Here is a 57,202-nt window from a genome sequence, read left to right on the forward strand (position 1 = left end):
TAAAAGATAAGTCATCGATTGATTAGTATCTGTCAGCTCCACGTGTCACCACGCGTCCACTTCAGACCTATCGACCTCATCGTCTCTGAGGAATCTTACTAACTTATAGTTAGGGGAAATCTCATCTCAAGGGGGGCTTCATGCTTAGATGCTTTCAGCACTTATCCCGTCCACACGTAGCTACCCAGCGATGCTCCTGGCGGAACAACTGGTACACCAGCGGTGTGTCCATCCCGGTCCTCTCGTACTAAGGACAGCTCCTTTCAGATTTCCAACGCCCACGACGGATAGGGACCGAACTGTCTCACGACGTTCTGAACCCAGCTCGCGTACCGCTTTAATGGGCGAACAGCCCAACCCTTGGGACCGACTACAGCCCCAGGATGCGATGAGCCGACATCGAGGTGCCAAACCTCCCCGTCGATGTGGACTCTTGGGGGAGATAAGCCTGTTATCCCCGGGGTAGCTTTTATCCGTTGAGCGACGGCCCTTCCATACGGTACCGCCGGATCACTAAGCCCGACTTTCGTCCCTGCTCGACTTGTAGGTCTCGCAGTCAAGCTCCCTTGTGCCTTTACACTCTGCGAATGATTTCCAACCATTCTGAGGGAACCTTTGGGCGCCTCCGTTACTCTTTGGGAGGCGACCGCCCCAGTCAAACTGCCCACCTGACACTGTCTCCGGACCGGATCACGGTCCTGGGTTAGAATGTCCGTACAGCCAGGGTGGTATCCCACCAGCGCCTCCACCGAAGCTAGCGCTCCGGCTTCTCAGGCTCCCACCTATCCTGTACAAGCTGTACCAACATTCAATATCAGGCTACAGTAAAGCTCCACGGGGTCTTTCCGTCCTGTCGCGGGTAATGCGCATCTTCACGCATAGTATAATTTCACCGGGTCTCTCGTTGAGACAGTGCCCAAGTCGTTGCACCTTTCGTGCGGGTCGGAACTTACCCGACAAGGAATTTCGCTACCTTAGGACCGTTATAGTTACGGCCGCCGTTTACTGGGGCTTCGGTTCAACGCTTCGCCTTACGGCTAACGCATCCCCTTAACCTTCCAGCACCGGGCAGGTGTCAGCCCCTATACTTCGCCTTACGGCTTCGCAGAGACCTGTGTTTTTGGTAAACAGTCGCTTGGGCCTTTTCACTGCGGCTCCTCGGCAGAGGAGCACCCCTTCTCCCGAAGTTACGGGGTCATTTTGCCGAGTTCCTTAACGAGAGTTCTCCCGCTCACCTTAGGATTCTCTCCTCGCCTACCTGTGTTGGTTTGCGGTACGGGCGCCATCCTTCCTCGCTAGAGGCTTTTCTTGGCAGTGTGAAATCCGGAGCTTCGGTACTCAATTTCCCTCCCCATCACAGCTCGACGTTGCCGGACGGATTTTCCTATTCCGACCGTCTTGCTGCTTGGACGCACGCTTCCAATGGTGCGCTCTCCTTATCCTCCTGCGTCCCCCCATCACTCAAATGGAAGGAAGGCGGTACAGGAATATCCACCTGTTGTCCATCGCCTACGCCTTTCGGCCTCGGCTTAGGTCCCGACTAACCCTGAGAGGACGAGCCTTCCTCAGGAAACCTTAGGCTTTCGGTGAAAGAGATTCTCACTCTTTTTTCGCTACTCATACCGGCATTCTCACTTCTAAGCGCTCCACCAGTCCTTACGGTCTGACTTCACAGCCCTTAGAACGCTCTCCTACCATTGATCCATCCGGATCAATCCGCAGCTTCGGTGGTGTGTTTAGCCCCGGTATATTTTCGGCGCGGAGTCACTCGACCAGTGAGCTATTACGCACTCTTTGAATGGTGGCTGCTTCTAAGCCAACATCCTGGTTGTCTAAGCAACTCCACATCCTTTTCCACTTAACACACACTTAGGGACCTTAGCTGGCGGTCTGGGCTGTTTCCCTCTCGACCATGAACCTTATCACCCATGGTCTGACTCCCAGAACAAAGTCTCTGGCATTCGGAGTTTGACTGAATTCGGTAACCCGGTAGGGGCCCCTCGTCCAATCAGTGCTCTACCTCCAGGACTTTCTATTCTGAGGCTAGCCCTAAAGCTATTTCGGAGAGAACCAGCTATCTCCGTGTTCGATTGGCATTTCACCCCTACCCACACCTCATCCCCGCAATTTTCAACTTGCGTGGGTTCGGGCCTCCAGTCAGTGTTACCTGACCTTCACCCTGGACATGGGTAGATCACACGGTTTCGGGTCTACGACCGCATACTATATTCGCCCTATTCAGACTCGCTTTCGCTGCGGCTCCGCTTCTCATCAGCTTAACCTTGCATACGGTCGTAACTCGCCGGTTCATTCTACAAAAGGCACGCCGTCACCCATCAATGGGCTCCGACTACTTGTAGGCACACGGTTTCAGGATCTCTTTCACTCCCCTTCCGGGGTGCTTTTCACCTTTCCCTCACGGTACTGGTTCGCTATCGGTCACTAGGGAGTATTTAGCCTTGGGAGATGGTCCTCCCGGATTCCGACGGAATTCCTCGTGTTCCGCCGTACTCAGGATCCACTCCGGAGAAGAAAGGATGTCGATTACGGGGCTGTTACCCTCTCTGGCGGATCTTTCCAGATCGCTTCGTCTATCCTCTCTCTTTGTAACTCCAAAGGAGTGTCCTACAACCCCAGAAAGCAAGCTTTCTGGTTTGGGCTGATTCCGTTTCGCTCGCCGCTACTTGGGAAATCGCATTTGCTTTCTCTTCCTCCGGGTAATGAGATGTTTCAGTTCCCCGGGTCTGCCGTCCAACGCCTATGTATTCAGCGAAGGATGCTGTTCCATTACGAACAGCGGGTTTCCCCATTCGGAAATCCTGGGATCCAAGCTTACTTACAGCTCCCCCAGGCATATCGGTGTTAGTCCCGTCCTTCATCGGCTCCTAGTGCCAAGGCATCCACCGTGCGCCCTTATTCACTTAACTTTCATCTTCGTGAAAAGACTTTTTCTTACGTTGGTTTGATGTCTTGTCATATCTTATCCAGTTTTCAAGGTTCACAACTAAAGGAATAGTTGATTTTAAAACACAAAAATGAATTCTTTGTGTTTCAGATATTTTATGGTGGAGCCTAGCGGGATCGAACCGCTGACCTCCTGCGTGCAAAGCAGGCGCTCTCCCAGCTGAGCTAAGGCCCCGTTTTATTGAAAGAATGGTGGGCCTGAGTGGACTCGAACCACCGACCTCACGCTTATCAGGCGTGCGCTCTAACCAGCTGAGCTACAGGCCCATTCAACCAATATTTATGGTATTTGATCTCTCAAAACTGAACAACCAATCCAGTACGTTTTCCGAAGGAAACGGCGAAAACGCCGCTCCTTATATCCTTAGAAAGGAGGTGATCCAGCCGCACCTTCCGATACGGCTACCTTGTTACGACTTCACCCCAATCATTGGCCCCACCTTCGGCGGCTGGCTCCATAAAGGTTACCTCACCGACTTCGGGTGTTGCCAACTCTCGTGGTGTGACGGGCGGTGTGTACAAGGCCCGGGAACGTATTCACCGCGGCATTCTGATCCGCGATTACTAGCGATTCCGGCTTCATGCAGGCGAGTTGCAGCCTGCAATCCGAACTGAGAATGGTTTTATGGGATTTGCTACACCTCGCGGCTTCGCTGCCCTTTGTACCATCCATTGTAGCACGTGTGTAGCCCAGGTCATAAGGGGCATGATGATTTGACGTCATCCCCGCCTTCCTCCGGTTTGTCACCGGCAGTCACCTTAGAGTGCCCAACTGAATGCTGGCAACTAAGATTAGGGGTTGCGCTCGTTGCGGGACTTAACCCAACATCTCACGACACGAGCTGACGACAACCATGCACCACCTGTCACTTGGTCCCCGAAGGGAAGACCCTATCTCTAGGGCGGTCCAAGGATGTCAAGACCTGGTAAGGTTCTTCGCGTTGCTTCGAATTAAACCACATGCTCCACCGCTTGTGCGGGCCCCCGTCAATTCCTTTGAGTTTCAGCCTTGCGGCCGTACTCCCCAGGCGGAGTGCTTAATGCGTTAACTTCAGCACTAAGGGGTGGAAGCCCCCTAACACCTAGCACTCATCGTTTACGGCGTGGACTACCAGGGTATCTAATCCTGTTTGCTACCCACGCTTTCGCACCTCAGCGTCAGAAACAGACCAGAGAGTCGCCTTCGCCACTGGTGTTCCTCCACATATCTACGCATTTCACCGCTACACGTGGAATTCCACTCTCCTCTTCTGTCCTCAAGTTCCCCAGTTTCCAATGACCCTCCACGGTTGAGCCGTGGGCTTTCACATCAGACTTAAGGAACCGCCTGCGCGCGCTTTACGCCCAATAATTCCGGACAACGCTTGCCCCCTACGTATTACCGCGGCTGCTGGCACGTAGTTAGCCGGGGCTTTCTCGTGAGGTACCGTCAAGGTACCGCTCTATTCGCACGGTACTTGTTCTTCCCTCACAACAGAACTTTACGATCCGAAAACCTTCATCGTTCACGCGGCGTTGCTCCGTCAGACTTTCGTCCATTGCGGAAGATTCCCTACTGCTGCCTCCCGTAGGAGTCTGGGCCGTGTCTCAGTCCCAGTGTGGCCGATCACCCTCTCAGGTCGGCTACGCATCGTCGCCTTGGTGAGCCGTTACCTCACCAACTAGCTAATGCGCCGCGGGCCCATCTGTAAGTGATAGCCAAAGGCCATCTTTTACTCTTTCCTCATGAGAGAGAAGAGGTTATCCGGCATTAGCCCCGGTTTCCCGGGGTTATTCCGGTCTTACAGGCAGGTTGCCCACGTGTTACTCACCCGTCCGCCGCTCATTCCACTAACGTCACCCCCGAAGGGGATCGGTTAGCTTCCTGCGCTCGACTTGCATGTATTAGGCACGCCGCCAGCGTTCGTCCTGAGCCAGGATCAAACTCTCCAAAAAGTAGTTTGACTTGCTCATTTGCACACCGAATGTGCTTCTTAAAAAATTCGATCTATATAATATAGAAAGAAATGTTTTGACGTACTGGTTGGTTCGTTCAGTTTTCAAAGATCAAATTGTCTTAATGGTGGGCCTGAGTGGACTCGAACCACCGACCTCACGCTTATCAGGCGTGCGCTCTAACCAGCTGAGCTACAGGCCCCAATATCACATCTAGTAAATAATGGAGCGGGTGAAGGGAATCGAACCCTCATCATCAGCTTGGAAGGCTGAGGTTTTACCACTAAACTACACCCGCATATAAAGTTTAATTGATAAGTAGATTTTTTAGCATCGATAGAACTCTCATGGTCGGGAAGACAGGATTCGAACCTGCGACCCCTTGGTCCCAAACCAAGTGCTCTACCAAGCTGAGCTACTTCCCGTAAGTAAATGGCGCGCCCGAGAGGAGTCGAACCCCTAACCTTCTGATCCGTAGTCAGACGCTCTATCCAATTGAGCTACGGGCGCAAAACATATTATGGTGCCGAGGGCCGGACTCGAACCGGCACGGTGGAAACCCACCGCAGGATTTTAAGTCCTGTGCGTCTGCCAATTCCGCCACCCCGGCACGACACTTGCTAGTAAGGTTTGTATCTTATATCACGGTTGTAAGTAAAATGGAGCGGAAGACGGGATTCGAACCCGCGACCCCCACCTTGGCAAGGTGGTGTTCTACCACTGAACTACTTCCGCGTAAAATGCGGGTGGAGGGACTTGAACCCCCACGCCGTGAAGCACTAGATCCTAAATCTAGCGTGTCTGCCAATTCCACCACACCCGCTAATAAATGGTGAGCCATGGAGGGCTCGAACCTCCGACCCTCTGATTAAAAGTCAGATGCTCTACCAACTGAGCTAATGGCTCTTAACGAAAAACAAGGACTAAATGGTGCCGGCCAGAGGACTTGAACCCCCAACCTACTGATTACAAGTCAGTTGCTCTACCAATTGAGCTAGGCCGGCAAAATGGTGGAGGATGCAGGGCTCGAACCTGCGACCCCTTGCTTGTAAGGCAAGTGCTCTCCCAGCTGAGCTAATCCTCCGGATTATGTAAGGTATGGCAGCGTCCTACTCTCACGGGGGTAAACCCGACTACCATCGGCGCTGAAGAGCTTAACTGCTGTGTTCGGCATGGGAACAGGTGTGACCTCTTCGCTATCGCCACCAAACCTTATTTTTTAGGGACAAGATATATTATATTGTCCTTTTGGGAAAATATCAAGGGTTTTTAAAAACTTTTTAAATAAACCCTCAAAACTGGATAAGACTGCTTTCTATCAAACCACGAAAGAATTAAAAGATAAGTCATCGATTGATTAGTATCTGTCAGCTCCACGTGTCACCACGCGTCCACTTCAGACCTATCGACCTCATCGTCTCTGAGGAATCTTACTAACTTATAGTTAGGGGAAATCTCATCTCAAGGGGGGCTTCATGCTTAGATGCTTTCAGCACTTATCCCGTCCACACGTAGCTACCCAGCGATGCTCCTGGCGGAACAACTGGTACACCAGCGGTGTGTCCATCCCGGTCCTCTCGTACTAAGGACAGCTCCTTTCAGATTTCCAACGCCCACGACGGATAGGGACCGAACTGTCTCACGACGTTCTGAACCCAGCTCGCGTACCGCTTTAATGGGCGAACAGCCCAACCCTTGGGACCGACTACAGCCCCAGGATGCGATGAGCCGACATCGAGGTGCCAAACCTCCCCGTCGATGTGGACTCTTGGGGGAGATAAGCCTGTTATCCCCGGGGTAGCTTTTATCCGTTGAGCGACGGCCCTTCCATACGGTACCGCCGGATCACTAAGCCCGACTTTCGTCCCTGCTCGACTTGTAGGTCTCGCAGTCAAGCTCCCTTGTGCCTTTACACTCTGCGAATGATTTCCAACCATTCTGAGGGAACCTTTGGGCGCCTCCGTTACTCTTTGGGAGGCGACCGCCCCAGTCAAACTGCCCACCTGACACTGTCTCCGGACCGGATCACGGTCCTGGGTTAGAATGTCCGTACAGCCAGGGTGGTATCCCACCAGCGCCTCCACCGAAGCTAGCGCTCCGGCTTCTCAGGCTCCCACCTATCCTGTACAAGCTGTACCAACATTCAATATCAGGCTACAGTAAAGCTCCACGGGGTCTTTCCGTCCTGTCGCGGGTAATGCGCATCTTCACGCATAGTATAATTTCACCGGGTCTCTCGTTGAGACAGTGCCCAAGTCGTTGCACCTTTCGTGCGGGTCGGAACTTACCCGACAAGGAATTTCGCTACCTTAGGACCGTTATAGTTACGGCCGCCGTTTACTGGGGCTTCGGTTCAACGCTTCGCCTTACGGCTAACGCATCCCCTTAACCTTCCAGCACCGGGCAGGTGTCAGCCCCTATACTTCGCCTTACGGCTTCGCAGAGACCTGTGTTTTTGGTAAACAGTCGCTTGGGCCTTTTCACTGCGGCTCCTCGGCAGAGGAGCACCCCTTCTCCCGAAGTTACGGGGTCATTTTGCCGAGTTCCTTAACGAGAGTTCTCCCGCTCACCTTAGGATTCTCTCCTCGCCTACCTGTGTTGGTTTGCGGTACGGGCGCCATCCTTCCTCGCTAGAGGCTTTTCTTGGCAGTGTGAAATCCGGAGCTTCGGTACTCAATTTCCCTCCCCATCACAGCTCGACGTTGCCGGACGGATTTTCCTATTCCGACCGTCTTGCTGCTTGGACGCACGCTTCCAATGGTGCGCTCTCCTTATCCTCCTGCGTCCCCCCATCACTCAAATGGAAGGAAGGCGGTACAGGAATATCCACCTGTTGTCCATCGCCTACGCCTTTCGGCCTCGGCTTAGGTCCCGACTAACCCTGAGAGGACGAGCCTTCCTCAGGAAACCTTAGGCTTTCGGTGAAAGAGATTCTCACTCTTTTTTCGCTACTCATACCGGCATTCTCACTTCTAAGCGCTCCACCAGTCCTTACGGTCTGACTTCACAGCCCTTAGAACGCTCTCCTACCATTGATCCATCCGGATCAATCCGCAGCTTCGGTGGTGTGTTTAGCCCCGGTATATTTTCGGCGCGGAGTCACTCGACCAGTGAGCTATTACGCACTCTTTGAATGGTGGCTGCTTCTAAGCCAACATCCTGGTTGTCTAAGCAACTCCACATCCTTTTCCACTTAACACACACTTAGGGACCTTAGCTGGCGGTCTGGGCTGTTTCCCTCTCGACCATGAACCTTATCACCCATGGTCTGACTCCCAGAACAAAGTCTCTGGCATTCGGAGTTTGACTGAATTCGGTAACCCGGTAGGGGCCCCTCGTCCAATCAGTGCTCTACCTCCAGGACTTTCTATTCTGAGGCTAGCCCTAAAGCTATTTCGGAGAGAACCAGCTATCTCCGTGTTCGATTGGCATTTCACCCCTACCCACACCTCATCCCCGCAATTTTCAACTTGCGTGGGTTCGGGCCTCCAGTCAGTGTTACCTGACCTTCACCCTGGACATGGGTAGATCACACGGTTTCGGGTCTACGACCGCATACTATATTCGCCCTATTCAGACTCGCTTTCGCTGCGGCTCCGCTTCTCATCAGCTTAACCTTGCATACGGTCGTAACTCGCCGGTTCATTCTACAAAAGGCACGCCGTCACCCATCAATGGGCTCCGACTACTTGTAGGCACACGGTTTCAGGATCTCTTTCACTCCCCTTCCGGGGTGCTTTTCACCTTTCCCTCACGGTACTGGTTCGCTATCGGTCACTAGGGAGTATTTAGCCTTGGGAGATGGTCCTCCCGGATTCCGACGGAATTCCTCGTGTTCCGCCGTACTCAGGATCCACTCCGGAGAAGAAAGGATGTCGATTACGGGGCTGTTACCCTCTCTGGCGGATCTTTCCAGATCGCTTCGTCTATCCTCTCTCTTTGTAACTCCAAAGGAGTGTCCTACAACCCCAGAAAGCAAGCTTTCTGGTTTGGGCTGATTCCGTTTCGCTCGCCGCTACTTGGGAAATCGCATTTGCTTTCTCTTCCTCCGGGTAATGAGATGTTTCAGTTCCCCGGGTCTGCCGTCCAACGCCTATGTATTCAGCGAAGGATGCTGTTCCATTACGAACAGCGGGTTTCCCCATTCGGAAATCCTGGGATCCAAGCTTACTTACAGCTCCCCCAGGCATATCGGTGTTAGTCCCGTCCTTCATCGGCTCCTAGTGCCAAGGCATCCACCGTGCGCCCTTATTCACTTAACTTTCATCTTCGTGAAAAGACTTTTTCTTACGTTGGTTTGATGTCTTGTCATATCTTATCCAGTTTTCAAGGTTCACAAGTTTGAGAGTTTGATCTCTCAAAACTGAACAACCAACCAGTACGTTTTCCGAAGGAAACGGCGCAAACGCCGCTCCTTATATCCTTAGAAAGGAGGTGATCCAGCCGCACCTTCCGATACGGCTACCTTGTTACGACTTCACCCCAATCATTGGCCCCACCTTCGGCGGCTGGCTCCATAAAGGTTACCTCACCGACTTCGGGTGTTGCCAACTCTCGTGGTGTGACGGGCGGTGTGTACAAGGCCCGGGAACGTATTCACCGCGGCATTCTGATCCGCGATTACTAGCGATTCCGGCTTCATGCAGGCGAGTTGCAGCCTGCAATCCGAACTGAGAATGGTTTTATGGGATTTGCTACACCTCGCGGCTTCGCTGCCCTTTGTACCATCCATTGTAGCACGTGTGTAGCCCAGGTCATAAGGGGCATGATGATTTGACGTCATCCCCGCCTTCCTCCGGTTTGTCACCGGCAGTCACCTTAGAGTGCCCAACTGAATGCTGGCAACTAAGATTAGGGGTTGCGCTCGTTGCGGGACTTAACCCAACATCTCACGACACGAGCTGACGACAACCATGCACCACCTGTCACTTGGTCCCCGAAGGGAAGACCCTATCTCTAGGGCGGTCCAAGGATGTCAAGACCTGGTAAGGTTCTTCGCGTTGCTTCGAATTAAACCACATGCTCCACCGCTTGTGCGGGCCCCCGTCAATTCCTTTGAGTTTCAGCCTTGCGGCCGTACTCCCCAGGCGGAGTGCTTAATGCGTTAACTTCAGCACTAAGGGGTGGAAGCCCCCTAACACCTAGCACTCATCGTTTACGGCGTGGACTACCAGGGTATCTAATCCTGTTTGCTACCCACGCTTTCGCACCTCAGCGTCAGAAACAGACCAGAGAGTCGCCTTCGCCACTGGTGTTCCTCCACATATCTACGCATTTCACCGCTACACGTGGAATTCCACTCTCCTCTTCTGTCCTCAAGTTCCCCAGTTTCCAATGACCCTCCACGGTTGAGCCGTGGGCTTTCACATCAGACTTAAGGAACCGCCTGCGCGCGCTTTACGCCCAATAATTCCGGACAACGCTTGCCCCCTACGTATTACCGCGGCTGCTGGCACGTAGTTAGCCGGGGCTTTCTCGTGAGGTACCGTCAAGGTACCGCTCTATTCGCACGGTACTTGTTCTTCCCTCACAACAGAACTTTACGATCCGAAAACCTTCATCGTTCACGCGGCGTTGCTCCGTCAGACTTTCGTCCATTGCGGAAGATTCCCTACTGCTGCCTCCCGTAGGAGTCTGGGCCGTGTCTCAGTCCCAGTGTGGCCGATCACCCTCTCAGGTCGGCTACGCATCGTCGCCTTGGTGAGCCGTTACCTCACCAACTAGCTAATGCGCCGCGGGCCCATCTGTAAGTGATAGCCAAAGGCCATCTTTTACTCTTTCCTCATGAGAGAGAAGAGGTTATCCGGCATTAGCCCCGGTTTCCCGGGGTTATTCCGGTCTTACAGGCAGGTTGCCCACGTGTTACTCACCCGTCCGCCGCTCATTCCACTAACGTCACCCCCGATGGGGATCGGTTAGCTTCCTGCGCTCGACTTGCATGTATTAGGCACGCCGCCAGCGTTCGTCCTGAGCCAGGATCAAACTCTCCAAAAAGTAGTTTGACTTGCTCATTTGCACACCGAATGTGCTTCTTAAAAAATTCGATCTATATAATATAGAAAGAAATGTTTTGACGTACTGGTTGGTTCGTTCAGTTTTCAAAGATCAAATTGTCTTAATGGTGGGCCTGAGTGGACTCGAACCACCGACCTCACGCTTATCAGGCGTGCGCTCTAACCAGCTGAGCTACAGGCCCCAATATCACATCTAGTAAATAATGGAGCGGGTGAAGGGAATCGAACCCTCATCATCAGCTTGGAAGGCTGAGGTTTTACCACTAAACTACACCCGCATATAAAGTTTAATTGATAAGTAGATTTTTTAGCATCGATAGAACTCTCATGGTCGGGAAGACAGGATTCGAACCTGCGACCCCTTGGTCCCAAACCAAGTGCTCTACCAAGCTGAGCTACTTCCCGTAAGTAAATGGCGCGCCCGAGAGGAGTCGAACCCCTAACCTTCTGATCCGTAGTCAGACGCTCTATCCAATTGAGCTACGGGCGCAAAACATATTATGGTGCCGAGGGCCGGACTCGAACCGGCACGGTGGAAACCCACCGCAGGATTTTAAGTCCTGTGCGTCTGCCAATTCCGCCACCCCGGCACGACACTTGCTAGTAAGGTTTGTATCTTATATCACGGTTGTAAGTAAAATGGAGCGGAAGACGGGATTCGAACCCGCGACCCCCACCTTGGCAAGGTGGTGTTCTACCACTGAACTACTTCCGCGTAAAATGCGGGTGGAGGGACTTGAACCCCCACGCCGTGAAGCACTAGATCCTAAATCTAGCGTGTCTGCCAATTCCACCACACCCGCTAATAAATGGTGAGCCATGGAGGGCTCGAACCTCCGACCCTCTGATTAAAAGTCAGATGCTCTACCAACTGAGCTAATGGCTCTTAACGAAAAACAAGGACTAAATGGTGCCGGCCAGAGGACTTGAACCCCCAACCTACTGATTACAAGTCAGTTGCTCTACCAATTGAGCTAGGCCGGCAAAATGGTGGAGGATGCAGGGCTCGAACCTGCGACCCCTTGCTTGTAAGGCAAGTGCTCTCCCAGCTGAGCTAATCCTCCGGATTATGTAAGGTATGGCAGCGTCCTACTCTCACGGGGGTAAACCCGACTACCATCGGCGCTGAAGAGCTTAACTGCTGTGTTCGGCATGGGAACAGGTGTGACCTCTTCGCTATCGCCACCAAACCTTATTTTTTAGGGACAAGATATATTATATTGTCCTTTTGGGAAAATATCAAGGGTTTTTAAAAACTTTTTAAATAAACCCTCAAAACTGGATAAGACTGCTTTCTATCAAACCACGAAAGAATTAAAAGATAAGTCATCGATTGATTAGTATCTGTCAGCTCCACGTGTCACCACGCGTCCACTTCAGACCTATCGACCTCATCGTCTCTGAGGAATCTTACTAACTTATAGTTAGGGGAAATCTCATCTCAAGGGGGGCTTCATGCTTAGATGCTTTCAGCACTTATCCCGTCCACACGTAGCTACCCAGCGATGCTCCTGGCGGAACAACTGGTACACCAGCGGTGTGTCCATCCCGGTCCTCTCGTACTAAGGACAGCTCCTTTCAGATTTCCAACGCCCACGACGGATAGGGACCGAACTGTCTCACGACGTTCTGAACCCAGCTCGCGTACCGCTTTAATGGGCGAACAGCCCAACCCTTGGGACCGACTACAGCCCCAGGATGCGATGAGCCGACATCGAGGTGCCAAACCTCCCCGTCGATGTGGACTCTTGGGGGAGATAAGCCTGTTATCCCCGGGGTAGCTTTTATCCGTTGAGCGACGGCCCTTCCATACGGTACCGCCGGATCACTAAGCCCGACTTTCGTCCCTGCTCGACTTGTAGGTCTCGCAGTCAAGCTCCCTTGTGCCTTTACACTCTGCGAATGATTTCCAACCATTCTGAGGGAACCTTTGGGCGCCTCCGTTACTCTTTGGGAGGCGACCGCCCCAGTCAAACTGCCCACCTGACACTGTCTCCGGACCGGATCACGGTCCTGGGTTAGAATGTCCGTACAGCCAGGGTGGTATCCCACCAGCGCCTCCACCGAAGCTAGCGCTCCGGCTTCTCAGGCTCCCACCTATCCTGTACAAGCTGTACCAACATTCAATATCAGGCTACAGTAAAGCTCCACGGGGTCTTTCCGTCCTGTCGCGGGTAATGCGCATCTTCACGCATAGTATAATTTCACCGGGTCTCTCGTTGAGACAGTGCCCAAGTCGTTGCACCTTTCGTGCGGGTCGGAACTTACCCGACAAGGAATTTCGCTACCTTAGGACCGTTATAGTTACGGCCGCCGTTTACTGGGGCTTCGGTTCAACGCTTCGCCTTACGGCTAACGCATCCCCTTAACCTTCCAGCACCGGGCAGGTGTCAGCCCCTATACTTCGCCTTACGGCTTCGCAGAGACCTGTGTTTTTGGTAAACAGTCGCTTGGGCCTTTTCACTGCGGCTCCTCGGCAGAGGAGCACCCCTTCTCCCGAAGTTACGGGGTCATTTTGCCGAGTTCCTTAACGAGAGTTCTCCCGCTCACCTTAGGATTCTCTCCTCGCCTACCTGTGTTGGTTTGCGGTACGGGCGCCATCCTTCCTCGCTAGAGGCTTTTCTTGGCAGTGTGAAATCCGGAGCTTCGGTACTCAATTTCCCTCCCCATCACAGCTCGACGTTGCCGGACGGATTTTCCTATTCCGACCGTCTTGCTGCTTGGACGCACGCTTCCAATGGTGCGCTCTCCTTATCCTCCTGCGTCCCCCCATCACTCAAATGGAAGGAAGGCGGTACAGGAATATCCACCTGTTGTCCATCGCCTACGCCTTTCGGCCTCGGCTTAGGTCCCGACTAACCCTGAGAGGACGAGCCTTCCTCAGGAAACCTTAGGCTTTCGGTGAAAGAGATTCTCACTCTTTTTTCGCTACTCATACCGGCATTCTCACTTCTAAGCGCTCCACCAGTCCTTACGGTCTGACTTCACAGCCCTTAGAACGCTCTCCTACCATTGATCCATCCGGATCAATCCGCAGCTTCGGTGGTGTGTTTAGCCCCGGTATATTTTCGGCGCGGAGTCACTCGACCAGTGAGCTATTACGCACTCTTTGAATGGTGGCTGCTTCTAAGCCAACATCCTGGTTGTCTAAGCAACTCCACATCCTTTTCCACTTAACACACACTTAGGGACCTTAGCTGGCGGTCTGGGCTGTTTCCCTCTCGACCATGAACCTTATCACCCATGGTCTGACTCCCAGAACAAAGTCTCTGGCATTCGGAGTTTGACTGAATTCGGTAACCCGGTAGGGGCCCCTCGTCCAATCAGTGCTCTACCTCCAGGACTTTCTATTCTGAGGCTAGCCCTAAAGCTATTTCGGAGAGAACCAGCTATCTCCGTGTTCGATTGGCATTTCACCCCTACCCACACCTCATCCCCGCAATTTTCAACTTGCGTGGGTTCGGGCCTCCAGTCAGTGTTACCTGACCTTCACCCTGGACATGGGTAGATCACACGGTTTCGGGTCTACGACCGCATACTATATTCGCCCTATTCAGACTCGCTTTCGCTGCGGCTCCGCTTCTCATCAGCTTAACCTTGCATACGGTCGTAACTCGCCGGTTCATTCTACAAAAGGCACGCCGTCACCCATCAATGGGCTCCGACTACTTGTAGGCACACGGTTTCAGGATCTCTTTCACTCCCCTTCCGGGGTGCTTTTCACCTTTCCCTCACGGTACTGGTTCGCTATCGGTCACTAGGGAGTATTTAGCCTTGGGAGATGGTCCTCCCGGATTCCGACGGAATTCCTCGTGTTCCGCCGTACTCAGGATCCACTCCGGAGAAGAAAGGATGTCGATTACGGGGCTGTTACCCTCTCTGGCGGATCTTTCCAGATCGCTTCGTCTATCCTCTCTCTTTGTAACTCCAAAGGAGTGTCCTACAACCCCAGAAAGCAAGCTTTCTGGTTTGGGCTGATTCCGTTTCGCTCGCCGCTACTTGGGAAATCGCATTTGCTTTCTCTTCCTCCGGGTAATGAGATGTTTCAGTTCCCCGGGTCTGCCGTCCAACGCCTATGTATTCAGCGAAGGATGCTGTTCCATTACGAACAGCGGGTTTCCCCATTCGGAAATCCTGGGATCCAAGCTTACTTACAGCTCCCCCAGGCATATCGGTGTTAGTCCCGTCCTTCATCGGCTCCTAGTGCCAAGGCATCCACCGTGCGCCCTTATTCACTTAACTTTCATCTTCGTGAAAAGACTTTTTCTTACGTTGGTTTGATGTCTTGTCATATCTTATCCAGTTTTCAAGGTTCACAAGTTTGAGAGTTTGATCTCTCAAAACTGAACAACCAACCAGTACGTTTTCCGAAGGAAACGGCGCAAACGCCGCTCCTTATATCCTTAGAAAGGAGGTGATCCAGCCGCACCTTCCGATACGGCTACCTTGTTACGACTTCACCCCAATCATTGGCCCCACCTTCGGCGGCTGGCTCCATAAAGGTTACCTCACCGACTTCGGGTGTTGCCAACTCTCGTGGTGTGACGGGCGGTGTGTACAAGGCCCGGGAACGTATTCACCGCGGCATTCTGATCCGCGATTACTAGCGATTCCGGCTTCATGCAGGCGAGTTGCAGCCTGCAATCCGAACTGAGAATGGTTTTATGGGATTTGCTACACCTCGCGGCTTCGCTGCCCTTTGTACCATCCATTGTAGCACGTGTGTAGCCCAGGTCATAAGGGGCATGATGATTTGACGTCATCCCCGCCTTCCTCCGGTTTGTCACCGGCAGTCACCTTAGAGTGCCCAACTGAATGCTGGCAACTAAGATTAGGGGTTGCGCTCGTTGCGGGACTTAACCCAACATCTCACGACACGAGCTGACGACAACCATGCACCACCTGTCACTTGGTCCCCGAAGGGAAGACCCTATCTCTAGGGCGGTCCAAGGATGTCAAGACCTGGTAAGGTTCTTCGCGTTGCTTCGAATTAAACCACATGCTCCACCGCTTGTGCGGGCCCCCGTCAATTCCTTTGAGTTTCAGCCTTGCGGCCGTACTCCCCAGGCGGAGTGCTTAATGCGTTAACTTCAGCACTAAGGGGTGGAAGCCCCCTAACACCTAGCACTCATCGTTTACGGCGTGGACTACCAGGGTATCTAATCCTGTTTGCTACCCACGCTTTCGCACCTCAGCGTCAGAAACAGACCAGAGAGTCGCCTTCGCCACTGGTGTTCCTCCACATATCTACGCATTTCACCGCTACACGTGGAATTCCACTCTCCTCTTCTGTCCTCAAGTTCCCCAGTTTCCAATGACCCTCCACGGTTGAGCCGTGGGCTTTCACATCAGACTTAAGGAACCGCCTGCGCGCGCTTTACGCCCAATAATTCCGGACAACGCTTGCCCCCTACGTATTACCGCGGCTGCTGGCACGTAGTTAGCCGGGGCTTTCTCGTGAGGTACCGTCAAGGTACCGCTCTATTCGCACGGTACTTGTTCTTCCCTCACAACAGAACTTTACGATCCGAAAACCTTCATCGTTCACGCGGCGTTGCTCCGTCAGACTTTCGTCCATTGCGGAAGATTCCCTACTGCTGCCTCCCGTAGGAGTCTGGGCCGTGTCTCAGTCCCAGTGTGGCCGATCACCCTCTCAGGTCGGCTACGCATCGTCGCCTTGGTGAGCCGTTACCTCACCAACTAGCTAATGCGCCGCGGGCCCATCTGTAAGTGATAGCCAAAGGCCATCTTTTACTCTTTCCTCATGAGAGAGAAGAGGTTATCCGGCATTAGCCCCGGTTTCCCGGGGTTATTCCGGTCTTACAGGCAGGTTGCCCACGTGTTACTCACCCGTCCGCCGCTCATTCCACTAACGTCACCCCCGAAGGGGATCGGTTAGCTTCCTGCGCTCGACTTGCATGTATTAGGCACGCCGCCAGCGTTCGTCCTGAGCCAGGATCAAACTCTCCAAAAAGTAGTTTGACTTGCTCATTTGCACACCGAATGTGCTTCTTAAAAAATTCGATCTATATAATATAGAAAGAAATGTTTTGACGTACTGGTTGATTCGTTCAGTTTTCAAAGATCAAATTGTTTCGATGTCTTTTTAGCGACAAGATCTAATTTATCATGGTTGCGTTAATATGTCAACGCTTTTTCAAAAGAAAAATTATTTCCTTGTCCAATTGGTGATCACTGTTTTGGGCGATCCCTTTCCTGACAACGATTAATAATATAGCACAGAAATAAAACATAGCGCAATACATTTTTGTAATTTTTTCAGGTTTTTTCTTTTTCCCTGCTTCATCCTGCTTTAAACCCATTCTTTTTTCCAAACAAAAGCCCGGGAAAATCCCGGGCTTTTGCTTAATAATGAATGCATAAAATTAGTTCTGTTTTTTCCTCTTGGGCATATAGTGTAAGCATTCCTCGCCGGAAGCAAACCTTCGGAAAAGGTGAAACAAAACTTCATACCTTTTTTCCATAGCGTTCTTAATTGAAGGATCAATTCGGTTATCCCCCAGGTCAAGAGTGATTTCTTCCATCTCCCGCCTTAGTAAGTACTCTATCTCTTGGTACTCCTGCTTTGTAATCATGAGACCATACATCCAAGACCCTCCCTAAATGTTCAAAAGCTTCTTCTTATTCTTACCCTTTTTTTCGGATTTATAGCATAGGTTGTCCTGTTTTTCATAGATATTAATCATATAGGTAAAAAAGGAGTGCGTTTAAGGTGAGGCTTAAAAACACACGGACAGGTCCAATCAAACGTTATGGAATCATTGTGATTATTGCGTTATTTTGTGCTGTTTTAATGTGGGTAGGTCAGCGCAGCCAGGTTTCCGTTTTCTCTAATAATGGGGAGCCGCGTGCTTTATCTCAAGGAAGCGATGCACACCCATTTATTTCCTTAACCTTTAACATCAGCTGGGGAAATAATAAAGTATATGACATTTTAAAATCATTGGAAGCCCACAAAGCAAAAGCAACGTTTTTTTTAAGTGGTGAATGGGCAGAACGGCATCCGGATATTGTAAAAGCGATTCACGAGGGAGAACACGAAATTGCGATGATGGGGTACACGTACGAATCCTATACGGATAAAGAAGCAGCTGACATACGTCAGGATATTCAAAAAGCTCAGGAAGCTTTCGAAAAGCTCGGTTTCGAAGATGTGCACTGGATCCGTCCGCCACACGGCAAATATAACGAAGAAGTATTAAAAGTAATTGAAGAGCAAAAGTTGGAGGCTATCCAGTGGAGTGTGAATCCAAGAGACTGGGAAAACCCAGGTACAAATCAGATCATTGATCAAGTGTTGAATCAGTCAGGCAAAGGGGATATCATTCTGCTTCACGCCTCGGATTCCGTAAAACAAACAGATAAAGCCCTTGAAGTCGTTCTGCCCGGTTTAAAACAGAAAGATCTTAAATTTGTCACTGTAACCGAACTCGTCAACGGAAGCCAGACAACTATCGATCAGGTCAACTAAAAAAAGAGCTGGCGACTCGCCAGCTCTTTGCTTATTTGATTCCAGCCTATTTAGCATTCGCCTGATTCCCATTTATCCTATGTAAAATCAACAGCTGATACGCATTACAAACAACAAGCGGAATAATCATCAACCATACATAGTCTGCGGATGCAGCCCGTAAAGCCGGCACCCATTCGACAGTGGTTACAACAACCATAAAAAATAAAGCCGGAACAAACGCCTGCCGGTTGGTTTCCTGTGCTTTTTTCCAGGCTGTCGCCATACCAATAGTCAGTAACGCGAAAGCAGATGCTACATAAGGCCATATAGAAACGCCCTCATCCGCGGCCTGATATCTAAAATAAATCAAATCGAAAATAGCAAAAACAATTAAAAAGACCTGAATGGCTACCCAGCTCCCTTTAAAGAGCCCTTTTCCAAATTGGTGAATTGTTAAATAAGCAAAGAAGCCCATCTGGCTGATGACGCTGAATATAAAACCTAACCCCGAAAAAAATAACAATAATCCAAGCAGTTCAACTATGTCGAACGGCTGCAAGACCGCTGCATAGGATTCACTCTTAATAATAAAACTGGATACTAATGTTAAAACACCGCCAATTAAAAGCGTTGTTAAAAACAGCCGTACCCATTTCCGACTATTCACGTTAATTCTCCCCCTGTTGGCTATTACTTCCCACACGTATTCTATCACGATTCCAGTGATTTTTCCTTAACGGCCTGCATATTTTTTGTGACATGTTGCATATTAAGCGTAAGGGATAACTTATGGAAAGGGGACATTCACATGTCCAGATTTCGAATCATTTGTCCCATTCTTCTCGTCATGCTCCTCGCAGCATGTAATGGCACTTCAAGCGCCAGCGAGCAAGCGGATTATGATACCACGAAGAATATGATGGTGGATATTTTAAAAACTGATGACGGGCAGAAGGCTTTAAAAGAAGTTCTTTCTGAAGAAGAAATGAAGCAGGAATTAGCCCTGGAATCAGAAGAGGTATCCAATGCCGTTAAAGATACTTTGTTATCAGAAAAAGGCAAGGAGTTTTGGAGTAAACTTTTTTCAGATCCTTCCTTTGTGCAAGAGTTCAGTAAAGTCGTTCAAGGCGAGCAGGAAGGGTTAATGAAAAGTCTTATGAAAGACTCTGAATACCAGGCCTCTCTTATTGAGCTTTACCAAAACCCAGAGATGATGGAAAAAATGCTCGAGGTCATGCAAGGGCAGAAATTCCGTGCACACTTAGAGAAGACGATTCAGGAGACCTTAAATAATCCTGTCTTTCAAGCGAAGATGAGTGAAACCCTGCTTAAGGCTGCTGATGAGCAGAACCAGGGTCAGGCCCAAGGCGGCGGAGGTCAAGAGCAGTCTACTCAACAGAGTTCAGGAGATGGCGGACAAGGTCAGTCCTCTCAATAGAAAAAACACGCAGCCGTAGCAGACTGCGTGTTTTTTATAATTTACTAATTACTTTAGCTGCCATATTGCGGTATACGACTCCAATTGGATGGTCTTCCTGATAAACAGAAGGGGCAAATACATCCTCATCTTCGTATGGCTGCTGCAATGGAATGTGGCCAAGCACATCTGTCTTCAGCTGTTCGGCAAGCTTAACGCCACCGCCGCGGCCAAAGATAAACTCTTTATTCCCCGTCTCTTTGCTTTCAAAATAAGACATATTTTCCACGACTCCAAGGATATCGTGCTCCATTTTAATCGCCATTTGTCCGGCTCTAGCCGCAACAAATGCAGCAGTCGGATGAGGGGTCGTAACAATAATCTCTTTTGATGAAGGCAGTAAGGAATGAAGGTCCATTGCTATATCCCCTGTACCAGGCGGAAGGTCTAGCAGCAGATAGTCCAGCTCTCCCCACTCTACTTCTTTAAAAAAGCTTGTCAGCATTTTGCCAAGCATAGGACCGCGCCACACAATCGGGGAGTTGTCCTCTACAAAGAAACCCATTGAAACAAGCTTAACACCAAAACGTTCAACTGGAATGATTTTTTCCCCTCGAACAACAGGACGTTCTTCAACTCCCATCATATCTGGAACGCTGAATCCATAAATATCAGCATCAATGATTCCGACTTTTTTTCCGAGGCGCTTCAAAGCCACAGCAAGGTTAACGGTGACTGTGGATTTTCCTACACCGCCTTTACCACTGGCAATCGCAATAAATTTCGTATTGCTTCCCGCTCCCAGAAGAGTCGCTCCTTCATCCTGAGCTGCTTCAGGCTGAAATTTTTCAATAACTTCCTCTGGCAGCTGGTCAAATCGCAGACCTACTGTAGCAGCTCCGCCTTCCTTTAAAGCATTGACGATGTTCTGCTGCAGCTCCATTTGTTCCGCTGTGTTCGTTTTCGCAATTAAAAGCTTAACACTCACATGATTCTTTTCTTCTTTTATCTTAACTTCTTCGACTCCGCCGGTTTCTTCTAACGTTTTATGTAAAAACGGATCCTCGATTGAGTGAAGAATCTCTAATACCTTTTCTTGTGTCAGCACGTCTGTCACCTTCCTTAGAAATGTTTCGACAGTGCAAGTATAACATACATGAAACGCTTTCTAAGTGATATGCATTCGAACGTGCTTATTCTTTATCAGATTCGTGCCGCAACAGGCCTTTATAAATGGATGCTGCTACTTTTCTCTGATAATCCTCGCTTTCTAATAACTCCCTTTCCTCCGGATTTGATAAAAATCCAGCCTCCACTAACACCCCGGGGCTATCCGAGTGATCTACAATATAAATATTCCTTAAACCTAAAGCCTCCCTTTTTGTATTATTAAGATTTTCCTTGATTTCCTTCTGAACCGCTTCTGCCAGCTTTTTGCTTTCTTCCTTGTTTGGATTATAGAAGGTTTGTGCCCCTCTCCACTGAGAAGATGGTATGGCATTTAAGTGAACACTGATGAACAGATCTGTTTTAGAGTTATTAATAATTTCAAGTCTCTTACGTATGTCTTCGGACTTACGATGTGATAAACTTCCTTCTCCTGTCGACAAATCTTTGTCATCTTCTCTAGTTAAATAAACGACTGCTCCAGCTTCCTGTAAGTAATCACGCAAATACATAGCGAGCTTTAATGTAATTTCTTTCTCTTCTGTACCATTTTTCCCTCTGGCCCCGCCATCCGGCCCGCCGTGCCCCGGATCAATCACAATTACTTTTCCGAAAAGAGGAGATGACCAGGCCTGCCATGTGTCTTTTGCTTCTTGCATCGGAAATGATATTAAACTGACGCATACTAATACGGCCGCGAACCATATAACCGTTTTCCACCATCGCCTCATAATGATCCACTCCCACTTCTTCCACTTATAGCTCAATATATGGGACAAGAATGACTTTTATACCTGAACACCTTCTTCTAAATCTTAAGTCCTAGATCTTTTTGTTGTTTTTTGTAATATTCTAAATATTTTCCGACTTATGTGGTATAGACAACTATATTATTAAAACTTATGATTGAAACAAAGAGGTGAAAGCCTTTACATAAAAGGAGGAATTTATGAAAAAATCAAATGTTTGTCTCGTCTTATCTACTGTTATAACAGCTTCTTTACTGTTTAACCCCACAGCTGAAAGGAGTGTACATGCAGACCAATTGAAAAAGCCTACAATCGAAAACAGAGCTCATAAGAAAACACAGGAATCCCCCCACCCTGTTTTTTCCTGGAATAACCCAGGTCCTTCTTCCCCTGTGCTTCATCCTGGATCTGTAAAAGGCGCCGGTATGAGACAAGAGCCTCTCCGTGCAATTGATTCGGTTATTGAAACAAGCATTTCAGAAGGAGCTCTCCCTGGTGCTGTCACTCTTGTCGCCAGAAAAGGACATATCGTCCAAAATGAAGCTTATGGACACTCTCTGCTTTATGAGGATGATCAGAAAAATCAAGTCCAAAACCCCCTGCACATGGAAAAAGATACTATTTTTGATGTAGCCTCTATCAGTAAAATATTCACCGCCACCGCAGCTATGATCCTTTATGAAGAAGGATACTTTCAATTAGATGACCCTGTCGCAAAATACATCCCTGAGTTCGCACAAAATGGAAAAGAGAATGTAACGATTGAACAGCTCATGACTCACACCTCGGGTTTTACAGCATGGGTGCCTTTATATGCTCAAGGTGAAAGCCGTGAAGACCGCCTGGAGTATGTATATGCCTATCCGCTGGCTAATTCGCCCGGATCTACATACACATACAGCGATTTAAACATGATCACCCTTGGCGCTCTTATAGAAAAGTTTTCAGGGCAGCGTCTCGATGAATTTGTGTACGAAAACATTACAAAACCGCTGAAAATGAAAAACACTATGTATAATCCTCCTGAGAAATTAAAGGAGCGCATCGCCGCTACGGAGTATCAGGAAGCGATTGGGCGAGGCCTCGTTTGGGGAGAAGTTCATGATGAAAACGCCTGGTCCCTTGATGGAGTAGCAGGACACGCTGGCGTATTCTCAACGGCTGAAGACCTCGCAAAACTTGGACACATGTATCTGCAGGATGGGCGTTACGGAGGTAAAAGAATTCTCAAACCAGCGACCGTCAAGCTGTTAACAGAAAATCGAATTCCCGAATTCCCGGGAGATGAGCACGGCTTAGGGTGGGAGCTGTCCCAAGGCTGGTATATGGATGCCTTAGCAGAATCTTCAACGATGGGGCACACAGGCTACACGGGTACCTCTATGGTCATTAATCAGGCAAATGATACGATTGCCATTTTGCTGACCAATCGGGTTCACCCTTCCAGAAATACCGTATCGACTAATCCGACGAGACAATTATTTGCCCGCCAGGTTGCTGATGCGATTCCTGTTAACACACCTGGCCCTTCCTGGTTTGCAGGGTATGGCAGTCAATTGGACCGCTTCTTAACAGCGAAGGTCAGTATTCAAGAAGATACCACCCTTTCCTTTAAAACATGGTACCGTCTTGAAAACGGATATGATTTCGGCCATGTCGAAGTTTCAGAAGACGGCGAGAACTGGAGGGAAATACGTGAACCGTTCACAGGCAGCAGCGGATGGAATAAAGAAAGCGTGACACTTCCCGCGGGAACCCAGTTTGTCCGCTTCCGTTATGATACCGATGGAAGTGTGAATGGACGAGGCTGGTATATCACAAGCTTAAAAGGTGACTTCGAACTTCTCGAAACTGACTGGGAAAAACGGTCTTATTGATTTCCGCACAGTTTATGTAAAAAACTATCAAAAGGAGGGAAAAAGAAATGAAAAGATTAAAGAAAACTATGCTGTTAACGGCAGTTGCAGCTATGGCGCTGAGTCCATTAGCCCCTCAGAATGTGTCTGCAAAAAGTCATAAAGACCAAAAAAGAAACGATCTCGTTCTCTTAGAAAACGCTAAGCAGGTGAAGAGCGACTTTGAAAACAATGAGTTGGACCTGACCGCACTAAACCTTTATAAGGATGGTCACTATAAAAAGGTGGAAAATAACCTGCAGTGGTCATCTTCTAACAAAAATGTAGCAAAGGTGGATAAGGACGGTACTGTCCAATTAACAGGGAAAAACGGTCGAACCTTTATTTCAGTATCTGATGGGAAAAATAAAGACCGGATTGCCATTCAGCAGCATCCTAAAAAAGATGCGAAGCTTATTAAACAAAAAGGCGATAAGTACAAACTGATCAAAAATGCAATAAAGGGTATGACCCTCGAAGAGAAAGTCGGCCAAATGCTAATGCCTGATTTTAGGAATTGGGAAGGAAAAAATGTAACAGAAATGCTGCCTGAAATCGAGCAGGTCGTTAAAGATTATCACTTAGGGGGTGTAATCCTTTTCCGCGAGAATGTCGTGACAACTGAACAGACGGCTAAGCTTGTGGCCGATTATCAGGAAGCATCTGAAGAGCAGGGCCTTCTCATGACGATCGACCAGGAAGGCGGAATTGTTACCCGCCTTCAATCGGGAACTGATATGCCCGGTAATATGGCTCTTGGTGCTACCCGCTCGACTGACATTACAGAAGATGTAGGTACAGCCATTGGGGCAGAGCTGGAATCTCTTGGCATAAACATGAACCTCGCTCCTGTTTTAGATGTGAACAACAATCCAGATAACCCGGTGATTGGCACCCGGTCATTTGGTGAAGATCCTGAACTTGTAGCAGATTTAGGAAACGCTTATATTAAGGGTCTGCAAAGTCAGGGAGTAGCCGCAACCGCAAAACACTTCCCTGGGCACGGTGATACGGCTGTAGACTCTCACCTTGGTCTTCCAGAAGTGCCGTATGATAAAGAACGACTTATGGAAGTCGAGCTATACCCTTTCCAAAAAGCCATGGAAGCCGGTATTGATGCTGTGATGACCGCACATGTAACCTTCCCTAAAATTGATGACACGAAGGTAATCTCTCAGAAGGATGGAACCGAAATCGCCCTTCCTGCCACCCTGTCTCCTAAAGTGCTGACTGGACTGATGCGTGAGGAAATGGGATACGATGGCCTGATTATTACAGATGCCTTAAATATGAAAGCAATAGCCGATCATTTTGGTTCTGTTGATGCCGTTATCCGCAGTGTAAAAGCCGGCACAGATATTGTCCTCATGCCAGTTGGCCTTGAAGAAGTGGCTGATGGTCTGCTTGAGGCCGTTCGCTCTGGTGAAATCAGCGAAAAGCGCATCGAAGAATCTGTAGAAAGAATTTTAACTTTGAAGCTTGAACGAGGAATCCTTAAGGAAGAGGCTGCTCCAGACATAGAAGAAATCATTAAAGAAGCTAATGCTACTGTCGGCTCACCTGAGCACCAGGCAATTGAAAAAGAGGCGTCTGAACGCTCTATAACGCTAGTGAAAAATGATAATATCCTTCCTCTTGCAGATGAAGGGAAAATTGTCGTCGTAGGCAACACTTATATCAACAGGCTGCATACTTCTATTTCCAGACTTCATGATGATGTCGAGCTTATTACCTCTTCAGAACCGTTAAACGACGAACAGCTTTCTAAAGTAAAAGCAGCGGACAGCGTTATCGTTGGTACCTATACGTTTAATGTAGCAGGACGTTCGCCAGCTAGCGCCCAGATGCAAATGGTGCACCAGCTTATGGAGGAAGCAAATGGACCGGTCATTGGTGTTGGCATCCGCAATCCATATGACATTATGGCCTATCCGCAAATCGACGGTTACCTTGCCCAGTATGGCTTTAATGATGTCAGCTTTGATGCCGCTGCTGACACAATTTTTGGAAACAACAATCCGTCAGGAAAACTTCCGGTTACGATTCCTGATAACAATGAAGGGACCCTGTACGATTTCGGCCACGGCTTAAGTTATTAACAAAGAAGGGGGCACCTTCCCCCTTCTTTTAAAAAATAAAGGAGTGAAGCAGTTGAAAAAGCCAATAATCGGAATCCTCATCCTTGTTCTCGTTCTTTCGACTTTCAGTGTTGTATTTGCAGATAAAGGCGGGAACCATGAAAAACAAAAAGGGAAAGACAAAAACTTCAAGCTCGGTGTAGAAGTTTTACTTGAAAATGAGAAAGAATTGATTGAAGGAAAGAACGTCGGTCTTATTACAAACCCAACCGGTGTGGATAAGGATCTAAACAGCATTGTTGATCTCCTACATAATGATCCTGATGTTAACCTCACCGCCCTTTACGGCCCTGAGCATGGAGTCCGCGGAAGTGCACAGGCTGGTGAATACGTAGAGTACTATATTGACGAACAGACAGGAGTGCCGGTGTACAGTCTTTACGGAAAGACCCGTAAACCGACACCTGAAATGCTTGAAGACATCGATGTTCTTTTGTTTGATATCCAGGATGTAGGAACCCGCTTCTATACGTACATCTATACAATGGCTTATGCTATGGAAGCCGCACAGGAAAATGACATTCCTTTCATCGTCCTGGATCGCCCGAATCCGTTAGGCGGTGAAAAAGTGGAAGGTCCTGTCATGGAAGAAGCTTATAAGTCCTTCGTCGGCAACTATGAAATTCCGCTTCGTCACGGGATGACAGTGGGAGAGCTTGCCATGTTATTCAATAAGGAATTCGAAATTGGAGCTGACTTGACGGTTGTTGAAATGAACAAATGGAAGCGTAAGACGTACTATGAAGACACCCCGCTTCAATTTGTTGCTCCATCACCAAATATGCCGACACCAACGACTGCCCTTGTCTACCCGGGTGCTGCCCTCATTGAAGGTACAAATGTATCTGAAGGCCGAGGTACCACTCAGCCATTTGAACTTCTGGGCGCTCCTTTTATAAACAGCACAGAGCTTGCAGCAGAGCTGAATGAGCTGAACCTGCCTGGCGTCGTTTTCCGCGCGGCATCGTTTACTCCATCCTTCTCTAAGCATGCAGGCCGCTTAAGCCATGGCGTTCAGATTCATGTAACACACAAAGAGTCCTTTGAGCCGATTGAAACAGGACTCCACATTGTGAAAACGATCCACGATATGTATCCGGATGACTTTGCCTTCCGTGCAGAGAACTCTCAAGGTATTTCTTTCTTTGATAACCTGATTGGAAACGGATGGGTCCGGGAAGCTATTGAAAATGGAGACTCTGTAGAAGAGATTAAAAATCAGTGGCAGGATGAGTTAAAGGAATTTAAAAAGGTCCGTAAACACTACCTACTTTATAAGTAAGATAAAGCCTCCCAGTTATGATAGCTGGGAGGCTTTTTGCTCCTGGGAAAAGGCTGTTCCCTTGATCTCGTTTGGAGAAACGCGGCTGGGAAATAGCTCCCTTTCCACGGGGAGCCAATGAGCTAGCTCGCTGCACTCGCGGATCTCACCCTGGATCTATCTCCCTGCAGGAGTCTCGCCATTTCCCAGTCACTTCACTATGGATAGGTTAAACGGAACATTAGTATCTTTAGCCGCTCTTATGGGAAAGTCCTCTCTTACCAAGCGTTCCGTTAGTCCATAAAAACATAAAGGGCAGGGGGAAATGGCGAGACTCCTATGGGAGGATAGAACATGGTGAGATCCCGGAAGGCTTTAGCCTGAGGAAGCTCACCCTTCGCCCATGGAAAGCGAGTTGTTTCCACCGGCCCGGTTCTCTAAATTCAGGCAAACGGAACAGCACTCTCATATTTCTAAGAATCAAAAAAGCCTTTATCGGAGCACAGAACAAGGGTGAGATCCATAGGTTTTAGCCTGAGGAAGCTCACCCTTCGCCTATGGAAAGCGAGATGTTTTCCGTGGCCCGGTTCTCTATATTAAAGCAAACAGAGCTGGTAATGAGCAGCTCAAAAAGCTTGAAATTATAAACCAATAAATAATAAGCTTTCTTGAGCTTCTGTAAACTCCCCTTTCTAGTCTGAAGTCTCTTTTTTATCGATTTGCATAATTCCCCTCCATTCATCCAATCATTGTCCAAATGACCAGCATCTAATATAGAGAGATTGATCTAAAGGAGGCTGTTTAGATTTGGACAGAAATGAAATGCTTCAGGACATTCAGGAAATAGAGTTCGTTCTTCTAGAACTGCAGCTTTACCTTGATACACACCCTGAAGATATAGAAGCACTTAATTTATTTAATGCCTTCTCCGGTGAATTACAAAAACTTAAGCTGCTCTATGACTTAATATACGGACCTTTACTAGGATTTGGGTTTTCGCAATCTAAAGATGAGTGGAAATGGGTCAATGATCCCTGGCCCTGGCAGTTAGAGAAAAGGTGTAAATAAAATGTGGATATACGAGAAGAAATTACAGTTCCCTATAGATATTAACAGGACAGACATTAAAATGGCCAAACTTCTTTACGAAGCTTACGGCGGCCAAGACGGACCTTTAACTATGGGTCTCAGCTATTTAAACCAGCGTTATACCGTAAAGGATCCCAGAGTGATTGCTTTATTAACTGATATTGGTACAGAAGAAATGGCTCACTTAGAGATTATCGCCTCATTAATCTTTAATCTAAGTAAAGATGCTACACCTCAACAGTTCAAAGAAGCGGGGATGGGTTCGTTTTATGCAAGCCACGACAGCGCTTTGGCATATACAAATTCAAGCGGTGTCCCCTGGTCAGCGATGTATACCCAGACAAGTGGTGATTTAATAACTGATCTGAAAGACAATATAGCTGCAGAAGAAAGAGCCCATTCCCTTTATCAACGTCTCATAGATTTGACAGACAATCCAGATCTCCATGATGTTCTTCTATTTCTGCTTGAACGCTCTGTTATTCACGGCCTAAGATTTAGGGAGGCTTTAAAGTTAGTAAGTGATGGATACTATAATGACTCTCAAGTCTAACAGCTGAGAGTCTTTTTGACATTCTTAACTTTTCAAGCAAAACAAAAAGACCCCCAACCAAATAGGTTGAGAGCCTTTGAAACGTTGATATCTTAACGTTTTGAGAACTGTGGAGCACGACGAGCACCTTTAAGACCGTATTTCTTACGTTCTTTCATACGTGCGTCACGTGTTAGAAGTCCTGCGCGCTTAAGTGGTGTGCGGTATTCAGGGTCTGCTTGAAGCAGAGCACGAGCGATTCCGTGACGGATCGCACCAGCTTGACCAGTGAAACCTCCACCATTTACGTTTACATATACATCATAGTTACCTTCAGTTTCTGTAACAGCTAAAGGCTGCTTCAGAATCGTACGAAGTGTTTCATATGGGAAAAAGTCTTCAGCATCACGCTTGTTAACAACTACACGTCCAGTTCCAGGAACAAGACGTACACGAGCTGTTGACTTTTTACGACGTCCAGTACCGTAATATTGTACTTGTGCCACTCTCAATTACCTCCCTTTTATTATCCGCGAAGCTCGTAAACTTCTGGTTGTTGTGCTTCATGCTTGTGCTCAGATCCAGCATATACATGAAGTTTTTTGCCCATTTTGCGTCCTAGGCTTCCTTTAGGCAGCATCCCTTTAACAGCAAGCTCAAGCATTTGCTCAGGGTATTTATTACGCATTTCGTTAGCTGTACGCTGTTTCAAACCACCTGGGTGATTTGAGTGACGGTAATAAATTTTGTCGTTCAGTTTGTTACCAGTTAGTTCAATTTTTTCTGCATTGATAATGATGACATGGTCTCCAGTATCAACATGTGGTGTATACGTAGGTTTGTTCTTACCGCGAAGGATGGAAGCAACCTCACTAGCTAGACGACCAAGTGTCTGGCCAGCAGCGTCCACTACGTACCACTTGCGTTCAACGTTGTTTTCATTTGCCATGAAAGTTGTGCGCATATCGGTTTCCCTCCTGAATTGTTATCTTCACAAAGCTCATTTTCATAATTTATCTCAATACGATTAGTTTCCGGGGCTAATCGTGGTATAGAAATAAAATGCCATAGAATATAATATAACACTCCTGTCCACGATGTCAAGAGCAAACGCAAGGAAACGTTGTATTTTTGTAAGAAAAGTGGAAACGGCCTGGTAGACACGACACGCATAAGCAAAATGCCGTAATCGGAAGGTCTTTCCCGATGCAGGTAGATTGCTTATGTCGCGAGTGTCTGGCCGTTGGAACTGGACACAAGAAGCCAAGTAGCCGCGAGCTTTGCTTTTATCATTAAAATTAGTAATTCACTTTCCACAAAAACAGTCCATGCGGGGGGGCGGTTTTCCCCGCTGCCTCCCGGTTCCTGGCTTCAATCATTTTAAGAATTTCTTCAGGCTGGCGTTCACCCCGTCCAATCTCAAGAAGTGTACCTACTAAAATGCGGACCATGTTGTATAAAAAGCCGCTTCCTTTAAAAATGAATACAAGCTCCGGTCCGTCTGCCTCAATAGCCGCCTGGTGAATGGTACGGACCTTGCTTCCTTTAATATCTGTCCTTGAGGAACAAAAAGTTGTAAAGTCATGTTCCCCTTCGATGAGGGAGCATGCCTTACTTATTGCCTCCACATCCAGATGCCTTTTTTCATGAAGGTAAAAGTGACGGCGAAACAGGTCAGGCTCCTGATGATTCCAAACGAAATAGCGATATTCCTTTCCTGTTGTATCATAGCGTGCATGAAAATCGGGATCCGCTTCTTCTACTTCCGCTATATGAATATCAGTGGGAATCATAGCGTTCAGCGCCCGCTTCCAGTTATCTTCAGGAATTTGAAATGGTGTATCGAAGTGAATGACCTGGCCTCTGGCGTGGACTCCGGAATCCGTACGGCCGGAAGCTGTGATCTTCACTTTATCGCCTTTATGCATAGCGCTCAGCGCTTTTTCAAGTTCAGCCTGCACGGTATTTCCGTTTGGCTGAACTTGATAGCCCGCATATTGAGTTCCATCATATTCGAGTCTGCACTTTAGTCGTCGCATCGTTTAGTCCTCCGCTTCAGCTTCTTGTTAAAAACATTCCAATGGCTGCCACTATAAACACCGCACAGCCAATATAATCTATACGTCCGACGCGGAGCTCCCTCAACTTCGTTCGTCCTTCCCCTCCTCGGTAACCGCGTGCCTCCATGGCCATAGCGAGCTCCTCAGCGCGTTTAAACGCACTGACAAACAAAGGGACCAGCAATGGGATAATTGCCTTTATACGCTCTTTAAATGATCCTGTGCGAAAGTCCACACCTCTTGATGCCTGTGCTTTTGAGATTTTTTCAGTTTCCTGCATAAGCGTAGGAATAAATCTCAGTGAAATCGACATCATTAAAGCAAGCTCATGGACGGGAAAGCGAACTTTTTTGAGCGGACCTAATAACGCTTCGATTGCATCGGTTATCTCAATCGGCGTTGTCGTTAAAGTGAGGAGCGAGGTTACAAGAATCAAAAGGAAGAATCTAAGGGAAATGGCTGCCCCTTGAATTACCGCTCCTTCATACAGCTCCCATCCTGCAAAGGAAAAGAGCACATCGCCTTCTTTCGTAACAAATAAATGCAATAGGAATGTAAAAGCGATCAGAAACCAGACAGGCTTCAGTCCTTTTAAAATATAAGGTAATCGGATTCTCGTGGCCGTCGCGCTTCCTACAGCGAACAGTGTCAACAGCCCATAGCTCATAACAGAATTAGCAAAGAAAACGATGATGACAAAAAAGAATATAATAGCGATCTTCGTACGCGGGTCCAGTTTATGAACAGGTGACTGTCCAGGGATATACTGACCGATCATCATAGAACTACTCATGACCGTTTCCTCCCTTCACCCATTGTGCCAATTCCTTTGCTAATTCCGTTAAGGACTGACCTCTGTATGGTATCTGTACCCCTAGCTTCTCTTCCGTCTTATTTAAGAACTCAATCACTTCTGGAACGTCAAGCTCTACCTTATCCAGTGCTGCCCTATCTCTAAAGATTTCTAAAGGGGTTCCCTGACGATAAACCGTCCCTTTGTTCAGGATGACAATATGATCGGCATACGCTAACGCATCCTCCATGCTGTGAGTCACTAATACGGTTGTTAAACCTTTTTCTTTATGAAGTCGGGAGAACATGTCCATGATTTCCTTTTGACCTCTGGGATCTAAACCAGCTGTCGGTTCATCTAATACAATGACTTCAGGATTCATAGCCAGCACACCAGAGATTGCTACTCTTCTCATCTGCCCTCCGCTTAAATCGAACGGTGAGCGGTCGAGCAGCTCTTCATTCAGGTGAACAGCTTCTATAGCTTCTTTTGTGCGTTTTTTAATTTCAGCTTCTTCTACTCCAAAGTTTGAGGGCCCAAACGCAATATCTTTCCTTACCGTTTCTTCAAACAGCTGGTGTTCCGGGTACTGAAAGACGACACCGACCTTTTCACGAAGCTGACGAAGCTGTTTATTCTTCTCCCCTGCCTCGAGGACATACGGACCTACGGTGACTTTGCCGGCTGTTGGACGTATTAATCCATTTAAATGCTGAATTAATGTAGATTTCCCGGAACCGGTATGGCCGATGACAGCAACAAATGATCCTGCCGGGACATTAAAACTGATATCATCGAGGGCTTTATGTTCAAATGGGCTGTCAGGCTGATAGACATAGCTTACCTTATCGAACGTAATGTCCATAGTTCCTCCAATAACTCCTGGTGATTAAGTGGCTCACGTGACAAAGACAGACCAGCAGAATTTAGTTCCCCTGCAAGCTTTGCTACAAATGGAGTATCTAAGCCAATTTCTACTAACTTCTCTTTTTCCGCGAACAATTCTCTTGGTGCTGTCGACATCCAGACCTCTCCCTTATTCATGACAAGTACACGATCGGCTTTTGTTACTTCCTGAAGATCGTGTGTAATTGTAATAAGAGATAGCTCCCGCTGTTCTTTCACATCAAGAATTGTATTCATGATTTCTTTTCTGCCTTTAGGGTCAAGCATAGCAGTCGCTTCATCAAGAATAATGTATTTAGGTGACACCGCCAGCACACTGGCAATGGCTACACGCTGCTTTTGACCTCCAGAGAGCCTATGGGGTTCGTGCAACTCATAATCTGTCATTTTCACTGCTGAGAGGCTCTCTTTAATTCGCTTGGCCATGACTTCCCTTACCAGGCCATGGTTTTCCATGCCAAAAGCTACATCATCGCGGACGGTGGTTCCAACAAATTGGTTATCGGGGTTTTGAAAGACCATTCCTACATTCTTTCTTATATCCCACACCGTTTCTCTGCTTACTTTCGTTCCATTCACAAAAATTTCGCCTTCCTGGGGAAACAATAACCCATTCATTAACTTAGCAATGGTAGATTTCCCGGAACCGTTATGACCAATAACGGCGACCCATTCACTGGAGGGAATCGTAAAACTTACATTACGCAGTACCCAAGGGCCTTCTTCCTGATAGCGAAAAGAAACGTTTCTAAACTCAATCTCGCTTTTCTCCATTAGGCTTTTCCTCCAAGCCGCTATTTCCCAGGAAATAAATTTCATCATTCCCCGATAAAATGCGACATATTATCAGTATCCTTAAGACAATAAAAAAAGGGCTGGAGTTAACCTCTCGACGAGATTGAAGTCCTGCCCTTTAATACCCATTTTATGATGACATTACACAAGTTCGATAATTGCCATCTTCGCTCCGTCACCTTTACGCTCGCCTAATTTAAGCACACGAGTGTAACCACCTTGGCGTTCTTCATAGCGTGGCGCGATGTCAGAAAACAGCTTTTGAAGGGCTGTTTGATCTCCTTCTTCATTCGCATCCGCTTTGTAAAGGAACGACTCAGCTTGACGACGAGCATGAAGGTCGCCGCGCTTACCTAGAGTAATCATCTTTTCAACAACAGAGCGAAGTTCTTTAGCTTTAGCTTCAGTTGTTTCGATACGTTCATGAATGATCAAGTCTGTCGCCAGGTTGCGAAGCAGCGCCATACGTTGATCAGTAGTACGTCCTAATTTTCTAGCCATAGATTATCCCTCCCTTATAGGAAACTCTTAGATGTTATCTATTGATTAATCTTCTTTTCTTAAACCTAATCCAAGCTCATCCAGCTTGTGTTTCACTTCTTCAAGAGACTTACGTCCAAGGTTACGAACTTTCATCATATCGTCTTCAGACTTATTCGCAAGCTCCTGCACTGTATTGATTCCAGCACGCTTCAAGCAGTTATAAGAGCGAACAGACAAATCAAGCTCTTCGATCGTCATCTCAAGAACTTTTTCTTTTTGGTCCTCTTCTTTTTCAACCATAATTTCAGCTTTTTGAGCTTCATCTGTAAGGCCTACAAAGATGTTGAGGTGCTCCATATAGATTTTCGCTCCAAGTGAGATCGCTTCTTCAGGGCGAATGCTGCCATCCGTCCATACATCTAACGTCAATTTATCATAGTTAGATGTTTGTCCGATACGCGTATTCTCTACTTGATACGTTACACGGGATACAGGGGTGAAAATGGAATCCACAGGGATTACGCCAATTGGTAAATCATCGTGATTATTACCTTCAGCTGGGCGATACCCGCGGCCGCGTTCAGCGGTAATACGCATACGCAAAGGCGTATTGCTATCTAGAGTAGCGATATGAAGGTCTGGGTTCAGCACTTCTACATCACTATCATGCGTAATATCAGCTGCAGTTACCTTACCTTCAGTCTGTACATCAATCTCTAAAGTCTTTTCTTCGTCTGAATAAATCTTCAAAGCTAGTTTCTTTAGATTTAGTACGACAGTTGTTACATCTTCTACAACACCATCAATAGTTGAGAACTCGTGAAGTACCCCGTCAATTTGAACAGATGTAACAGCTGAGCCAGGTAATGAGGATAATAGAATACGACGTAAGGAGTTACCTAGAGTTGTACCATATCCACGCTCAAGCGGTTCAACGACAAATTTACCGAATGTGGAATCACTACTGATCTCAACCGGTTCAATTTTTGGCTTTTCAATTTCGATCATTTAAACATAACCCTCCTTCAAAACGTCGAAACCCCGGTTAGACCATGTCTAACCGAAATTCCTCAGGTAGGCAGTCGAATGGGACACTACAATAAGACTGTCTATGGCGATGCTATTTAAAAGCTATCATACCCCATTATAGACAGGGTTACAAATTCTATACAGAATTTATTATACGCGACGACGTTTTGGCGGACGGCAACCATTGTGTGGTACTGGAGTTACATCACGAATTGCCGTGATCTCAAGACCTGCAGCCTGCAGAGAACGAATCGCTGCTTCACGACCAGCGCCAGGGCCTTTAACAGTAACTTCTAGAGTTTTCATTCCGTTATCCATAGCGTCTTTCGCAGCGGCTTCAGCAGCCATTTGTGCAGCAAATGGAGTAGACTTACGGGAACCTTTAAAACCAAGAGATCCAGCACTGCTCCATGTGATTACGTTACCTTGTACGTCGGTGATCGTTACGATCGTGTTATTAAAAGTTGAGCGGATGTGCGCTACTCCACTCTCAATATTCTTTTTCACGCGACGCTTACGACTACGAGTGTTTCCTTTACGTGCCATGTAGATATACCTCCTTTATTTCTTATTACTTACGCTTATTAGCTACCGTACGACGTGGTCCTTTACGAGTACGAGAGTTGTTTTTTGTTTTTTGTCCACGAACTGGAAGTCCGCGACGGTGACGAATGCCACGGTATGAACCGATCTCAATTAAACGCTTGATGTTAAGAGACTTTTCACGGCGAAGGTCACCTTCAACGTTGTACTGATCAACAGCTTTACGAATCTTACCTAGTTCATCTTCCGTAAGATCGCGTACACGAGTATTCTCAGAAACTCCAGCTTCAGCTAGAATTTCGCTGGCCAGTGAACTACCAATACCATAGATATAAGTTAGTGATATTACGACTCGCTTGTCGCGAGGAACATCAACACCTGCTATACGTGCCATAGGATACGTGCACCTCCTTTACTTAACCTTGTTTTTGTTTGTGTTTCGGGTTTTCACAGATAACCATTACTTTACCTTTACGACGGATAACTTTGCACTTTTCACAAATTGGTTTTACAGAAGGCCTTACCTTCATCATCCATACCTCCTTTTTAACGGAGCTCTGTTATTTATTTATAACGGTACGTAATACGTCCTTTAGTTAAATCATACGGGGAAAGTTCTACCGTTACTTTGTCTCCAGGTAAAATACGAATGAAGTGCATACGAATTTTACCAGATACGTGGGCAAGAACGGTGTGTCCGTTCTCCAGCTCTACCTTGAATTGTGCGTTAGGCAGAGTCTCAACAATAGTTCCTTCCACCTCAATTACATCGTCTTTCGCCATCGAGTTGATCTCCCTTCTCTAAATCAGTCACTTCTTCATTGACATATTTGGATACGGCAAATCGAAGCTTGCCATTTGTGACGCGACCTGTTTCCAGAAGGCTGTTTTGGACTTCAGGAGAAACGAAATCCAAAAGCTCTACATGCTGCAGATTCTTTTTCTTGGGTCGATCATACTTTCGTTTCTCACCGTCAGCAAGCAGCAGGAACCGGTCATCGAGAATATCGATGATTACAGCATACTGGCCTGCTTCCCGTCCTTGAACAATATGAACAACTTGACCTAATTGCGGACTCGACTCAGATTCCTTCAAACACGATCACCTTCACTTAGGTTGTAGTTAAAATCTCATAACCTTCTTCCGTAATCGCAATGGTGTGTTCGAAATGCGCACACTTTTTTCCATCCTGTGTCACTACCGTCCATTGGTCGCCCAGTGTCTTCACGTAACGTGATCCTGCGTTGACCATTGGCTCAACAGCCAGCACCATCCCCTGCTTTAAGCGCGGGCCTTTGTTTGGCGGTCCGTAGTGAGGGATTTGAGGATCTTCATGAAGATCCTGCCCCACTCCGTGGCCTACGTACTCACGTACGATAGAGAGCCCTTCCGCTTCTACATAGCTTTGAATGGCGTGGGATATATTTGAAAGGCGCACATTCGGCTTTGCTTCATCAAGTCCTTTAAAGAGAGATTCTTCCGTGACTCTCAGCAATTCCGCCGTGCTTTCATCAACGGTGCCGACTGGATAAGTCCAAGCCGAGTCACCATGATAGCCTTGGTATTTCGCACCAATATCGATACTGATGATATCGCCGTCCTTTAACACCCGGTCACCCGGAATGCCGTGGACGAGCTCTTCATTGACAGATGCGCAAATACTGCCACGGAATCCATTATAACCTTTAAAAGAAGGGATTGCATCCATACTGCGTATGAACTGGTCAGCTATTTTATCCAACTCTCCAGTCGTTATACCCGGACGGATGTTTTTCTTCATTTGCTGGTGCGTTAAGGCGACTATTCGGCCGGCTTCACGCATAATTTCCAATTCCCGTGGTGTTTTGCAAATAATCATCTTACAAGGCCTCCGAGCTTTTTGTCAATATCCTCAAATACACGATCGATATTTCGATCACCATCAAAAGTGACTAAATATCCTTTTTCCTGATAAAAGTCGAGCAATGGCTGGGCTTGTTCCACGTTTACTTCTAAACGTTTTTTCACGGTTTCCGGCTGATCGTCTTCACGCTGGATAAGTTCAGCACCCTCATTGTCACACTTACCTTCCACTTTAGGAGGGTTGAATACCACATGATAAGTTGCCCCGCATTCAGGACAGACTCTGCGGCCTGTTAAACGCTCAATAAGCTTATCTTGAGGAACATCAATGTGAAGCACATAATTAACTGAAGTTTCCATATCGCTTAACAGATTCTCCAAAGCTTCCGCCTGTGCAATTGTTCTAGGAAAGCCATCAAGCAGAAAGCCTTTTTCACAATCTGGTTTGCTTAAACGTTCGCGTACAATGCCGATCGTTACTTCATCTGGAACTAATTCGCCTTTGTCCATATAGGACTTTGCTTCTTTACCAAGAGTTGTTTGTTCTTTGATAGCTAATCGGAACATATCTCCAGTTGAGATATGAGGGATGTCATATTTTTCGACTATCTTCTCTGCCTGTGTGCCTTTACCGGCTCCAGGAAGACCCATCAGAATTAAATTCAACGCTTTCCCTCCACTCTCTTTTCATTAGCTTAAATCATTTATTTAATAAACCCTTTATAGTGGCGCTTCACAAGCTGACTTTCTAGCTGCTTCATCATCTCAAGAGCTACACCGACAACGATGAGCAATCCAGTTCCTCCGATTTGTACACTTGGCGGCAGATTTGCTAAAGACCCAAGGATGATCGGAAGGATGGCGACAGCTGCAAGGAAAAGAGATCCTACGAACGTTAAACGGTACATCACACGTGTTAAATACGTTTCCGTATTAGCACCTGGACGAATCCCCGGGATATACCCGCCTTGCTTCTTCAAGTTTTCAGCCATTTGTTCGGGATTAACCTGAACAAATGTATAGAAATAAGAGAAAGCAATAATTAACGCTACGTAAATAATCATTCCCGGCCAGTTCTGGTAATCAAAAATATACTGTATCATTGAGGCCACTTCATTGCCCTCGAAGAATCCAGCAACGGTTCTTGGAGCAATAATGAAGGAGATGGCAAAGATTACTGGAATTACCCCAGCCGCATTAACCTTAATCGGCAAGTGCGTGGAATGTCCACCCACCGGCGAACGGTTAACAAGTTTCTTTGCATATTGAATCGGAATCTTACGTAAAGCCTGCTGTATAAAGATGACTCCTACTACAACGGCTACGATTACTAAAGCAATGATTGCAATAATCACTAAGTTCAGAAACAATTCATCGCCTGCGCCAGCAATGTACTGGTCGTATAATTGGTTGATTCCTGTCGGGATCGCAGCAACGATACCAGCAAAAATCAAAATGGAAATACCATTTCCAACGCCGTGAGACGTGATTTGCTCACCAAGCCACATTAGGAAAGCCGTTCCGCCTGTCAGTACGAGAGCAATAACCGCAAATTTTAATGGACCTGGATCAGCGATAAGCTGACCTCCGGCTAACGCATTAAAACCGATCGACATTCCAATCGCCTGAATAAAGGCAAGAACAATCGTTCCGTAGCGGGTAAACTGAGCTAATTTTCGACGGCCCACTTCACCTTGCTTTTTCCATTCCGCAAATTTAGGAACGACATCCATCTGCAGTAACTGCATAATAATGGAGGCTGTGATATAAGGCATAATCCCCATGGCAAAGATGGAGAAGTTCTGCAGAGCACCGCCTCCAAAAGTATTCAGAAAGCCAAACGCATTTTGTTCATCCATGAAGTTAATGGCATTCTGATCAGTAAAGGGTACAGGGATGAATGTACCTAAACGGAATACAATGAGCATGAGTAAGGTGAAGACAATCTTCCGTCGAATATCACCCACGCGCATAAAATTGGAGATTGTACGGAACATTAAATCACCTCAGTTTGACCGCCCGCTGCTTCAATCGCTTCTTTTGCTGAAGCAGAGAACTTATGAGCTTTCACTGTAAGTTTCTTTTCGACAGAACCTTTACCTAGAATCTTAATGCCTGCTTTTTGTTTGCTGACAATACCAGATTCAAGCAGAAGCTCAGGAGTAACCTCAGTGCCCTCTTCAAAACGGTTAAGAGCATCAAGATTAACAATAGCGAATTCTTTACGGTGAATGTTCGTGAATCCACGTTTCGGTAAACGCTGGAATAGTGGCATTTGTCCACCTTCGAAGCCTGGACGAGTCTTGCTTCCAGAACGTTGTCCCTGACCTTTATGGCCGCGACCTGAAGTTTTACCGTTACCAGAAGCCATTCCGCGACCTACACGGTTACGCTGTTTATTGGATCCAGATACTGGTTTAAGTTCATGCAGTTTCATGCGAGCACCTCCTTATTGATTAATCTTTATTTATACTTCTTTAACGGATACAAGGTGAGATACCTTATTAGCCATACCTCGGATCGCCGGGTTATCTTCAAGGACGACAGATTGACGGATCTTGCTAAGACCAAGTGCTTTAACCGTTGCACGCTGATCTTTTGGTCTGCCAATAACACTGCGCGTGAGGGTAACTTCTAACTTTTTAGCCATTTCATTTCCCTCCTTATCCTACAGTTCTTCTACGGACTTCCCACGAAGACGGGCAACATCTTCTGCACGCTTAAGCTCGCTAAGCCCTGTAAGTGTCGCACGCACCATGTTAATTGGTGTGTTGGAACCAAGTGACTTAGAAAGAATGTCTTGAACACCTGAAAGTTCAAGGACAGCACGTACAGGACCACCTGCGATAATTCCAGTACCTTCTGCAGCAGGCTTCATTAGAATGCTGCCAGCACCGAATCGTCCTGTAATTTCGTGAGGAATCGTCGTATCTTTAATTGGTACAGTAATCAAATTCTTTTTCGCATCATCAATAGCCTTTTTAATCGCATCAGGTACCTCTTGTGCTTTACCTGTACCGAAACCAACATGGCCATTTTTATCACCGACAACTACCAATGCAGCAAAGCGGAAACGACGTCCACCTTTAACTACTTTTGCAACACGGTTGATTGTAACTACGCGTTCTTCAAGATCCAGTTTACTAGGGTCAATGTTTGTTGTTAGCATGTATGTCCCTCCTTTAACGATTAAAATTCCAGACCGGCTTCACGAGCCGCATCTGCTAGTGCTTTTACACGTCCATGATACAAGTAACCGCCACGGTCGAACACAACCACTTGATAGCCATTGTCTTTCGCACGCTTAGCTACTAGCTCACCAACCTGCTTAGCTGCTTCTACATTACCAGTGTTTTCAAGGTTTAACTCATTGTCAGCTGAAGACGCGCTGGCAACAGTTACTTGATTTTCGTCATTAATCAGCTGTGCATAAATGTGTTTGTTCGAGCGGTATACGTTTAGACGCGGGCGTTCCGCAGTACCAGCAATGTTAGAACGAACACGTGCATGACGCTTCTTACGCACGGCGTTTTTATCAGCCTTTGTGATCATTCGGGTCACTCCTTTCTTTTCCTACCTATGAACCTTATTTAGCTGTTTTACCTTCTTTTCTGCGTACCTGTTCGTTTGCATAACGAATTCCTTTACCTTTGTAAGGCTCAGGAGGACGAATCGCACGAATCTTAGCAGCAACAGCACCTACAAGCTCTTTATCAATACCTTTTACAGTAACCTTCGTGTTTGAAGGAACTTCAATTTCGATTCCTTCGCGTTTTTCAACCTCAACAGGGTGAGAGTAACCAGCGTTGATTACAACAGTGTCCCCCTGTTTGTTCGCACGGTAACCTACACCAATGATTTCAAGGCTTTTCTCGAATCCTTTAGATACACCCTCAACCATGTTGCCGATCAGGCTGCGAGTCGTACCGTGAAGGGCACGATGTTCTTTGTTATCGCTTGGGCGGGAAACGGTAAGAACGTTATCTTCAACCTTCACTGTAATATCTTTGTGGAAAGAACGAGTTAATTCACCTTTAGGTCCTTTAACTGTGATTGTATTATTATCCTGAACGATTTCTACACCTTCAGGGATTTCTAATGATTTTAAACCTACGCGAGACATTCTTTTGCACCTCCTGTCTTATCTGTTTTAATTACCAAACGTAAGCTAGAACTTCGCCGCCGATGGCTTGTTCACGAGCTTCTTTGTCTGTTAAAACACCTTTTGAAGTAGAAACAACGGCTACACCTAGGCCATTAAGAACTCTTGGAAGCTCTTCTGCTTTAGCATAAACACGAAGTCCTGGTTTACTGATACGTTTTACACCAGTGATTACACGCTCGTTGTCCTGGCCGTACTTAAGGAAAATACGAAGAACACCTTGCTTGTTGTCTTCAACAAACTCATAATCACGAACAAAACCTTCACGCTTAAGAATATCAGCAATATCTTTTTTCACTTTGGAAGCTGGAAGTTCAAGCTTCTCGTGACGCACCATATTCGCATTACGAATACGAGTAAGCATATCTGCAATTGGATCTGTCATAGTCATAACTCAAATACCTCCTTCCCTAACTAGGGTTTTACCAGCTGGCTTTTTTGACACCAGGGATTTGTCCTTTATATGCAAGTTCACGGAAACAAATACGGCAAAGTTTGAATTTGCGCAGTACGGAATGAGGACGTCCGCAGCGTTCACAGCGTGTATATTCGCGTACTTTGAACTTTTGTTTGCGCTGTTGCTTCGCGACCATTGATTTTTTAGCCACTATTTTCCCTCCTTATGGTTAGCTCATTACTTCTGAAACGGCATACCGAATTGAGCTAATAGTTCACGTGATTCTTCGTCAGTGTCAGCAGTTGTGACGATAACGATGTCCATGCCACGCACTTTATCTACTTTGTCATAATTAATTTCTGGGAAAATCAACTGTTCTTTAACACCTAATGTGTAGTTTCCACGACCATCAAATGCTTTCTTTGAGATTCCACGGAAGTCACGAACACGTGGAAGAGAAACAGCGATCAGCTTTTGGAAGAATTCATACATTCTTTCCCCGCGAAGTGTAACTTTCGCACCGATTGGCATTCCTTCACGAAGACGGAAACCTGCGATAGATTTCTTAGCTTTCGTGATCATTGGCTTTTGACCAGAGATTAAAGATAGTTCTTCAACAGCTGAGTCTAATGCTTTCGCATTTTGAACAGCGTCACCTACACCCATATTAATTACGATCTTTTCAACTTTAGGTGTTTGCATCACAGAGTCATAGTTAAACTTGCTCATTAGTGATGGCACAATTTCTTCCTGATATTTTCTTTTAAGTTCGTTCATCATGTGGCCCTCCTTTCACAACTGGATTATTTATCTAATGCTTCACCAGATTTTTTCGCGATACGAACTTTCTTCCCGTCTTCAACTTTGTATCCTACACGAGTAGGTTCGCCGGATTTTGGATCAATCGGCATAACGTTTGAGACGTGAATTGGCGCTTCTTGTGTAAGAATCCCACCTTGCGGGTTATCTTGTGAAGGCTTTGCGTGTTTCTTAACTTCGTTAACTCCTTCAACAAGGACACGGTCTTTCTTCGGGTAAGCTTCAAGGATTGTTCCCTGCTTCCCTTTATCCTTGCCGGAAATAACTACAACTTTGTCACCTTTTTTCACATGCATGCTTCGCGCACCTCCTTAACAAGGCATTTCAGGTTTTTATAATACTTCTGGCGCTAGTGATACAATCTTCATGAATTTATTATCACGAAGTTCACGAGCAACTGGTCCAAAGATACGAGTACCACGAGGACCTTTATCATCACGAATGATTACGGCTGCATTCTCGTCAAAACGGATATAAGAACCATCTTTACGACGTACACCGCTCTTAGATCGTACAATTACGGCTTTTACTACTTCACCTTTTTTAACAACGCCCCCTGGTGTTGCTTGTTTCACACTAGCAGTGATAATATCACCGATGTTAGCAGTCTTGCGACCAGATCCACCCAATACTTTGATAGTTTGGATTTCACGAGCACCAGAGTTGTCGGCTACTTTCAAACGAGTCTCCTGTTGAATCATACACTGTAACCTCCCTTCGGAATATCTCCGAGCGAACTATATTAAATAATAACGGACTCTTCTACAACTTCAACAAGGCGGAAACGCTTCGTTGCTGATAGCGGACGAGTTTCCATAATGCGAACGATATCACCGTTCTTTGCCTGGTTGTTTTCGTCATGAGTCTTGAATTTTTTAGAATATCTTACACGCTTGCCATAAAGCTTGTGGAACTTATAAGTTTCTACTAGAACAGTGATCGTTTTATCCATTTTGTCAGATACTACACGGCCAGTGTAAACTTTACGATTATTACGTTCACTCATGTGAGGGTGACCTCCTCTCATCTATTAATTATTTACGCCTAGTTCACGTTGGCGAGCAACAGTTTTCATCCGAGCGATAGACTTGCGAACTTCGCGAATGCGAGCAGTGTTCTCAAGTTGACCTGTTGCAAGCTGGAAACGTAGGTTGAAAAGTTCTTCTTTAAGAGACTTAACTTTTTGTTCAATTTCGGCAGTGGTTAATTCACGGATTTCATTAGCCTTCATTGATTTCACCACCAATTTCTTCACGTTTTACAAATTTAGTTCTGATTGGCAGTTTGTGAGAAGCAAGACGCAGCGCTTCGCGTGCAACTTCCTCAGACACACCCGCAATCTCAAACATAATTTTCCCTGGTTTCACAACAGCTACGAAACCTTCTGGAGCACCTTTACCGGAACCCATTCGAACTTCTAGGGGTTTAGCAGTGTAAGGCTTGTCAGGGAAGATTTTAATCCATACTTTACCGCCACGCTTCATGTAACGAGTCATCGCGATACGCGCTGCCTCAATTTGGCGGGCTGTGATCCATGCAGGATCGATTGCTTGAAGACCATATTCACCGAAATCTACTGAAGTACCGCCTTTAGCACGGCCTTTTAAGCTAGCACGGTGTTGACGACGATATTTAACACGTTTAGGCATTAACATAATGCTTTTCCCCCTTCCTTATTTTTCGTTTTTCGTTGGAAGGACTTCTCCACGATAAATCCACACTTTAACACCAAGCTTACCGTAAGTTGTGTCAGCTTCTGCAGTACCATAATCGATGTCTGCACGAAGTGTGTGAAGTGGTACAGTTCCTTCGCTGTAATATTCAGCACGAGCGATATCCGCACCGCCTAGACGACCAGAAACTTGTGTACGAATACCTTTCGCTCCTGCACGCATAGCGCGTTGAAGAGTTTGTTTTTGTGCACGACGGAAAGATACACGGTTTTCCAGTTGACGTGCGATGTTATCCGCTACAAGAGCAGCGTTTAAATCTGGCTTCTTCACCTCAACGATGTTGATGTGTACACGTTTGCCAGTAAGTTCATTTAAAGATTTACGAAGTGCTTCTACTTCAGAACCGCCTTTACCAATAACCATACCTGGCTTAGCAGTGTGAATAGTAATATTTACACGGTTTGCTGCACGTTCGATTTCGATCGTAGATACGGCAGCATCTTTAAGACGTTTTTCAGTATACTCACGAATTTTAATATCTTCATGCAATAAGTCAGCATAGTCTTTGCCAGCGTACCACTTTGACTCCCAGTCACGGATAACGCCGATACGAAGACCTATCGGATTAACTTTTTGACCCACTGATTATCCCTCCTTCTTTTCTGATACCACTACTGTGATGTGGCTCGTACGTTTGTTGATTTGACTTGCACGTCCCATCGCGCGAGGGCGGAAACGTTTAAGGGTTACGCCTTCGTTGACGTAAGCTTCGGAAACGTACAAATTATCTGTATCCATTTCATAATTGTGTTCAGCATTTGCAATCGCAGATTTCAGTACTTTCTCGATGATTGGAGAAGCACCGCGCTGTGTTAAGCGTAATGTTGCGATTGCGTCACCAACGTTTTTTCCTCGAATTAAATCGATAACTAAACGAGCTTTACGAGGAGCAATACGAACGGTTTTAGCAACTGCTTTAGCTTGCATTAGAGTAGCCTCCTCTCTCCATTAGCGTTTTGTTTTCTTGTCGTCGCCAGAGTGTCCCTTGAACGTACGGGATGGCGCGAACTCGCCAAGTTTATGACCTACCATATCTTCAGTCACGTAAACGGGTACGTGTTTGCGTCCATCATAAACTGCGATCGTGTGTCCGACAAAGTTTGGGAAGATTGTAGAACGGCGAGACCAAGTCTTGATCACCTGGTTTTTGCTATCTTCGTTTAACTTTTCTACCTTTTTCATCAAATGATCATCTACAAAAGGTCCTTTTTTCAGGCTGCGGCCCATGAGTAAACCTCCCTTCGCGATTGAGAGACGGGTTTTTCCGCCCGTCGTTCAATCCCGTTATTTTTTACCTCTTCTACGAACGATATATTTATCAGACGGCTTGTTGCGTTGGCGTGTTTTGTAACCAAGAGTTGGCTTACCCCATGGAGTAACTGGAGAAGGTCGACCGATTGGTGCACGTCCTTCACCACCACCGTGTGGGTGATCGCTAGGGTTCATTACAGAACCACGAACAGTTGGGCGCTTGCCTTTCCAGCGGGAACGACCTGCTTTACCAACACTGATAAGTTCGTGTTCCAGGTTTCCAACTTGACCGACTGTAGCACGACATGTGCTTAGGATCAGACGTACTTCACCAGAAGCAAGACGTACAAGAGTGTATTTTTCTTCACGACCAAGAATCTGTGCAGAAGCACCTGCAGAACGTGCAAGCTGTCCTCCGCGTCCAGGTTTAAGCTCAACATTATGAATGATTGTACCTACAGGAATGTCTTTCAATTGAAGAGCATGACCTGTTTTAATGTCAGCACCTTGACCGGATAGAATTTCATTACCTACCTTAAGCCCTTTTGGAGCCAGGATATAACGTTTTTCACCATCAACATAGTTGATTAGTGCAATATTAGCGGAGCGGTTTGGATCGTATTCAATCGTAGCAACGCGTCCAGGTATTCCATCTTTGTCGCGTTTAAAGTCGATAATACGATATTGACGCTTGTGACCTCCGCCCTGATGACGAACTGTCAGTCTTCCCTGGTTGTTACGTCCTCCACGTTTGTGAAGCGGGGCAACTAGGGAGCGTTCAGGTTTGTCAGTAGTGATCTCAGAGAAATCAGATACTGTCATGTGTCGACGACCGTTAGTAATAGGTCGGAACTTTTTAATCGCCATCTTTTTTCCCTCCTTACATGTTAAGATTTATAGTTTATACTTCAAAGAATTCTAGTTCTTCACTGTCTTGTGTCAACGTAACGACTGCTTTCTTACGATCAGAACGGTATCCACCGTAACGACCCATACGCTTGAACTTACCTTTAAGGTTCATAGTGTTCACACGAGCAACTTTTACGCCGAAGATTTCTTCAACTGCGTTTTTAATTTCAGTCTTGTTTGCTTTTGTGCTCACTTCAAACGTATATTTCTTTTCTCCCATAAGGTCAGCAGAATGTTCTGTAATGACAGGGCGTTTAATGATATCGCGTGGTTCTTTCATTATGAGAGCACCTCCCCTGCTTTTTCAGCTGCTTCCTTCGTTAGGATAAGCTTGTCATGCGTTAGTAAATCTAACACACTTACTTCGCTAATAGTAGTAACTGTAACCGTAGGAATGTTGCTTGAAGAAAGAACGACATTTTCATTCTTGTCTGCAGTCACGATTAGAGCTTTTTGATTAACTTCAAGACCTTTAAGGATCTCAACAACTTCTTTAGTTTTTGGAGCTTCCAATGAAAGATCTTCAAGCACCACGATATTTTCTTCCTGTACTTTGGAAGAGAAAGCAGACTGAAGTGCTAAACGACGAACTTTTCTAGGCAATTTATAGCTGTAGCTGCGTGGTGTAGGTCCGAATACTGTTCCACCGCCTACCCACTGTGGTGCGCGGATTGTACCCTGACGAGCACGTCCAGTACCTTTTTGGCGCCATGGCTTACGGCCGCCGCCGCGTACTTCAGAACGGTTTTTAACTTTGTGTGTACCCTGACGCTGAGAAGCTTGCTGGGCCACAACTGCTTCATGTAAAACATGAGTGTTTGGTTCAATACCAAAAACAGCGTCATTCAGTTCAACATCTCCAACTTTAGAGCCGCTTTGGTTTAATAGTGCTACTTTAGGCATGACATATCCTCCCTTCGTTTAATTATTTGCTAGCCTTTACTGCACTCGTAATTTTAACGTAAGATTTTTTCGCTCCAGGAACGTTACCTTTAATAAGAAGAAGATTACGCTCAGCATCTACTTGAACAACTTCAAGGTTTTGCAGAGTTACTGTTTCTCCGCCCATTTGTCCTGCAAGGCCTTTACCTTTGAAGACTTTAGATGGGTCAGCACCCTGTCCCATGGAACCAGAACGACGGTGGAAACGGGAACCGTGGCTCATCGGGCCGCGAGATTGGTTGTGACGCTTAATTGCGCCTTGGAAACCTTTCCCTTTAGAAGTTCCTGTTACATCAATTACGTCTCCTGCTTCGAAAATATCCACCTTAACCTCTTGACCTAATTCATAGTCATCAAGGTTAGTATTACGGAATTCACGAATGTAGCGCTTAGGTGTTGTGCTTGCTTTATCAGCATGACCTTTAGCAGCTTTTTTCTGACGGTTCTTTTTTTCATCGGCGAAACCAAGCTGGATCGCTTCATAACCGTCATTTTCAGCTGTTTTCATTTGCAGCACAACGTTTGGTTCAGCTTGTACTACTGTTACTGGAATTAACTCTCCGCTTTCAGAGAAGATTTGAGTCATTCCGACTTTTCTTCCTAAGATTCCTTTCGTCATCCGTTACACCTCCTATTATTGTTTCATTATAATTTATAGTTTGATTTCGATATCCACACCAGATGGCAGGTCAAGACGCATTAGTGAATCAACCGTCTGTGGTGTTGGATTAACAATGTCGATTAAACGTTTGTGTGTGCGCATTTCGAACTGTTCACGAGCATCTTTATACTTGTGTGTCGCACGAAGTACTGTATAGATAGACTTCTCAGTTGGAAGCGGGATTGGACCTGATACTTTAGCACCAGAGCGCTTCGCTGTGTCTACGATTTTTTCAGCGGACTGATCCAGAACTCTGTGATCATACGCCTTTAAACGAATACGAATTTTTTCTTTTGCCATTATTTTCCCTCCTTCATCGCCCATTTTTTGAAATAGACATTCTCCGCGAAAATTCCTCGACTCACCCGCCATGGCAAAGGGGCCGGGTGTGTCAACAACCTTTCGCATCATCGCCTTTTATGACCAACATTACTCATTATATAGAAGAAAAGCGGTCATTGCAAGGGATATTCAAAATTTATTTAACTATGAACACCTCAAAAGAGTATACTAGGTTTTTTCCTTCATTTCAACCGTATAAGAGCATTGTTGGGCATATTCATTAATTTTTTTATAATTTGAGGTATTTCTTCATCTTTTCATTATGTTTTTTAGATTTGTTGACTTAGAACTTCTTTTCTTTCCATAAATAAAAAACAAGCAGCTCTCCTAAAGAGAAGCTGCTTGTTTGGAAGTTTCTAATTACTCAGTGATAGAAGCAACAACGCCAGCGCCTACTGTACGTCCGCCTTCACGGATAGAAAACTTAGTTCCATCTTCAATCGCGATTGGAGAGATAAGTTCTACAGTCATCTCAACGTTATCTCCAGGCATAACCATTTCCACACCTTCTGGAAGCTGGATAACGCCAGTTACGTCAGTTGTACGGAAGTAGAACTGAGGACGGTAGTTAGAGAAGAATGGAGTGTGACGTCCACCTTCGTCTTTAGATAGTACGTAAACCTCAGCTTGGAACTTCGTGTGTGGAGTGATTGTACCAGGCTTAGCAAGTACTTGTCCACGGTTGATATCTTCACGGTTAACACCACGAAGAAGGGCACCGATGTTATCTCCAGCTTCAGCATAGTCAAGAAGCTTACGGAACATTTCTACACCAGTGATTGTAGTTTTCTTAGCTTCTGGAGCAAGACCGATGATTTCAACTTCGTCACCGACTTTAATTTGTCCACGCTCAACACGTCCTGTAGCAACTGTACCACGGCCAGTGATTGAGAATACGTCCTCAACAGGCATCATGAACGGCTTATCAGTGTCACGCTCAGGGTTTGGAATGTAAGCATCAACAGCATCCATTAGGTCGAAGATGCGCTGCTCGTACTCAGCGTCTCCTTCTAGAGCTTTAAGAGCAGAACCGCTGATAACTGGTACATCGTCACCATCGAAGTCATACTCAGAAAGAAGATCGCGAACTTCCATTTCTACTAGTTCAAGAAGCTCTTCGTCATCTACCATGTCAGTTTTGTTAAGGAATACTACGATTTGTGGTACACCAACCTGACGGGAAAGTAGGATGTGCTCACGAGTTTGTGGCATTGGACCGTCAGCTGCAGATACAACTAGAATCGCTCCGTCCATTTGCGCAGCACCAGTGATCATGTTTTTAACATAGTCAGCGTGTCCTGGGCAGTCAACGTGTGCATAGTGGCGGTTTTCAGTTTCATACTCAACGTGTGCAGTGGAGATTGTGATTCCACGCTCGCGCTCTTCTGGAGCACCGTCGATCATGTCATATGCCATTGCAGTACCAGAACCGGATTTCTTGTGAAGAACAGTAGTGATTGCTGCAGTTAGAGTTGTTTTACCATGGTCAACGTGGCCAATAGTACCAATGTTAACGTGGTCTTTGGAACGGTCAAATTTTTCTTTACCCATTCTATATTTCCTCCTTTTAAATAAAACAAAAAGTTTAGTTTTTAAGTTACTAATTTATTTGAAGCATAGAGGGCTTAAGCCCCATGTGCTTACAATACAAGTTATACTTGAACTTGGCAAAAAAATCAATTATTCACCTGCATTTTTCTTGATGATCTCTTCAGAAATGCTCTTAGGAACTTCTTCGTAGTGATCGAAGTGCATTGTGTAAGTTCCACGGCCTTGTGTATTAGAACGAAGAGCCGTCGCATAACCGAACATCTCAGAAAGTGGTACAAATGCTTTAACCACTTGTGCAGAGCCACGAGTTTCCATACCTTCTACACGTCCACGACGGGAAGTGATGTCACCCATGATGTCACCCATGTATTCTTCAGGAATAACCACTTCAACCTTCATAAGCGGCTCAAGTAGAACGGGCTGACACTTGCTTTTCGCCTGTTTAAGCGCCATAGAAGCGGCAACTTTAAAGGCCATTTCGTTAGAGTCAACATCGTGGTAAGAACCATCATAAAGAGTAGCCTTAATGTCAACCATTGGGTAGCCAGCTAATACACCGTTCTCCATAGATTCTTTAATACCTTGTTCTACAGATGGGATATATTCACGTGGTACTACACCACCAACGATTTTGTTAACGAATTCGTAGCCGGCGCCTTCTTCGTTTGGTTCAAATTTAACCCAAACGTGACCGAATTGTCCACGACCACCAGACTGACGCACGAATTTACCTTCAACTTCCGCACTGCCGCGGAATGTTTCACGGTAAGCAACTTGTGGAGCACCAATGTTCGCTTCTACTTTAAACTCACGACGCATACGGTCAACGATGATATCTAAGTGAAGTTCACCCATACCAGCGATAATCGTTTGACCAGTTTCTACGTTTGTTTCAGTACGGAACGTTGGATCTTCTTCAGCAAGTTTACCAAGTGCTACAGACATTTTGTCTTGATCGGCTTTAGATTTAGGCTCGATCGCAACAGAGATAACCGGTTCTGGGAATTCCATGGATTCAAGGATTACAAGACTCTTCTCATCACATAGAGTGTCACCAGTACTTGTGTCTTTAAGACCTACAGCACCTGCAATATCTCCAGCATACACAGTTGAAATCTCTTCACGGGAGTTGGCGTGCATTTGCAGGATACGTCCTACACGCTCACGCTTATCCTTCGTAGAGTTTTTCACGTAAGAACCAGAGTTTAAAGTACCAGAATAAACACGGAAGAATGTAAGTTTACCAACGTAAGGGTCAGTCGCTACTTTAAAAGCTAAAGCAGAGAATGGCTCGTTATCGTCAGGCTTACGAACAACTTGTTCTTCTGTTTGTGGAACGTGACCTTCAATTGGAGGTACATCTAGTGGAGATGGAAGATAATCGATAACTCCATCAATTAGAAGTTGAACCCCTTTGTTTTTAAAGGCTGAACCACAGAATACCGGGTAAAAGTCTACAGTTAGAGTCGCAGCACGGATCGCTGATTTCAACTCATCGTTTGTGATCTCTTCCCCTTCTAGATATTTCATCATTAGATCTTCATCTAGTTCTGCAACAGCTTCTATAAGCAATGTGCGGTATTCTTCAGCTTGTTCTTTGTACTCATCAGGGATTTCGCGCGCTTCTGCACGAGTTCCAAGATCATCCAAGTAGAAGAAAGCTTCCATAGTAACAAGGTCAATGATTCCTTCGAAGTCATCTTCTGCACCGATCGGAAGTTGCACGGCTGCTGCGTTAGCACCCAGACGGTCTTTTAATGTACCTAAAGAATAGATAAAGTCGGCACCGATTTTATCCATTTTGTTTACAAAAACAATACGTGGCACACCATAAGTTGTTGCCTGACGCCATACAGTCTCAGTTTGCGGTTCTACACCAGACTGAGCATCAAGTACAGCTACAGATCCATCAAGAACACGCAAGGAACGCTCAACTTCAACAGTGAAGTCTACGTGTCCTGGAGTATCGATGATGTTGATACGGTGATCTTTCCACTGAGCAGTTGTCGCAGCGGAAGTAATAGTAATTCCACGCTCCTGTTCCTGCTCCATCCAGTCCATTTGGGAAGCCCCTTCGTGAGTTTCACCAATTTTGTGGATACGTCCTGTGTAGAAAAGAATACGCTCGGTAGCTGTCGTTTTACCGGCATCAATGTGAGCCATGATCCCGATATTACGAGTCTTTTCCAAGGAGAACTCTCTAGCCATGATTTTTTCTCCTTCCTGATTGAAAGATTATTTCGTTTTAAATTACCAACGATAGTGAGCGAATGCTTTGTTAGCTTCCGCCATTTTGTGCATATCTTCACGGCGCTTAACTGCTGCACCGGTATTGTTACCTGCATCTAGAATTTCATTCGCAAGACGCTCTTCCATTGTTTTTTCTCCGCGAAGACGCGCATAGTTTACAATGAAACGAAGGCCTAGCGCTTGACGGCGTTCCGGGCGCACCTCAACTGGTACTTGGTAGTTAGATCCACCTACACGGCGTGCGCGTACTTCTAGTACTGGCATTACATTTTTCATAGCTTGTTCGAAAGTTTCCATAGCGTCGTTGCCGCTGCGTTCTTGAACAAGTTCAAATGCTTTATAAAGAATTTTCTGAGCTTTACCGCGCTGTCCGTCAACCATGATTTGGTTGATTAAGCGAGTAACAAGCTTAGAGTTATACATTGGATCTGGTAACACATCACGTTTAGCTACTGGTCCTTTACGTGGCATATGTCCCCCTCCTTTCCTTTTAAGTTGATATCATAATGTTATTATTTCTTAGGCTTCTTCGTACCGTATTTAGAACGTCCTTGCATACGTCCGTCAACACTTGCTGTATCCAGCGCGCCACGAACGATGTGGTAACGCACACCTGGTAAGTCTTTAACACGACCGCCGCGGATAAGAACAACACTGTGCTCTTGCAGGTTGTGGCCGATTCCAGGGATGTAGGCGTTAACTTCGATCTGGTTAGTTAAGCGAACACGAGCATACTTACGTAGTGCGGAGTTCGGTTTCTTCGGAGTCATAGTACCTACACGTGTGCAAACCCCACGTTTTTGTGGAGAAGACTGATCAGTCATACGCTTTTTATAGCTGTTATAGCCTTTGTTCAAAGCTGGTGAGTCAGACTTTCTACCTTTGCTTACACGTCCTTTACGAACTAGCTGATTAATTGTTGGCATTTAGTTATCCTCCCTTCAACATTTTTCAATACCACACATCCAGGTGGTTCATAAAAAGGCAAAAAACAAAGCTTTCGCGTTTACCGCCAAAACTTTATTGCTTTATCGCCACAGTTGCAGCTCCCACTTCAATGCCGCACGCTCTGCCCAGTTCCTTCATCGAGTCTACTCTCGAATGGAGAATGTTCAACTGTGCTGCTAGGGCAGCTACTTTAGATGTCATTGATGGTTCGGCATCATCTGCCGTTATGACTTCAACCACTTCTCCACTTTTCATAGCTTTAAGGGTTTGTTTCGTTCCAATGACTATATCTGTTTTAGCCTGTGCTACTTTTTCATAAGACATCTTCATATCCTCCAAAGTAACAAGGATAAACGGAAGCACCTTGATAATAGTATCACCCTGAAAAACCCATGTCAACTGGATTTTAAAAATAGTTGCTTATCAAGGCGTTCCGTTATTATATCCGTTGTTTACTTTCATTGAAAGTTTATGGCTGAGTGATCTCTTCTGCCGTCTTCTGCTTTTCTTCCTGCTGTTCAGACTCTGCTTTAATCGTACGATAGCGGTTCATACCAGTACCAGCTGGTACGAGTTTACCGATGATGACATTCTCTTTCAGTCCAAGAAGCTCATCGCGCTTACCTTTAATTGCTGCATCTGTCAGGACACGAGTTGTCTCCTGGAAGGATGCTGCGGAAAGGAAGCTGTCTGTTTCAAGCGATGCTTTTGTAATACCAAGAATGACTGGTCGGCCGACAGCCGGCTGGCCGCCTTCCATAAGCACTCTTTGGTTAGCTTCTTTAAACTGGTGAATTTCAAGGAGTGAGCCTGGTAGTACATCTGTATCTCCAGAATCGAGAACACGAACTTTACGAAGCATTTGACGAACCATAACTTCTACGTGCTTATCGGAAATTTCAACACCTTGCATACGGTAAACTTTTTGAACTTCTTTCAGAAGATACTCCTGAACTCCATCGAGACCTTGAACTGTAAGAAGTTCTTTCGGGTCAATAGAACCTTCTGTCAGAGGTTCACCTGCTTTTACTTCATCGCCAATCGCTACTTTAAGTCTTGAGCCATAAGGTGCAGTATAGGAGCGAGTTTCCACTTTTCCTTGGACCACAATTTCCTGTTTTTCTTTAACTTCATTAATATCGTGAACGGTACCCTCGATCTCTGTAATAACAGCCTGACCTTTAGGGTTACGTGCTTCCACGATCTCCTGGATACGAGGAAGACCTTGCGTGATATCATCTCCTGCAACACCGCCTGTGTGGAAGGTACGCATTGTAAGCTGTGTACCTGGTTCACCGATGGATTGTGCAGCGATAATACCAACAGCTTCTCCTACTTCTACCTCATCCCCAGTGGCAAGGTTACGTCCGTAACACTTCTTACAAACACCGTGTTTCGTGTTACAAGTGAAGGCAGAGCGGATAAGCACTTTCTCAATACCTGCATCCACAATTTGTTTAGCCGCATCTTCGAAGATTACTTCGTTGCGATTTGCCAGCACCTGACCAGTTTCCGGATGCTCGATCCTCTGGAAAGATGTCCGGCCGATCAGTCGGTCGATCAGTGGTTCGATCATTTCGGTACCCTCTTTTAAGGATGCTACCGTTAAGCCTCGGTCTGTTCCACAGTCGTCTTCTCTTACGATGACATCCTGCGCCACGTCTACAAGTCGACGAGTCAGATAACCTGAGTCGGCTGTCTTCAGTGCCGTATCGGCAAGACCTTTACGGGCACCGTGTGTGGAGATAAAGTACTCAAGTACAGTCAGACCTTCACGGAAGCTGGACTTAATCGGAAGTTCGATGATTCGTCCAGCCGGGTTAGCCATAAGACCACGCATACCAGCAAGCTGAGTGAAGTTAGAGGCGTTACCACGGGCTCCGGAATCACTCATCATAAAGATCGGGTTACGCGGATCAAGGGACTGCATCAAGCGGTCCTGGATCGTGTCTTTACAAGCAGACCATATTTCAATAACACGGTCATAACGCTCTTCTTCTGTGATTAAACCACGGCGGAACTGCTTAAGCACTTTATCTACTTTAGCTTGAGCTTCTTCAAGAATCTCCTGCTTCTCTGGAAGTACTACTACGTCAGATACACCAACAGTGATACCCGCTTTAGTAGAATAAGCAAAGCCTAAGTCCTTCATGCGGTCAAGCATTTTGGAAGTTTCACTGATAGAGAAACGCTTAAATACTTCAGCGATAATATCTCCAAGGATCCCTTTCTTAAACGGAAGAACTTCTTTGCGGCTGGCAATTTCTTTCTTCACGTCTGTACCTTTTTCAATAAAGTAGTGATCCGGAGTTTTAATTTCTAAGTTCTCTTGAGTCGGTTCATTCATATAAGGGAATGAATTTGGAAGCATCTCATTAAAGATCAGTTTACCAATCGTAGTGAGTAATAACTGTTTATTCTGTGCTTCCGTAAATGTCTCATTATTCAATGAGCTGGCTTGAACCGCCACCCGTGTGTGAAGGTGAGCGTAGCCATTCTGATAGGCCATTAGTGCTTCATTCGAGTCTTTAATGACCATCCCTTCACCGACTGCACCTTCACGTTCAAGAGTAAGGTAATAGTTACCCAGTACCATATCCTGTGATGGTGTAACAACAGGCTTTCCATCCTTAGGGTTCAGGATGTTCTGCGCAGCCAGCATAAGGATACGGGCTTCCGCCTGTGCTTCAGAAGATAGCGGAACGTGTACAGCCATTTGGTCACCGTCAAAGTCAGCGTTATATGCTGTACATACGAGCGGGTGAAGACGAATGGCACGTCCTTCTACTAATGTAGGTTCAAACGCCTGGATTCCTAAACGGTGCAATGTTGGTGCACGGTTCAGCAGAACTGGGTGTTCCCTAATTACATCTTCAAGAACGTCCCACACCTCTGGATGAATACGTTCAATCTTGCGTTTCGCAGACTTAATGTTATGAGCTAATCCACGAGATACAAGTTCTTTCATAACGAAAGGCTTGAACAATTCAAGAGCCATTTCTTTTGGAAGTCCACATTGATACATTTTCAGGTTAGGACCTACAACGATAACGGAACGGCCGGAATAGTCAACACGTTTACCGAGCAGGTTTTGACGGAAACGACCCTGTTTACCTTTCAGCATGTGGGAAAGAGATTTAAGCGGACGGTTTCCTGGCCCTGTAACCGGACGGCCGCGACGGCCGTTATCGATTAAAGCATCGACAGCTTCCTGAAGCATACGTTTTTCGTTTTGTACGATAATTGTCGGTGCTCCAAGATCAAGCAGTCGCTTCAAGCGGTTGTTACGGTTGATCACACGGCGATATAGGTCATTAAGGTCAGATGTCGCAAAACGTCCGCCGTCCAGCTGAACCATCGGGCGAAGTTCCGGCGGTATTACCGGAAGCACATCTAAAATCATCCATGATGGATTATTTCCAGAGTTACGGAATGATTCAAGCACTTCAAGACGCTTAATCGCACGTGTGCGGCGCTGTCCCTGAGCTGTTTTCAGCTCTTCTTTTAAAGATTCGACTTCGCCATCTAAATCAATATCATAAAGGAGCTTGCGAATAGCTTCCGCTCCCATTGCTGCCTGGAATCCCTGGCCGTATTTTTCACGGTAGGAACGATACTCTTTTTCTGAGAGAAGCTGCTTTTTATCCAGTGCCGTTTCGCCTGGATCTGTAACAATATAGGCAGCGAAATAAATAACCTCTTCAAGAGCACGCGGGGACATATCAAGAACAAGGCCCATACGGCTCGGAATACCTTTAAAATACCAGATGTGAGAGACAGGGGCAGCCAGTTCCAGGTGCCCCATACGCTCACGGCGTACTTTAGCCTTTGTTACTTCTACACCACATCGGTCACAAACGACGCCTTTATAGCGTACACGCTTATACTTTCCGCAGTGACATTCCCAGTCTTTTTGCGGCCCAAAAATTCTTTCACAGAATAAGCCGTCTTTTTCTGGTTTTAACGTACGATAGTTAATTGTCTCGGGCTTCTTCACTTCACCATAAGACCAAGAACGAATCTTGTCTGGTGAAGCCAGACCGATTTTCATATACTCAAATTTATTTACATCTAGCAAGGGGCCTACCTCCCTTTTAGTCTCCGGGTTCTACCCTAAGCTTTGGACAAGATCATATTTATTGTTCTTCGA

Annotated in this window: 54 protein-coding genes, 22 tRNA genes, 8 rRNA genes and 1 pseudogene (1 of these 85 only partly in view); 7 read left to right on the top strand and 78 right to left on the bottom strand. The window is 46.4% G+C overall.

The window, feature by feature from the left end:
• Positions 1-2 precede the first annotated feature (2 nt).
• The 31 genes from B7E06_RS20575 to B7E06_RS20725 all read right to left on the bottom strand — a co-directional run bounded on the left by B7E06_RS20575 (position 3) and on the right by B7E06_RS20725 (position 17,521).
• Positions 3-2,927, bottom strand: a 23S ribosomal RNA gene (locus B7E06_RS20575).
• 136 nt (positions 2,928-3,063) lie between these two features.
• A tRNA-Ala gene (locus B7E06_RS20580) sits at positions 3,064-3,139 on the bottom strand.
• Between the two features lie 15 nt (positions 3,140-3,154).
• Positions 3,155-3,231 (bottom strand) — tRNA-Ile (locus B7E06_RS20585).
• Positions 3,232-3,332: 101 nt separating this feature from the next.
• Positions 3,333-4,899 (bottom strand): 16S ribosomal RNA (locus B7E06_RS20590).
• Positions 4,900-5,024: 125 nt separating this feature from the next.
• Positions 5,025-5,101, bottom strand: a tRNA-Ile gene (locus B7E06_RS20595).
• Positions 5,102-5,123: 22 nt separating this feature from the next.
• Positions 5,124-5,197, bottom strand: a tRNA-Gly gene (locus B7E06_RS20600).
• Positions 5,198-5,247: 50 nt separating this feature from the next.
• Positions 5,248-5,324, bottom strand: a tRNA-Pro gene (locus B7E06_RS20605).
• A gap of 8 nt (positions 5,325-5,332) precedes the next feature.
• Positions 5,333-5,409, bottom strand: a tRNA-Arg gene (locus tag B7E06_RS20610).
• An 11-nt stretch (positions 5,410-5,420) separates the two neighbouring features.
• Positions 5,421-5,509 (bottom strand) — tRNA-Leu (locus B7E06_RS20615).
• A 50-nt stretch (positions 5,510-5,559) separates the two neighbouring features.
• A tRNA-Gly gene (locus B7E06_RS20620) sits at positions 5,560-5,634 on the bottom strand.
• Positions 5,635-5,640: 6 nt separating this feature from the next.
• Positions 5,641-5,722: transfer RNA gene (locus B7E06_RS20625), tRNA-Leu, on the bottom strand.
• 7 nt (positions 5,723-5,729) lie between these two features.
• Positions 5,730-5,805, bottom strand: a tRNA-Lys gene (locus B7E06_RS20630).
• Between the two features lie 22 nt (positions 5,806-5,827).
• Positions 5,828-5,903: transfer RNA gene (locus B7E06_RS20635), tRNA-Thr, on the bottom strand.
• A 4-nt stretch (positions 5,904-5,907) separates the two neighbouring features.
• A tRNA-Val gene (locus B7E06_RS20640) sits at positions 5,908-5,983 on the bottom strand.
• 12 nt (positions 5,984-5,995) lie between these two features.
• Positions 5,996-6,109, bottom strand: a 5S ribosomal RNA gene (gene rrf, locus B7E06_RS20645).
• A gap of 127 nt (positions 6,110-6,236) precedes the next feature.
• Positions 6,237-9,161 (bottom strand): 23S ribosomal RNA (locus B7E06_RS20650).
• Between the two features lie 165 nt (positions 9,162-9,326).
• Positions 9,327-10,893, bottom strand: a 16S ribosomal RNA gene (locus tag B7E06_RS20655).
• Positions 10,894-11,018: 125 nt separating this feature from the next.
• Positions 11,019-11,095 (bottom strand) — tRNA-Ile (locus B7E06_RS20660).
• Between the two features lie 22 nt (positions 11,096-11,117).
• Positions 11,118-11,191, bottom strand: a tRNA-Gly gene (locus tag B7E06_RS20665).
• Between the two features lie 50 nt (positions 11,192-11,241).
• A tRNA-Pro gene (locus B7E06_RS20670) sits at positions 11,242-11,318 on the bottom strand.
• 8 nt (positions 11,319-11,326) lie between these two features.
• Positions 11,327-11,403 (bottom strand) — tRNA-Arg (locus B7E06_RS20675).
• Between the two features lie 11 nt (positions 11,404-11,414).
• Positions 11,415-11,503 (bottom strand) — tRNA-Leu (locus tag B7E06_RS20680).
• A gap of 50 nt (positions 11,504-11,553) precedes the next feature.
• Positions 11,554-11,628, bottom strand: a tRNA-Gly gene (locus tag B7E06_RS20685).
• A gap of 6 nt (positions 11,629-11,634) precedes the next feature.
• Positions 11,635-11,716: transfer RNA gene (locus tag B7E06_RS20690), tRNA-Leu, on the bottom strand.
• 7 nt (positions 11,717-11,723) lie between these two features.
• A tRNA-Lys gene (locus B7E06_RS20695) sits at positions 11,724-11,799 on the bottom strand.
• A gap of 22 nt (positions 11,800-11,821) precedes the next feature.
• Positions 11,822-11,897 (bottom strand) — tRNA-Thr (locus tag B7E06_RS20700).
• A 4-nt stretch (positions 11,898-11,901) separates the two neighbouring features.
• A tRNA-Val gene (locus B7E06_RS20705) sits at positions 11,902-11,977 on the bottom strand.
• 12 nt (positions 11,978-11,989) lie between these two features.
• Positions 11,990-12,103, bottom strand: a 5S ribosomal RNA gene (gene rrf, locus B7E06_RS20710).
• A 127-nt stretch (positions 12,104-12,230) separates the two neighbouring features.
• Positions 12,231-15,155 (bottom strand): 23S ribosomal RNA (locus B7E06_RS20715).
• Positions 15,156-15,320: 165 nt separating this feature from the next.
• A 16S ribosomal RNA gene (locus tag B7E06_RS20720) occupies positions 15,321-16,887 on the bottom strand.
• Together the 16S, 23S and 5S rRNA genes with 22 tRNA genes alongside form the textbook arrangement of a ribosomal RNA operon.
• Positions 16,888-17,299: 412 nt before the next feature.
• On the bottom strand, positions 17,300-17,521 hold the full coding sequence (locus tag B7E06_RS20725; RefSeq protein ID WP_082235730.1) for a hypothetical protein: 222 nt from the start codon (positions 17,519-17,521) through the stop codon (positions 17,300-17,302).
• Between the two features lie 125 nt (positions 17,522-17,646).
• Here B7E06_RS20725 and pdaB point away from each other — a divergent pair, with 125 nt between their 5' ends.
• Positions 17,647-18,405, top strand: coding sequence for a polysaccharide deacetylase family sporulation protein PdaB (pdaB, locus tag B7E06_RS20730; RefSeq protein ID WP_245807784.1), 759 nt, complete (start codon positions 17,647-17,649; stop codon positions 18,403-18,405).
• A 46-nt stretch (positions 18,406-18,451) separates the two neighbouring features.
• Here pdaB and B7E06_RS20735 read toward each other — a convergent pair whose 3' ends face one another.
• Complete coding sequence (locus tag B7E06_RS20735) at positions 18,452-19,054, bottom strand: KinB-signaling pathway activation protein (RefSeq protein WP_082235731.1); 603 nt, start codon at positions 19,052-19,054, stop codon at positions 18,452-18,454.
• Between the two features lie 141 nt (positions 19,055-19,195).
• On the opposite strand from B7E06_RS20735, the gene gerD reads away from it, so the two are divergent.
• Positions 19,196-19,825: a spore germination lipoprotein GerD gene (gene gerD / locus B7E06_RS20740; protein ID WP_082235732.1), complete on the top strand. Its 630-nt coding sequence runs from the start codon at positions 19,196-19,198 to the stop codon at positions 19,823-19,825.
• Between the two features lie 34 nt (positions 19,826-19,859).
• Here gerD and B7E06_RS20745 read toward each other — a convergent pair whose 3' ends face one another.
• Positions 19,860-20,912, bottom strand: coding sequence for an Mrp/NBP35 family ATP-binding protein (locus B7E06_RS20745; RefSeq protein WP_082235733.1), 1,053 nt, complete (start codon positions 20,910-20,912; stop codon positions 19,860-19,862).
• A gap of 85 nt (positions 20,913-20,997) precedes the next feature.
• Complete coding sequence (gene cwlD, locus B7E06_RS20750; protein ID WP_082235734.1) at positions 20,998-21,702, bottom strand: N-acetylmuramoyl-L-alanine amidase CwlD; 705 nt, start codon at positions 21,700-21,702, stop codon at positions 20,998-21,000.
• Between the two features lie 218 nt (positions 21,703-21,920).
• On the opposite strand from cwlD, the gene B7E06_RS20755 reads away from it, so the two are divergent.
• The 5 genes from B7E06_RS20755 to B7E06_RS20775 all read left to right on the top strand — a co-directional run bounded on the left by B7E06_RS20755 (position 21,921) and on the right by B7E06_RS20775 (position 28,656).
• Positions 21,921-23,597, top strand: coding sequence for a serine hydrolase domain-containing protein (locus tag B7E06_RS20755; protein ID WP_082235735.1), 1,677 nt, complete (start codon positions 21,921-21,923; stop codon positions 23,595-23,597).
• Positions 23,598-23,644: 47 nt separating this feature from the next.
• The gene (locus tag B7E06_RS20760; protein ID WP_082235736.1) at positions 23,645-25,714 is read left to right on the top strand and encodes a glycoside hydrolase family 3 protein; all 2,070 of its coding nucleotides are present in this window, start codon (positions 23,645-23,647) and stop codon (positions 25,712-25,714) included.
• A 52-nt stretch (positions 25,715-25,766) separates the two neighbouring features.
• Entirely contained in the window at positions 25,767-27,035 is a 1,269-nt protein-coding gene (locus B7E06_RS20765; protein ID WP_082235737.1) for an exo-beta-N-acetylmuramidase NamZ family protein, read from the top strand.
• Positions 27,036-27,821: 786 nt separating this feature from the next.
• Positions 27,822-28,082, top strand: coding sequence for a spore coat protein CotJB (locus B7E06_RS20770; protein WP_281249138.1), 261 nt, complete (start codon positions 27,822-27,824; stop codon positions 28,080-28,082).
• 1 nt (position 28,083) lies between these two features.
• Positions 28,084-28,656, top strand: coding sequence for a manganese catalase family protein (locus tag B7E06_RS20775; protein WP_082235738.1), 573 nt, complete (start codon positions 28,084-28,086; stop codon positions 28,654-28,656).
• A gap of 92 nt (positions 28,657-28,748) precedes the next feature.
• Here B7E06_RS20775 and rpsI read toward each other — a convergent pair whose 3' ends face one another.
• The 44 genes and pseudogenes from rpsI to rpoB all read right to left on the bottom strand — a co-directional run.
• A complete protein-coding gene (rpsI, locus tag B7E06_RS20780; protein WP_082235739.1) occupies positions 28,749-29,141 on the bottom strand; it encodes a 30S ribosomal protein S9 in 393 nt (130 codons plus the stop codon).
• Between the two features lie 20 nt (positions 29,142-29,161).
• Positions 29,162-29,599 carry a 50S ribosomal protein L13 gene (rplM, locus tag B7E06_RS20785; RefSeq protein WP_082235740.1) on the bottom strand — a complete coding sequence of 146 codons (438 nt, stop codon included), beginning with the start codon at positions 29,597-29,599 and terminating at the stop codon, positions 29,162-29,164.
• A gap of 334 nt (positions 29,600-29,933) precedes the next feature.
• On the bottom strand, positions 29,934-30,674 hold the full coding sequence (gene truA / locus B7E06_RS20790; protein WP_082235741.1) for a tRNA pseudouridine(38-40) synthase TruA: 741 nt from the start codon (positions 30,672-30,674) through the stop codon (positions 29,934-29,936).
• 16 nt (positions 30,675-30,690) lie between these two features.
• Positions 30,691-31,488 carry an energy-coupling factor transporter transmembrane component T family protein gene (locus tag B7E06_RS20795; protein WP_082235742.1) on the bottom strand — a complete coding sequence of 266 codons (798 nt, stop codon included), beginning with the start codon at positions 31,486-31,488 and terminating at the stop codon, positions 30,691-30,693.
• Complete coding sequence (locus B7E06_RS20800) at positions 31,481-32,353, bottom strand: energy-coupling factor ABC transporter ATP-binding protein (protein WP_082235743.1); 873 nt, start codon at positions 32,351-32,353, stop codon at positions 31,481-31,483. Before B7E06_RS20800 ends, B7E06_RS20795 begins: the two co-directional genes overlap by 8 nt.
• The gene (locus B7E06_RS20805) at positions 32,329-33,168 is read right to left on the bottom strand and encodes an energy-coupling factor ABC transporter ATP-binding protein (RefSeq protein WP_082235744.1); all 840 of its coding nucleotides are present in this window, start codon (positions 33,166-33,168) and stop codon (positions 32,329-32,331) included. Before B7E06_RS20805 ends, B7E06_RS20800 begins: the two co-directional genes overlap by 25 nt.
• Positions 33,169-33,330: 162 nt before the next feature.
• A complete protein-coding gene (rplQ, locus tag B7E06_RS20810) occupies positions 33,331-33,690 on the bottom strand; it encodes a 50S ribosomal protein L17 (RefSeq protein ID WP_082235745.1) in 360 nt (119 codons plus the stop codon).
• Positions 33,691-33,735: 45 nt separating this feature from the next.
• Entirely contained in the window at positions 33,736-34,680 is a 945-nt protein-coding gene (locus B7E06_RS20815) for a DNA-directed RNA polymerase subunit alpha (protein WP_082235746.1), read from the bottom strand.
• A 171-nt stretch (positions 34,681-34,851) separates the two neighbouring features.
• The gene (gene rpsK / locus B7E06_RS20820; protein WP_082235747.1) at positions 34,852-35,247 is read right to left on the bottom strand and encodes a 30S ribosomal protein S11; all 396 of its coding nucleotides are present in this window, start codon (positions 35,245-35,247) and stop codon (positions 34,852-34,854) included.
• A 25-nt stretch (positions 35,248-35,272) separates the two neighbouring features.
• Positions 35,273-35,638 carry a 30S ribosomal protein S13 gene (rpsM, locus tag B7E06_RS20825; protein WP_082235748.1) on the bottom strand — a complete coding sequence of 122 codons (366 nt, stop codon included), beginning with the start codon at positions 35,636-35,638 and terminating at the stop codon, positions 35,273-35,275.
• A 22-nt stretch (positions 35,639-35,660) separates the two neighbouring features.
• A complete protein-coding gene (gene rpmJ, locus B7E06_RS20830) occupies positions 35,661-35,774 on the bottom strand; it encodes a 50S ribosomal protein L36 (protein ID WP_003156543.1) in 114 nt (37 codons plus the stop codon).
• A gap of 34 nt (positions 35,775-35,808) precedes the next feature.
• Complete coding sequence (gene infA / locus B7E06_RS20835) at positions 35,809-36,027, bottom strand: translation initiation factor IF-1 (RefSeq protein ID WP_035543089.1); 219 nt, start codon at positions 36,025-36,027, stop codon at positions 35,809-35,811.
• Positions 36,005-36,340, bottom strand: a complete 336-nt coding sequence (locus B7E06_RS20840; RefSeq protein ID WP_082235749.1) for a KOW domain-containing RNA-binding protein — start codon at positions 36,338-36,340, stop codon at positions 36,005-36,007. The genes infA and B7E06_RS20840 overlap by 23 nt, the downstream gene beginning before the upstream one ends.
• Before the next feature lie 16 nt (positions 36,341-36,356).
• On the bottom strand, positions 36,357-37,103 hold the full coding sequence (map, locus tag B7E06_RS20845; protein ID WP_082235750.1) for a type I methionyl aminopeptidase: 747 nt from the start codon (positions 37,101-37,103) through the stop codon (positions 36,357-36,359).
• Positions 37,100-37,753: an adenylate kinase gene (locus B7E06_RS20850; protein WP_082235751.1), complete on the bottom strand. Its 654-nt coding sequence runs from the start codon at positions 37,751-37,753 to the stop codon at positions 37,100-37,102. The genes map and B7E06_RS20850 overlap by 4 nt, the downstream gene beginning before the upstream one ends.
• A 38-nt stretch (positions 37,754-37,791) precedes the next feature.
• Complete coding sequence (gene secY / locus B7E06_RS20855; RefSeq protein WP_082235752.1) at positions 37,792-39,084, bottom strand: preprotein translocase subunit SecY; 1,293 nt, start codon at positions 39,082-39,084, stop codon at positions 37,792-37,794.
• The gene (gene rplO / locus B7E06_RS20860; RefSeq protein ID WP_082235753.1) at positions 39,084-39,524 is read right to left on the bottom strand and encodes a 50S ribosomal protein L15; all 441 of its coding nucleotides are present in this window, start codon (positions 39,522-39,524) and stop codon (positions 39,084-39,086) included. The genes secY and rplO overlap by 1 nt, the downstream gene beginning before the upstream one ends.
• A 30-nt stretch (positions 39,525-39,554) precedes the next feature.
• Positions 39,555-39,737, bottom strand: a complete 183-nt coding sequence (rpmD, locus tag B7E06_RS20865) for a 50S ribosomal protein L30 (RefSeq protein ID WP_082235754.1) — start codon at positions 39,735-39,737, stop codon at positions 39,555-39,557.
• An 18-nt stretch (positions 39,738-39,755) separates the two neighbouring features.
• A complete protein-coding gene (gene rpsE / locus B7E06_RS20870) occupies positions 39,756-40,256 on the bottom strand; it encodes a 30S ribosomal protein S5 (protein WP_082235755.1) in 501 nt (166 codons plus the stop codon).
• A 20-nt stretch (positions 40,257-40,276) separates the two neighbouring features.
• Positions 40,277-40,639, bottom strand: coding sequence for a 50S ribosomal protein L18 (rplR, locus tag B7E06_RS20875; RefSeq protein WP_082235756.1), 363 nt, complete (start codon positions 40,637-40,639; stop codon positions 40,277-40,279).
• Positions 40,640-40,673: 34 nt separating this feature from the next.
• On the bottom strand, positions 40,674-41,210 hold the full coding sequence (rplF, locus tag B7E06_RS20880; RefSeq protein WP_082235757.1) for a 50S ribosomal protein L6: 537 nt from the start codon (positions 41,208-41,210) through the stop codon (positions 40,674-40,676).
• Positions 41,211-41,241: 31 nt separating this feature from the next.
• Positions 41,242-41,640: a 30S ribosomal protein S8 gene (gene rpsH / locus B7E06_RS20885; protein ID WP_082235758.1), complete on the bottom strand. Its 399-nt coding sequence runs from the start codon at positions 41,638-41,640 to the stop codon at positions 41,242-41,244.
• A gap of 31 nt (positions 41,641-41,671) precedes the next feature.
• Positions 41,672-41,857 carry a type Z 30S ribosomal protein S14 gene (locus B7E06_RS20890; protein ID WP_082235759.1) on the bottom strand — a complete coding sequence of 62 codons (186 nt, stop codon included), beginning with the start codon at positions 41,855-41,857 and terminating at the stop codon, positions 41,672-41,674.
• A gap of 26 nt (positions 41,858-41,883) precedes the next feature.
• On the bottom strand, positions 41,884-42,423 hold the full coding sequence (gene rplE / locus B7E06_RS20895; protein WP_082235760.1) for a 50S ribosomal protein L5: 540 nt from the start codon (positions 42,421-42,423) through the stop codon (positions 41,884-41,886).
• A gap of 26 nt (positions 42,424-42,449) precedes the next feature.
• Positions 42,450-42,761, bottom strand: coding sequence for a 50S ribosomal protein L24 (gene rplX, locus B7E06_RS20900; protein WP_082235761.1), 312 nt, complete (start codon positions 42,759-42,761; stop codon positions 42,450-42,452).
• Between the two features lie 36 nt (positions 42,762-42,797).
• A complete protein-coding gene (gene rplN, locus B7E06_RS20905) occupies positions 42,798-43,166 on the bottom strand; it encodes a 50S ribosomal protein L14 (protein ID WP_082235762.1) in 369 nt (122 codons plus the stop codon).
• 41 nt (positions 43,167-43,207) lie between these two features.
• The gene (gene rpsQ, locus B7E06_RS20910; RefSeq protein WP_082235763.1) at positions 43,208-43,471 is read right to left on the bottom strand and encodes a 30S ribosomal protein S17; all 264 of its coding nucleotides are present in this window, start codon (positions 43,469-43,471) and stop codon (positions 43,208-43,210) included.
• Between the two features lie 24 nt (positions 43,472-43,495).
• Positions 43,496-43,696 (bottom strand): 50S ribosomal protein L29, encoded by a 201-nt coding sequence (gene rpmC / locus B7E06_RS20915; RefSeq protein ID WP_082235764.1) that lies wholly within the window; start codon positions 43,694-43,696, stop codon positions 43,496-43,498.
• Entirely contained in the window at positions 43,686-44,120 is a 435-nt protein-coding gene (gene rplP / locus B7E06_RS20920; protein WP_082235765.1) for a 50S ribosomal protein L16, read from the bottom strand. The genes rpmC and rplP overlap by 11 nt, the downstream gene beginning before the upstream one ends.
• Positions 44,114-44,780: pseudogene (gene rpsC / locus B7E06_RS20925) on the bottom strand (30S ribosomal protein S3). The gene rplP and the pseudogene rpsC overlap by 7 nt, the downstream one beginning before the upstream one ends.
• A 3-nt stretch (positions 44,781-44,783) precedes the next feature.
• Positions 44,784-45,125 (bottom strand): 50S ribosomal protein L22, encoded by a 342-nt coding sequence (gene rplV / locus B7E06_RS20930; protein ID WP_082235767.1) that lies wholly within the window; start codon positions 45,123-45,125, stop codon positions 44,784-44,786.
• 21 nt (positions 45,126-45,146) lie between these two features.
• Positions 45,147-45,425, bottom strand: a complete 279-nt coding sequence (rpsS, locus tag B7E06_RS20935) for a 30S ribosomal protein S19 (RefSeq protein ID WP_082235768.1) — start codon at positions 45,423-45,425, stop codon at positions 45,147-45,149.
• A gap of 57 nt (positions 45,426-45,482) precedes the next feature.
• On the bottom strand, positions 45,483-46,316 hold the full coding sequence (gene rplB, locus B7E06_RS20940; RefSeq protein WP_082235769.1) for a 50S ribosomal protein L2: 834 nt from the start codon (positions 46,314-46,316) through the stop codon (positions 45,483-45,485).
• Between the two features lie 34 nt (positions 46,317-46,350).
• Positions 46,351-46,638, bottom strand: a complete 288-nt coding sequence (gene rplW / locus B7E06_RS20945; protein WP_082235770.1) for a 50S ribosomal protein L23 — start codon at positions 46,636-46,638, stop codon at positions 46,351-46,353.
• Complete coding sequence (gene rplD / locus B7E06_RS20950) at positions 46,638-47,261, bottom strand: 50S ribosomal protein L4 (protein ID WP_082235771.1); 624 nt, start codon at positions 47,259-47,261, stop codon at positions 46,638-46,640. Before rplD ends, rplW begins: the two co-directional genes overlap by 1 nt.
• A gap of 22 nt (positions 47,262-47,283) precedes the next feature.
• Entirely contained in the window at positions 47,284-47,919 is a 636-nt protein-coding gene (gene rplC / locus B7E06_RS20955) for a 50S ribosomal protein L3 (RefSeq protein WP_082235772.1), read from the bottom strand.
• Positions 47,920-47,952: 33 nt separating this feature from the next.
• Complete coding sequence (gene rpsJ / locus B7E06_RS20960) at positions 47,953-48,261, bottom strand: 30S ribosomal protein S10 (protein ID WP_143414534.1); 309 nt, start codon at positions 48,259-48,261, stop codon at positions 47,953-47,955.
• A 402-nt stretch (positions 48,262-48,663) separates the two neighbouring features.
• Positions 48,664-49,854, bottom strand: coding sequence for an elongation factor Tu (tuf, locus tag B7E06_RS20965; protein WP_082235773.1), 1,191 nt, complete (start codon positions 49,852-49,854; stop codon positions 48,664-48,666).
• 129 nt (positions 49,855-49,983) lie between these two features.
• Positions 49,984-52,062 (bottom strand): elongation factor G, encoded by a 2,079-nt coding sequence (gene fusA / locus B7E06_RS20970; RefSeq protein WP_082235774.1) that lies wholly within the window; start codon positions 52,060-52,062, stop codon positions 49,984-49,986.
• A gap of 42 nt (positions 52,063-52,104) precedes the next feature.
• A complete protein-coding gene (gene rpsG / locus B7E06_RS20975; RefSeq protein ID WP_082235775.1) occupies positions 52,105-52,575 on the bottom strand; it encodes a 30S ribosomal protein S7 in 471 nt (156 codons plus the stop codon).
• Between the two features lie 41 nt (positions 52,576-52,616).
• Positions 52,617-53,030, bottom strand: a complete 414-nt coding sequence (gene rpsL / locus B7E06_RS20980; RefSeq protein ID WP_082235776.1) for a 30S ribosomal protein S12 — start codon at positions 53,028-53,030, stop codon at positions 52,617-52,619.
• A 94-nt stretch (positions 53,031-53,124) separates the two neighbouring features.
• On the bottom strand, positions 53,125-53,376 hold the full coding sequence (locus tag B7E06_RS20985) for a 50S ribosomal protein L7ae-like protein (protein WP_082235777.1): 252 nt from the start codon (positions 53,374-53,376) through the stop codon (positions 53,125-53,127).
• A 145-nt stretch (positions 53,377-53,521) separates the two neighbouring features.
• The gene (gene rpoC / locus B7E06_RS20990; protein WP_082235778.1) at positions 53,522-57,130 is read right to left on the bottom strand and encodes a DNA-directed RNA polymerase subunit beta'; all 3,609 of its coding nucleotides are present in this window, start codon (positions 57,128-57,130) and stop codon (positions 53,522-53,524) included.
• 58 nt (positions 57,131-57,188) lie between these two features.
• Positions 57,189-57,202: the 3' end of a DNA-directed RNA polymerase subunit beta gene (gene rpoB / locus B7E06_RS20995; protein ID WP_082235779.1), read on the bottom strand. 3,517 nt of this gene lie beyond the right edge of the window; only the last 14 of its 3,531 coding nucleotides appear in the window; the start codon falls outside the window, past its right edge; the stop codon is at positions 57,189-57,191.

This window comes from Halobacillus massiliensis (genome assembly GCF_900166625.1).
In the GTDB taxonomy this organism is placed as follows: domain Bacteria; phylum Bacillota; class Bacilli; order Bacillales; family Halobacillaceae; genus Halobacillus_A; species Halobacillus_A massiliensis.

Bases quoted from the DNA above. Each gene is read 5' to 3' on its own strand.
- rpsJ (WP_143414534.1), bottom strand. From the start codon at position 48,261: ATGGCAAAAGAAAAAATTCGTATTCGTTTAAAGGCGTATGATCACAGA.
- B7E06_RS20815 (WP_082235746.1), bottom strand. From the start codon at position 34,680: ATGATCGAAATTGAAAAGCCAAAAATTGAACCGGTTGAGATCAGTAGT.
- rplO (WP_082235753.1), bottom strand. From the start codon at position 39,524: ATGAAACTGCATGAACTTAAACCAGTATCTGGATCCAATAAACAGCGT.
- rplV (WP_082235767.1), bottom strand. From the start codon at position 45,125: ATGCAAGCTAAAGCAGTTGCTAAAACCGTTCGTATTGCTCCTCGTAAA.
- rplE (WP_082235760.1), bottom strand. From the start codon at position 42,423: ATGAACGAACTTAAAAGAAAATATCAGGAAGAAATTGTGCCATCACTA.
- rplC (WP_082235772.1), bottom strand. From the start codon at position 47,919: ATGACGAAAGGAATCTTAGGAAGAAAAGTCGGAATGACTCAAATCTTC.
- map (WP_082235750.1), bottom strand. From the start codon at position 37,103: ATGATTATTTGCAAAACACCACGGGAATTGGAAATTATGCGTGAAGCC.
- B7E06_RS20725 (WP_082235730.1), bottom strand. From the start codon at position 17,521: ATGTATGGTCTCATGATTACAAAGCAGGAGTACCAAGAGATAGAGTAC.
- rpmJ (WP_003156543.1), bottom strand. From the start codon at position 35,774: ATGAAGGTAAGGCCTTCTGTAAAACCAATTTGTGAAAAGTGCAAAGTT.
- fusA (WP_082235774.1), bottom strand. From the start codon at position 52,062: ATGGCTAGAGAGTTCTCCTTGGAAAAGACTCGTAATATCGGGATCATG.
- secY (WP_082235752.1), bottom strand. From the start codon at position 39,084: ATGTTCCGTACAATCTCCAATTTTATGCGCGTGGGTGATATTCGACGG.
- rplW (WP_082235770.1), bottom strand. From the start codon at position 46,638: ATGAAAGAACCACGCGATATCATTAAACGCCCTGTCATTACAGAACAT.
- rplN (WP_082235762.1), bottom strand. From the start codon at position 43,166: ATGATTCAACAGGAGACTCGTTTGAAAGTAGCCGACAACTCTGGTGCT.
- rpsM (WP_082235748.1), bottom strand. From the start codon at position 35,638: ATGGCACGTATAGCAGGTGTTGATGTTCCTCGCGACAAGCGAGTCGTA.
- rpsH (WP_082235758.1), bottom strand. From the start codon at position 41,640: ATGACTATGACAGATCCAATTGCAGATATGCTTACTCGTATTCGTAAT.
- rplD (WP_082235771.1), bottom strand. From the start codon at position 47,261: ATGCCTAAAGTAGCACTATTAAACCAAAGCGGCTCTAAAGTTGGAGAT.
- B7E06_RS20985 (WP_082235777.1), bottom strand. From the start codon at position 53,376: ATGTCTTATGAAAAAGTAGCACAGGCTAAAACAGATATAGTCATTGGA.
- B7E06_RS20760 (WP_082235736.1), top strand. From the start codon at position 23,645: ATGAAAAGATTAAAGAAAACTATGCTGTTAACGGCAGTTGCAGCTATG.
- rpsL (WP_082235776.1), bottom strand. From the start codon at position 53,030: ATGCCAACAATTAATCAGCTAGTTCGTAAAGGACGTGTAAGCAAAGGT.
- B7E06_RS20805 (WP_082235744.1), bottom strand. From the start codon at position 33,168: ATGGAGAAAAGCGAGATTGAGTTTAGAAACGTTTCTTTTCGCTATCAG.
- rpmD (WP_082235754.1), bottom strand. From the start codon at position 39,737: ATGGCTAAAAAGTTAGAAGTTACCCTCACGCGCAGTGTTATTGGCAGA.
- infA (WP_035543089.1), bottom strand. From the start codon at position 36,027: ATGGCGAAAGACGATGTAATTGAGGTGGAAGGAACTATTGTTGAGACT.
- rpsS (WP_082235768.1), bottom strand. From the start codon at position 45,425: ATGGGCCGCAGCCTGAAAAAAGGACCTTTTGTAGATGATCATTTGATG.
- tuf (WP_082235773.1), bottom strand. From the start codon at position 49,854: ATGGGTAAAGAAAAATTTGACCGTTCCAAAGACCACGTTAACATTGGT.
- rplP (WP_082235765.1), bottom strand. From the start codon at position 44,120: ATGTTAATGCCTAAACGTGTTAAATATCGTCGTCAACACCGTGCTAGC.
- rpsG (WP_082235775.1), bottom strand. From the start codon at position 52,575: ATGCCACGTAAAGGACCAGTAGCTAAACGTGATGTGTTACCAGATCCA.
- B7E06_RS20755 (WP_082235735.1), top strand. From the start codon at position 21,921: ATGAAAAAATCAAATGTTTGTCTCGTCTTATCTACTGTTATAACAGCT.
- rplQ (WP_082235745.1), bottom strand. From the start codon at position 33,690: ATGGCTAGAAAATTAGGACGTACTACTGATCAACGTATGGCGCTGCTT.
- rpsQ (WP_082235763.1), bottom strand. From the start codon at position 43,471: ATGAGTGAACGTAATAATCGTAAAGTTTACACTGGCCGTGTAGTATCT.
- gerD (WP_082235732.1), top strand. From the start codon at position 19,196: ATGTCCAGATTTCGAATCATTTGTCCCATTCTTCTCGTCATGCTCCTC.
- rpmC (WP_082235764.1), bottom strand. From the start codon at position 43,696: ATGAAGGCTAATGAAATCCGTGAATTAACCACTGCCGAAATTGAACAA.
- B7E06_RS20775 (WP_082235738.1), top strand. From the start codon at position 28,084: ATGTGGATATACGAGAAGAAATTACAGTTCCCTATAGATATTAACAGG.
- rpsK (WP_082235747.1), bottom strand. From the start codon at position 35,247: ATGGCACGTAAAGGAAACACTCGTAGTCGTAAGCGTCGCGTGAAAAAG.
- rpsE (WP_082235755.1), bottom strand. From the start codon at position 40,256: ATGCTAACAACAAACATTGACCCTAGTAAACTGGATCTTGAAGAACGC.
- B7E06_RS20800 (WP_082235743.1), bottom strand. From the start codon at position 32,353: ATGGACATTACGTTCGATAAGGTAAGCTATGTCTATCAGCCTGACAGC.
- rplX (WP_082235761.1), bottom strand. From the start codon at position 42,761: ATGCATGTGAAAAAAGGTGACAAAGTTGTAGTTATTTCCGGCAAGGAT.
- cwlD (WP_082235734.1), bottom strand. From the start codon at position 21,702: ATGAGGCGATGGTGGAAAACGGTTATATGGTTCGCGGCCGTATTAGTA.
- B7E06_RS20795 (WP_082235742.1), bottom strand. From the start codon at position 31,488: ATGAGTAGTTCTATGATGATCGGTCAGTATATCCCTGGACAGTCACCT.
- rplB (WP_082235769.1), bottom strand. From the start codon at position 46,316: ATGGCGATTAAAAAGTTCCGACCTATTACTAACGGTCGTCGACACATG.
- truA (WP_082235741.1), bottom strand. From the start codon at position 30,674: ATGCGACGACTAAAGTGCAGACTCGAATATGATGGAACTCAATATGCG.
- rplR (WP_082235756.1), bottom strand. From the start codon at position 40,639: ATGATCACAAAGGCTGATAAAAACGCCGTGCGTAAGAAGCGTCATGCA.
- rplF (WP_082235757.1), bottom strand. From the start codon at position 41,210: ATGTCTCGCGTAGGTTTAAAATCATTAGAAATCCCTGAAGGTGTAGAA.
- rplM (WP_082235740.1), bottom strand. From the start codon at position 29,599: ATGCGCACAACTTTCATGGCAAATGAAAACAACGTTGAACGCAAGTGG.